Source organism: Micromonospora sp. NPDC049836 (genome assembly GCF_044465125.1).
In the GTDB taxonomy this organism is placed as follows: domain Bacteria; phylum Actinomycetota; class Actinomycetes; order Mycobacteriales; family Micromonosporaceae; genus Micromonospora.
On the sequence record NZ_JBITLH010000001.1, the window covers coordinates 111,881 to 168,118 of the forward strand.

The window sequence follows — 56,238 nt, forward strand, 5'->3', positions numbered from 1 at the left end:
CGCCGACGTTCGAGAACGTCGAGCACTTCGTCCGCCGACTGCGGGACGCGGGCCTGCTGGTGCGCTCGCATCTCGGGGAGCAGGCCGCCGAGCATCCCGAAGCCGGCCCGACCGACCGAACCCTGCAGCGCCGGCACCGAGCGATCACTGGGCTTTCGCGAACCACCGTGCGGCAGATCGACCGGGCGAACGCCGCGGCCACGATGCTGCGCGACGGCCTTGACTGGCGCACCGTCGTCGAGACGTTGGGGTACTTCGACCAGGCCCACCTCGCGCACGCGCTGCGCCGCTACGTCGGGCACACCGCGCGCGAGCTGCGGGCGGGTCAGGTTGCCTCGATGTCGTTCCTGTACAAGACCCACCCTGGGCCGGGCAGCTAGCGTCCGGCTGCCAGCCAACCTGGCCGGCTGTCCGCGACCCGAGTTCCGAGGAGAACCGTGCTGCTCAGCGTCAACACCTTCGTCAGTCTCGACGGCGTCATGCAGGGGCCCGGCGCCCCCGACGAGGACCGCTCCGGCGGCTTCGACCGCGGCGGGTGGCTCGTTCCGTACGCCTCGACCTGGACCAACGAGGTCGTCGAAGGCTGGTTCCATGAGGCCGACGCGTTCCTCTTCGGCCGCACCAGCTTCGGCCTGCTCGGCGGATACTGGCCGAAGGTCACCGAACCGGACAACCTGATCGCCACCCGGCTCAACACGCTGCCGAAGTATGTCGTCAGCTCCACGCTGACCGACGATGAAGCCGACTGGCACCCGACGACGGTCCTCCGCGGTGACCTGGCTGACGAGGTGCGCCGCCTCAAGGAGCTTCCCGGCGGGGAACTCCAGGTTCACGGAAGTTGGAAGCTCGTGCAGACACTGCACCAGGCCGGACTCGTCGATGTCTACCGGCTGCTCCAGTACCCGGTCGTCGTCGGCACGGGCAAGCGCCTGTTCCCCGACGGATCGGTGCCCGCGGCGTTCACCACCGTCGAGGAGAGCTCGCGCGTCCTGCCCGGCGGCGTCGTCTCGCTGACCCTCACGCCCACGCGCCTCGGCGCGATCTCCGCGGGCGCGTACACGGTGCATGACGGGCGCTCGGCGACGGTCCTCGACTGACGTCGCCGCCCGACCCGCTTCGCGGTGTTGGTCTCCGGCTGGAAGAACCCGCCGTCCGTCCGGCACGATGACGCCGTGGACATCGAGCCGGTCGAGGTGGCGCCGACCCGGACGTTCCCGTGGGCGTCGCTGCGGCAGCGCTGGCAGGACCTCACCTTCCTGCACTGGGCGGTCGCGCCGGAGATCGTGGCGCCGCTGCTGCCCGCCGGCACCCGCCCGGACACCGTCGACGGGCTCAGCTACGTCGGCCTGATCGGGTTCCGGATGGTCGGGCTGGGCCTCGGGCGCGGCCCCGGGATCCCCTACTTCGGCACCTTCTGGGAGACCAACGTCCGGCTGTACTCGGTCGACGGCACCGGCCGACGGGCGGTGGTGTTCCGCTCGCTGGACGCGTCCCGGCTGGTGCCGGTGCTGGTCGCGCAGCTCAGCCTGCGGCTGCCGTACAAGTGGTCGGCGATGCGGCTGGACCGCGACGGCGACCGGCTGACCTACCGCTGCCGGCGCCGCTGGCCCGGCCCGCGCGGCGCCGCCAGCCGGATGACGGTACGGGTCGGCGACCCGATCGCCGAGCCGACGCCGCTGGAACACTTCCTCACCGCCCGTTGGGGCCTGCACACCCGGGCGTACGGACGCACCCTGCACCTGCCGAACTGGCATCCGCGCTGGCCGTTGCACCGCGCCGAGCTGCTGCACCTGGACGACGAACTGGTCACCGCCGCCGGCCTGCCACCGATGCCGGGGCCGCCGGTGAGCGTGCTCCACTCCCCCGGCGTGCCGGTGGTGTTCGGCGGCCCGATGGCGCTACGCCCACGGCCCGGTGGCGCCACCGCCCGCCCGCCAGCACCCTGAACCGGCACCGACCCCGGATAACACTCGGGTTGCCGCCCCGGGCTGCATGAGGCCCGGGTCGGGTGACCGCCCGGGTCGGGTGACCGCCCGCGTTGGGTGATCGCCCGGGTCGGGTGGCCGCCCGCGCTGGGTGACCGCCCGCGCTGGGTGACCGCCCGCGCTGGGTGACCGCCCGCCTTGGGTGACCGCCCGCCTTGGGTGACCGCCCGCCTTGGGTGACCGCCCGCCTTGGGTGACCGCCCGGGTCGGGGTGGCGTCCGGCCCATCTCCGGCGCGTGCGACGGGCGGTCCGCACGGACACCATTCGGCGCGGCCGCAGGTGCGCCCGGCGGCGCCACACGGCCGCTGGCCGGTGTCGGTACCGGCTCCACGGGCTCCGCCGAGAGGACGCACCACTTCTTGGCGATATGCCTCTGGGGCATAAAGATGCCGCAGAGGCATATCGCCGTTGAGCACCGAGACGCCCGCGAGGACGGCGTCTCGGCCCACCGGTCGTCGCTCGCGTCGGGGGGCGGCGTCGCCGGGCCGGGCCTGGCCGACGGCGGTCCGGCCGGCCGAGCCGCAGCCCAAGCCTCAGACGCAGACGCAGACGCAGACGCAGACGCAGGCGCAGGCACAGCCCAAGCCGCAGGCGCAGACGCAGACGCAGACGCAGGCGCAGCCCAAGCCGCGGGGCACAGCCCAAGCCGCAGACGCAGGCACAGCCCAAGCCGCAGGCGCAGGCACAGCCCAAGCCGCAGGCACAGCCCAAAGCCGCAGGCGCAGGCCAAAGCCGCAGGCGCACTGACCGCAACCGGTCGCGAACCACCCCGCACCACCCGCCCTCGCCCGGCCGCAGCCTGGTCGACCGCTGGTGCGGGTGCTGCTCACCGGCGGTCCGCGTTCAGCGCAGCGGATCGTGGGTGCCGCGCGGGACCGGCGGGCGGCAGCGGCGTACCCGGTCGGCGGCCAGCCGGCCGCCCACCGCGAGGCCGTACTTCTCGACGGCGGCCAGGCCGTAGGCGCTGCACGTGGGGGTGAAGCGGCACTGGCCGGGCCAGCGGTGCGACAGCCAGCGCCGGTAGCCGAGGATGGCGGCCCGGCCGGCGCGGTCGACGACCGGGACGCGGGTCGCACCGGCGACGAGCGCGCCGAGGGTGAGCAGCGTCGAGAAGAGGCCGAAGTCGCAGCCGCCCGGGCCGTCACAGTCGCAGAATCGGCAGTCGGGCAGGTCGCAGTCGCACCAGTCCCGGTCCTTCTTGCGGCGCTTCCGCTTCAGCTTGATCACGACGCCATGATGGGGCACCCGCGCCAGCCGATCGGATCGGGTCGGCCGGGATCGGGTCGGTGCAGGTGGCGGCGCCTAGCGTCGGAGCCGTCAATCAGGAAGGGGCATCGGGTGCTGGAGCGGCTCAACCAGGCCATGGACCATCTCGAACGGCACCTCGATCAGCCGCTCGACGTGGCCGCGCTGGCCCGCATCGCCGCCGTGTCGGAGCACCATTTCCGGCGGCTCTTCTCGGCCCTCGCCGGGCTTCCGCTGTCGGAGTACGTGCGGCGCCGGCGGCTGACCGTGGCGGGGGCGGAGGTCGTGGCCGGGGAGGCGCCGCTGCTCGACGTCGCGGTCCGCTGGGGGTACGGCTCGCACGAGGCGTTCGCCCGGGCGTTCCGGGCGATGCACGGGATCGGCCCGCAGGAGGCCCGGCGTACCGGCGCATCGCTGCGCGCGCAGCCCCGGATGTCCTTCCGGCTCGTCGTCGAAGGGAGCGCCAGCATGGAATACCGGATCGTGGCGAAGGAGGCCTTCCACCTGGTCGGGCGGAAGGCCCGGGTGCCGCTGGTGCACGAGGGGATGAACCCGCACATCGTGGCGTTCGTCCGGGGCATCGACCAGGAGACCGTACGCCGGATCGAGGCGCTGTCGGACCAGGAGCCGCACGGGATCGTCAACGTCAGCGACGACCTGGCCGGTTCCCGGGCGGAGGGCACCGAGCTGGACTACTGGCACGGGGTGGTGACCGGCGCGGAGGCGCCGGAGGACCTGGACCGCCTGCCGGTGGCGGCCGGGTCGTGGGCGGTGTTCCGCGTCGCGGGGGCGTTCCCGCAGGCGGTGCAGCAGCTGTGGCGGGACGTGTTCACCCAGTGGTTCCCGTCGAACCCGTACGAGAGCCGGCCGGGGCCGGAGATCTCGAAGGTCCGGGTGGCGCCGGGCGGGGAGACCGCCGAGGCGGAGCTGTGGGTCCCGGTGCGGCGGGTCTGACCGTCACGCCGCGGCGGCCGCCTGCTTCAGGCAGGCCGGCACGTCGTTGCGGTGGTAGGGGTGTTCGGTGGGCTCGATGCCGGCGAGGAACATCGCGTACACGGCGGCCATCCGCAGCGGGGCGACCGGGCGGAGCAGCTCGACGGCCCGGTGCGGGTCGCTGCCGGGCACGTCGGCCTGCCAGCGGGCGGCCCAGGCGGCGCGCAGCGGCGCGGCGGTGGCCTCGTCGAGGGTGTCGGTGAGCCGCAGGATGTCGAAGGCGGGGTGCCCGACGAAGGCGTCCCCCCAGTCGATCAGGGTGCGCCGCCGGCCGTCGCCGCGCACGTTGCCGGGGTGCAGGTCGCCGTGGACGAGGGTGTCGGGCAGGCCGCAGTCGGCCAGCCCGGCGAGCCGGTCGTCGAGTCCGGCGAGCAGGTCGGCCGCGTCCGCGACGTCGTACGGGGCGAGCCGGTCCCGGATCCAGCCGGCCAGCGCCGGACCGCGCAGATCAGGTACGCCGGCGGCGAGCAGCGCCGGAACGTCGCCGGCGGCGCGGCGCTGGACGGTGTGCTGGTCGGCGGCGATGGCGGCCCGCTCGGCCGGGTCGGCGGCGTAGCGGTCCTCGCCCGGCACGTGGTCGAGCAGGAGCCGGCCGGTGCCGTCGGCGGCCAGCAGGGTCGGGGCGAGGTCGGGCGCGGCGCCGGCGAGCCAGCGCAGCACGGCGGCCTCGTGCCCGAAGAACGGCGGCGCCTGCTTGAGCCAGGCGCTGCCCGCGGCGCCGTGCAGCTGCCAGATGGCGGAGAGGTTCCAGGTGCGGTGCTGCTGGACGGCGGTGACCGGGCGGCCGAGCCGGTCCAGTTCGGCGGTTGCCCAGGCGAGGCTGCGGGCCGGGCCGCCGGGCTCGGCCCAGGGGGCGCGCAGCGGGTGCGGCGCGAGGCGCCCGGGCACCGGCGACGAGCCGCCGTGGTCCGCGCCCCCGGGCACCGGCGCCAGCGGCAGCGCCGGCGGGGCGGACACCTCGGCCAGGTAGGTGAGGTGGCCGCCGGGCGGTTCCGGGCGGTCGGCGGCGAGCAGCCGCAGCACCGCGACGTCGACGCCGTACCGGTGGCGGGCCCCGTCGACGATCGCGCCGACCTGCTGCCACCACGGCTCCGGCACGTCGAACGGGGGCAGGGCGCCCAGCGGCCGGCCGGCGGGGTCGACCAGGACCAGGGTCACGGTACGGGACACGGGCGGACCCTAACGTCGCCGCCGGCCGGCCGCGAGCGGTTATCGGTCCGGCCGGGTGGGCGGAAAATCGTCGGGAAAAATCCTGGGCCGGATGTCGAGAACCGCCCGGCGGCTCCGTCCCCGCAGTGCACACGGCGACAATGGCCGTACCGCACAGAGGAGCACACGATGGCCAAGTACCTGCTGCTGAAGCACTACCGGGGCGCGCCCGCGCCGGTCAACAACGTGCCGATGGACCAGTGGACGCCGGAGGAGATCTCGGCCCACATGCAGTACATGGCGGACTTCGCCGCCCGGCTGGAGGGCACCGGGGAGTTCGTCGACGGGCAGGCGCTCTCCCCGGAGGGCACGTTCGTCCGCTACGACGGCGAGGGGCGCCCGCCGGTCACCGACGGCCCGTTCGCGGAGACCAAGGACCTGATCGCCGGCTGGATGGTGATCGACGTCGACTCCTACGAGCGGGCGGTGGAGCTGGCCGGCGAGCTGTCCGCGGCGCCGGGCGCCGGGGGCAAGCCGATCCACGAGTGGCTCGAGGTGCGGCCGTTCCTGACCGAGCCGCCGACCATCACGGAGTGAGCACGGTGGACGAGGCCCTGCTGCGGACCCTCACCCCCACCGTGATCGGGATCCTCGTCCGCCGCGGAGTCGACTTCGCGGCGGCCGAGGATGCCGTGCAGGACGCCCTGGTCGAGGCGGTGCGGGTGTGGCCGGACGAGGTGCCGCGCGACCCCAAGGGCTGGCTGGTCGCGGTGGCCTGGCGCAAGTTCCTCGACGCCGCTCGCGCCGACACCTCCCGGCGGCGGCGCGAGGTGCTCGTCGACGCCGAGCCCCCGCCCGGCCCCGGCGAGGCGGTCGACGACACGCTCCAGCTGTACTTCCTGTGCGCGCACCCGTCGCTGACCCCGGCCTCGGCGGTCGCGCTGACGCTGCGCGCGGTCGGCGGCCTGACCACGCGGCAGATCGCCCGCGCCTACCTGGTGCCGGAGGCGACCATGGCCCAGCGGATCAGCCGGGCCAAGCGGACCGTCTCGGGCGTCCGGTTCGGCCAGCCCGGTGACCTGGCCACCGTGCTGCGCGTGCTCTACCTGGTCTTCAACGAGGGCTATTCGGGCGACGTCGACCTCGCCGCCGAGGCGATCCGGCTCACCCGCCAACTGGCGGCCATGACCCGGGACGAGGAGGTGGCGGGCCTGCTCGCGCTCATGCTGCTGCACCACGCGCGGCGGCCGGCCCGGACCGGCCCCGACGGCGCCCTGGTGCCCCTCGCCGAGCAGAACCGCGGCCGGTGGGACACCCGCCTGATCGCCGAGGGCGTCGACGTGCTCCAGGCCGCCCTGGCCCGGGACCGGTTGGGCGAGTTCCAGGCCCAGGCCGCCATCGCCGCGCTGCACGCCGACGCCCCGACGGCCGAGGAGACCGACTGGGTGCAGATCGTCGAGTGGTACGACGAACTGGTCCGGCTCACCGACAGCCCGGTGGCCCGCCTCAACCGGGCCGTCGCGATCGGCGAGGCGGACGGCCCGCGGGCCGGGTTGGCCGCCCTGGCCGGGCTCGACCCCGCCCTGCCCCGGTACGCCGCCGTGGCCGCGTACCTGCACGAGCGGGACGGCGACCTGGTCACCGCGGCCCGGGGCTACGCCGAGGCCGCCCGGTCGGCGCCGTACCTGGCCGAACGGGACCACCTGACCCGGCAGGCGGCCCGGCTCAACGCCCGGCTGCGGGGTTGAGCGGCGGACGGCGGGCGGGCCCGTCAGGTCCAGAAGGTACGGCGGTAGCCGTCGTTTCGCGCGCAGGAGTCGCGCTGCCCGCCGCTGAGGCTGATCGAGCCGTCGCGGCACTGCACCAGCCAGCCGCGCCCGGACCAGAAGCCGGGCACGCAGTCGAACCAGTCGCACACGTCCCGGTCGGGCCGGCGGATCCGGTCGCCGCCGCAGAAGTCGTACCCGAACGGGTTGGCCGGTGCGCCGCAGCGGCGCTCGCCGCGCGGTTGCGGCGTGGCGTGCCGGGTGGTGGGGCCGGCCGGCCGGGTGGGCCGGGCGCGACGGGGTGTCGGCGTGCTGGCGGTCTCGTTCCGCACGGCGGGGGCGACCGGTGGCGGCGCGGGGGTGGCGCTGGTCGCCGGGGTGGCCGCGGCGGCCATCTCCGAGCCGGGCCGCACCGGCGGGTCGGACTCGAAGAGCATGGCCGGCACGACCAGGGCGAGGGCGATGCCGACCGCGACGGTCCGCCGGCCGCCGGGGAGCACGGCCGAGACGCGGGCCTGGGCCGGGGTGAGCACGGCGGGGCGGACCGGTTGGATCGCGGTGTGTTCCTCGATCAGCGCGTCGAGCTGGGCGATGACGGCGGCCCGCTGCTCGATCGCGTCGGCGAAGGCCAGGGTCAGCTTGAACCGGAAGTCGGCGACCGCGCCGGTGGGCAGCAGCAGCCCGGAGGTGCGCCGCCGGTCGAGGACCTGGATCAGCGTCACCGGGGCGGCCGGGTCGTGGGACAGCCCGGTCATCCGCCCGTACGCCCAGTCGCGGCGGCCCCGCCCGCCGAGCAGCACGAGCCGGCGGTTGGTGAGCACGGCCAGCCCGGCGTCGACGACCTTGACCCCTTCGGGGCGGCGGGGGCGCAGCACCGGCGGGTCGGGGTCGACGACCAGTTCGGGGGCGGGCAGCACGGCGGTGTGCCGGACCTCGACGAGTTGCGCGGCGGGCAGGGTCCAGAAGACCACCTCGCCGGGGGCCAGCTCCATCGGCAGTCCGGCGCCCGCCTCGGCCGAGCCGTGGAAGGACCCGGCGAGGGTACGCAGCCGGCGCAGCTCTTCGTCGCGCTGCCGCCAGGCCTCGTCGGCCGCGCGGAACGTCCGCTGCCGCCGTTCGTTCTGCCGGTGCGCCCACCGGTAGCGCCATGTGGAACCCGTCGAATCAGTCATCGCCACGCCGACTCCTCCGTCGCGCGAGCCCACCAATCGGGGTGTCATTCACGTAACGGCGGCAGAGGGCCAACAAGACACGCAAAAGTCGCCAATCTGACCGATCGGCTGATTGACCCGCACGTTAGGCCGAACCGGAACCGACCGCCGATGGTCGGCGCCGGGGCGGTGATCGCGGCCGGCCCGCATCACCATGCGGCTGGATGCCGGCGTCGGTAACGTCATCCGGACGGGCAACCCTGGCCTGACGAGGAGGTGGTCCGGTGGGCGGGACGGCCGTCGTGCTGGGCGTGGACATCGGCACCACCAGCACCAAGGCCGTCGCGTACGACACCGGCGGCCGCCAGCTCGCCGCCCACTCGATCGGCTACCCGCTCGACGAGCCGCAGCCCGGCTACGCCCAGCAGGACCCGCAACTGATCGTCGACGCGGTGGTCGGCGCGATCCGGGCGGTGGTCGAGCAGCTCCCGATGCCGGTGGCCGGGCTCTGTTTCAGCACCGCCATGCACAGCCTGATCGGGCTGGACGCCGACGGCACCCCGCTCACCCCCTCGGTCACCTGGGCCGACTCCCGGGCCAGCGCGCAGGCCGAGCGGCTGCGCGCGGTCCCGTCCGGGCTGGCCCTGCACCGGCGTACCGGCACCCCGATCCACCCGATGGCGCCGCTGCCCAAGCTGGTCTGGTTCGCCGAGCAGGAGCCGAAGCTGCACGAGCGGGTCGCATACTGGGTCGGCATCAAGGACTACGTGCTGCTGCGGCTGACCGGCACGCTGGTCACCGACCACTCGGTCGCCTCGGCCACCGGGCTGCTGGACATCCACCGGCTGACCTGGGACGCCGAGGCCCTCCGCATCGCCGGCATCACCGCGGAGCGGCTGCCCCGGCTCGTACCCACCACCCACGTGCTGCCCGGGCTCAGCGCGCCGGTCGCGCGGGCCACCGGCCTGCCCGCCGGCACCCCGGTCGTGCTGGGCGCCGGCGACGGGCCGCTGGCCAACCTGGGGCTCGGCGCGGTGCGTCCCGGCGTGGTGGCCTGCTCCATCGGCACCAGCGGCGCCATGCGGGTGATGGTGGAACGCCCCGGCGTCGACCCGCTCGGTGGCGTCTTCTGCTACGCCCTGACCGAGGACCGCTGGGTGGTCGGCGGCGCGATCAACAACGGCGGCATCGTGTTGCAGTGGGCCGGCGAGGCGCTCGCCCCGGAACTCGGCGAGCACACCGAGGAGGAACTGCTCGACCTGGCCGCCCGGGCGCCCGTCGGCTCGGGCGGGCTGATCATGCTGCCGTACCTGCTCAGCGAGCGGGCACCGCACTGGAGCGCGCTGCCGCGCGGCGCGTACGTGGGGCTGGCCCACGGCCACCGCCGCGAGCACCTGGTGCGGGCCGCCCTGGAGGGGGTCTGCCAGCAGCTCGCGCTGGTCCTGGCCTCGGTGCGCGCCGCCGGCAACGAGGTACGCGAGATCCGGGCCAGCGGTGGCTTCGCCCGCAGCCCGCTGTGGCGGCAGATCCTCGCCGACGCCCTCGGCCTGCCGGTGCGTTTCCCGGCCGGGCACGAGGGATCGAGCTTCGGCGCGGCGCTGCTCGGCATGCAGGCCCTTGGCCTGATCGAGTCGATCGAGGTCGCCGCCGACCTGGTGCGGATCGACGAGACGGTACGCCCCGACCCGGCCGCCGCCGCCACCTACGCGGCCCTGCTGCCGCTCTTCTCCGAGCTGTACGACGCGCTCGTGCCGACGTTCGCCTCGCTGCGGCGGCTGGCACCCGGCCTGCCGGCGGAACCGCCGCCCACCGCCCCTCCCTCCTGACCGGCGCGGCGACTCGGACGGCGACCGGACCGGTTTGCGGCCGGTCCCGGTCGAGGCCGGGAGATCAGCCGGTCTCGAACCGGCCGCTCTCGCCCACCCGCCAGCGCACCTCCCCGGCGGGCGGCCGCGCCAGGGCACGGCGCACGAACTCGGCGTCACCCAGCCGGAACCCGGGCGGGACCGCGAAGTGCAGGATGCCCGCACTGGTCGTGACCCGCAGGCCGAGGCGGGTCAACAACTCCTCGGCGGCCGCCCGGGTGTCCGGCGTCGGCACCACGTACGCGGCACCGTTGTCGTCCTCGCAGCAACTGCGGGTCTCGCACACCGCCCACAGGTGCACGATCAGGCCGGCCAGTCCCCGGTCGACGCACGCCTCCCGGCCGTGCGCCCGGACGTGCACCTGCGGATGCCGCGCCGCCACCAGACCGCCGTTGACCTCCCGACACGCGGGACACAACGGGTACGGCCCGAGCACCACCATGTCGCCTCCTCCGGCAGGTCCGGACCGTCACGGTAGCGCCCGCCGCCGGCGGGCATCGGCCCACAACCGCCTCAGCTGGCCAGGAGGCGACCTCAGCACCGCTTACCGGTCGGCCCGGCCGGTCAGGCCCGGTCGATCGCGTTGGCGTGGATCGCCTCGCTCAGGTACCCGGCCAGCCCCGGCCGGATCTGCTCGAAGTACGCGGTGAACCGCGGGTCGGCCAGGTACATGTCGGCCAGCCCGGTGTGCAGCTCGTACGAGCAGTCGTAGAACCACCGGCTGATGAGCTGCCGGTGCTCCTCGGCCAGCGCCCTGGCCTCCGGGCCGTCGGCCGGGGCGCCGGAGTCCATCAGCGCGGTGATCCGCCGCCCCCACTCCTCGTTCTCGGCCTTGTGGCGCAGCCAGTCCTCCTTCGAGTACCGGGCCGCCCGCTCGGTCGACTGCCGGTACGCGTCGGTGCCGCCCCAGCGCCGCTCCGCCTCCTCCGCGTGGTCGGCCGGGTCGACGTCTCCGAACACCTCGAACCGCTCCTCCGGGGTGAGCTGAATGTCCAACTTTCTCGCCTCCATCGCGAGCTCGATCGCCGCGACCATGTCCCGCAACTTCCCGATCCGGCCGGTCAGCAGCTCGTGCTGGCGGCGCAGGTGCGGCAGCGGGTCGCCACCCGGGTCGTCGAGGATCACGGCGATCTCCTCCAGCGGGAACCCCAGCTCCCGGTAGGCCCGGATGAGCTGCAACCGCTCCAGGTCGGCGTCGTCGTAGCGCCGGTAGCCGGCCGGCGTCCGCCCGCTCGGCGACAGCAGCCCGATCTCGTCGTAGTGGTGCAGGGTCCGCACCGTCACCCGGGCGGCCCGGGCCACCTGACCCACCGTGTATGCCATGGTTCCCTCCCTTCCGCGACCAAGGCTCCCGCCTCCCGCTGCGTGAGGGTCAAGCCCGATTGTCCGGCCCGCCGCCGCCGGGCGGGCCACAACGGCGACCGCCCCCGGCCGCGAGGGGGAAGGCGGCCGGGGGCGGTCGGAGCGGACCAGGTCAGGTGGTGACCCGCTCCCGCTCCGGGGCGGCGAACGTCTCGCTGGACGGGGTGCGGAAGGCGTGCACCAGGCCGGCGATCGACAGCAGCAGGAGCAGCGCGGCACCGAGGTACATGGCCAGGGCGCCCTGCCCGGCCTTCCGGCCGAACTCGCTGAACCCGTACGAGGTGAGCAGCAGGCCGCGCAGCGTCTCGCCCTTGAACACGGTCTCCCGCTGGGCGGTCACGTCGGCGAGCTGCTTCTGCAGGTCGGCCAGGTTGGCGGCGTTGGTCTGCTCGGCCTGGGCCACCTGCTCACGCAGCGCCGTCTGCGGCTCGCCCAGGTCGGCGTAGGTCTTGCCGCCGGCGATGGACTTCAGGTGCAGGCCGATGTACTCGTTGGCGTAGCACTCGGCCTGTTTGCCGGTGGTGAGCTGCTGGCCGGCGTACTCGCGCAGGCAGTCGGACTTCTTCTCCTCGTCGCTCAGCTTGTCCGCCGGGGTGAAGCTGACGTGCTGGGCGGCGAGCTGGTCGTGCACGTAGGAGTTGGCGAAGTTGGCGTTCGTGGTGAGGACGATGCCCACGACGAGCAGCAGAACCGCGAGGCCCAGCCCGCCGATGCTGAACAGCAGATCCAGTGTCCGTCGCTTCATGTCAGCTCCTGTATCGATGAGAGATCTTTTCGGTTTCGACCATGCAATCATGGCCGCCGGGACTCCGCCGGGAGCAGGGCCGAACCCCCTGTCCCGACCGGGACCTTGGACCCGCCCGACCCGGGCCGGTCAGCGGGCCACGTCGAGCGGGGTGAGCGCCGCCAGCAGGTCGGGCAGGTTGGCCGGGCGGCCGTAGCGCCAGCCCTGCCCGTGCAGGCAACCGATCGCGGCCACGGCCGCGTGCTGGGCGCCGGTCTCCACGCCCTCGGCCACCACCGCCAGGTCGAACGCCCCGGCCAGCCGGTTGACCATCTCCACCGTGGCGTACGCCCGGACGTCGTCGGCGTCGAGCCGGGCCACGAAGGACCGGTCGATCTTCAGCTCGGTGGCCGGGATCCGGTGCAGGTAGCTCAGCGAGGAGTAGCCGGTGCCGAAGTCGTCGATGGCGATCCGCACGCCGAGCTCGCGGAGCTGGGCGAGGCGTTCCAGCACCGACTCGCTCTGCTCGATCAGGGCGGACTCGGTGAGTTCCAGGGTCAGCGCGCGCGGGGGCAGTCCGGCCGCGCCGACCGCACCGGCGACCGTGGCGATCAGGTCGGGATGGCGCAGGTGGGCGGCGGCGATGTTCACCGCGACGCTGACCTCGGGGGCGTACGGCCGCCAGGTCGCCGCGGCCTCGCACGCCTGCCGGATCACCCACCGGTCGATGGCCAGGATCAGCCCGGTCTCCTCGGCCAGCGGCAGGAACGCCGCCGGGGCGAGCACCCCGAGCCGGGGATGCCGCCAGCGGACCAGCGCCTCGGCGCTGCGCACCGCGCCGGTGGCCAGGTCGACGATCGGTTGGAACTCCACGAGCAGCTGTCCCTCGTCGACGGCCCGGCGCAGGTCGGCGATCAGCTCGGCCCGGGACACCGCCGACTCGCGCAGCTCCGCCGTGCAGCTGCGGTACGCGGACTTGCCGGCCGCCTTGGCCGCGTACATGGCGATGTCGGCGTCGCGGAGCAGGTCGGTGTGGGAGGTGTGCTGCGGGCCGTACTCGGCGATGCCGATGCTGGCCGACGGGTGCACGCCGAGGTCCTCCTCGCCGGGCAGCGGCTCGAGGGCGGCGAGCAGCCGCGCGGCGAGCCGCTCGGGCGACACCGGCCGGTCCCGGTCGAGCAGCACCGCGAACTCGTCACCGCCGAGCCGGGCGATCATCCCGTCGCCGCGCACCGCGTCGCCCATCCGCTCCGCGATGGTGGCCAGCAGCCGGTCACCGGCGGCGTGCCCGAAGCGGTCGTTGACCTGCTTGAATCCGTCCAGGTCGAGCAGCAGCACGGCGACCGGGCCGCCGGCGCGCAGCGCGCGGCGCAGCCGCCGGGTGAAGGTGAGCCGGTTGGGCAGGCCGGTGAGCTGGTCGGAGTAGGCGAGCCGGCGCAGCCGGGCGACCAGCCGCAAATTCTCGTTGGCGGCCAGCCCCTGCCGGACGGCCAGCACCCCGAGCAGCGTCATCATGCCCACGAAGATCAGGTGCGGGGTCTGCCCGCTGGGCCGGCGGGACAGCACCACGGCGACGATCGCCCCGCCCACCGGCAGGTACGGCAGGGCCACCCGCCACCACGGCGGCAGCGGCGACTCGCGCTCCTCCTCGCCGTCCCCGCCTCCCGGCGGCCGGCTCCCGGTCGCCGCGCCGATCAGCAGGTAGCTCAGCGGCCAGCAGACGTCGATCAGGTGGCCCGGCGCGTAGCTGCCGTGCGCGACCAGGGAGACGTAGACGGCGTCGGCGGCGGCCCGGGTGGCGAGGCTGGCCCCGATCAGGGAGAGCGCCGGCCACATCGGCCGGGCCGGCCCGGCCACCGCCACCAGGATGGTGAGCTGCATCAGATCGAACATCGGGTAGAGCAGCCCGAAGGTGCGCAGCGGGTCGGCCAGGTCGGCGGCGGCGAGGTCGCGGAACACCACCACCCAGCCGATCGGGATGAGGGCCAGCGCCACGATCACCCCGTCGAGCAGGGTGCGGGCCTGCCCGACCAGGCTGCGCGGGGCGGCCAGGGAGCAGAGCAGCGCGGCGGTGCCGGTGATGATGCCGGTGGTGAAGAGCGCGCCGACCAGGGCGGTGTGCGGCAGCGTGGTGCCGCCGAGCCGCTCCACCGTCCACACCGTCCGGCCGAGCGCGGCGAGCACCATGGTGGCGGCCAGCAGCCCCCAGAACCAGCGCAGCGCGAGCGGGTGCCGGCGGGCCACCCGGATGCAGCACACCGCCGCCCAGGCCGCCACGACCAGCGCGCCGAGGTCGCTGACCAGGGCGGCGCCGGGCAGGCCGGCGAGCAGCCAGCAGGCTTCCCCGAGTACGACGAACGCGGCCGCGACGAGCCCGACGCGGCCGGAGAGCGGGGAACGGACCCGCGCCGTGGCGGCCGGGTTCACGTCCTGCTGGAGCACAACGATTCGTTCCGGCTCTCTCTGACGCGCACCCTCGACGATGAGGACCGGTTGCGGACGGCGAACGGGGCAAGCCTAGTCAGCGCCCGGGGGCGCCGCCAGATCCGATCGGTCGGCGTCACTCGGCCGGCGGTTGGTCGTCCCGCCGGTAGAGCGCCACCAGGATGCCGTGCCGGGGCTGGTCCGGGCCGGCCTCCTCGGCCTGGTCGACGAGCTCGTCGAGGGTCGCGCGCAGCCGGCCCGCCTGCTCCGGGGTGAGCCGCAGGTGGCGCAGGTGCAGCAGCGGGTCGGGGTCGACGGTCAACTCCTCGGCGACGGCGCCGAGCAGCGCGGCGGTGGCGCCCGGGTCGCCGGTGCCGGGGGCCAGCCGCCGGAAGGTGCGCTCGTGGTACTGCTCGGTGCCGCCGCGCACCTGCCGGGTGTGGGCGACCCGGACCATCCCGGCCTCGGCCAGCACAAACGGACGGGACACCACATGCGACAGGACGAGATCACCGGGATCGTGGAACGCTCGGCGAAGCTGGTCGCCGAGCACTACGTCTTCCCCGAGGTCGCCGAGCGGATCGCGGCACACCTGGGCGACCAGCTACGCGCCGGCCGGTACGCCGACGGCACCGACCCGGCGACGCTCGGCGCGCTGGTCACCGCCGACCTCCAGTCGGCCAACCGCGACCTGCACCTGCGACTCAAGCACCACCGGGAGCCGCTGGCCGAGGTCGACGAAGGCCCCGCCGACGAGCAGTTCGCCCGCCTCGCCGAGACCACCATGGGCGGCATCGCCCGGGTGGAACGGCTGGCCGGCAACGTCGGAGTGCTGGACATCCGCCCCTACCTCTTCCCGCCGGGGCTGGCCGGCGAGGCGGTGACGGCGGCGCTGGGGCTGCTCGCCGGCACCGACGCGCTCCTGCTCGACCTGCGCGGCAACCGGGGCGGCAGCCCGGACATGGTGGCCCTGGTCTGCGGCTGGTTCTTCGCCGAGCCGGTGCACCTGCACACCATGTACGACCGGGCCGGCACCGGCCGGCAGTACTGGAGCGCCGCCCACCTGCCGGTCCCCCGGTACGCCCCGGACAAGCCGGTACACGTCCTCACCGGCCCGCAGACCTTCTCCGCCGGCGAAGATCTGGCGTACAACCTCCAGCAGCTCGACCGGGCCACGGTGGTCGGCGAGCGCACCCGGGGCGGGGCGCACCCCCGGGTCGGCTTCCGCACCCACCCGCACCTGGAGCTCACCGTGCCGGTGGCCCGCTCGGTGCATGCGGTCAGCGGCACCAACTGGGAGGGCGTCGGGGTGGTCCCGGCGGTCGATGCGCCGGCCGAGCGGGCGTTCGAGGTGGCGTACCGGAGAACACTGGAGGCCCTGCTGGCGGCGGACCCGCACCGGTCGACGGCGGACGAGGCGCGCGCGGCCCTGGCCACCCTGGACTGAGCCACGGGCGAGCCGGCCCGCCCCCGGTCATCCCAGCGGGGAACTCAGGCCCACTCCTCGGCCGGGTCGCCGTCGGCGACCGGGGCCGCGTCGACCGCCCCGGCCGGCGGGCCGCCGTGCGTCCACGGGGTCTCCTCGGTGGCCGGGAACGCGCCGGCCGGCAGGAAGGCGTCCGACAGGGTGGTCAGGCAGAGCCGCTCCCCCACCTCCGGCACGCTGCCCGGCGGCGCGGTCAGCCCGCGTCCCATCCCGCCGGAGAGCTCCAGCACCACCTCGGTCTTGCCGTCCGCGCCCGGGGTCACGAAGACCACCTTCGACTTCTGCGCCGGCCGGGCCGGCGAGTACAGCGTCGCGCCCACCGGCACGAGCACCGGCTCGGTGGTGACCACCTGGATGCGCGGCCTCAACACGGGTCGCCTGCCGCTGTCGTCCACCCGGGCCGGGTCGGCCAGCGTCACCTCGCCGACGAACGCCTCCCCGGTCAGCCGGTGCTCGGCCATCACCAGCGGGTCGTCGTAGGCGCGCTGCACCGCGTACGAGGCGGCGGCGCGTTCCAGCCGGTGCAGCCGCACCGCCGCGGCCACCGCGCCGTCGCGGCGCGGCTGCGGCCCGCCCCCGGCGTCGACGTGCTCGGCGTACCCGGTGAAGGCGTCCCGGTCGCCGTCCCACCGGCCCGCCACCCGCGCCCCGGGCGGCAGCGCGCGCAGCAACCCCACGCCGCGCCACATCAGCTCCCAGGTGGGCATGAGCTGGTCGCGCAGCAGCCCGGCCAGCTCCGCGTACGCCCCAGCGCGGGCCACCGGGTCGTCGGCCGCGGCCGCGTACCCGGCGATCGCCGGGGCGAGGTGGCGGTTGTCGAAGTCCGGATCGGTGGCCGGGCCGGCCGGCGGGCAGACGGTCGGGTCCTCGGCCCGGGCCGCCGCCTCCGCACCGGTCGAGCCGGGCGGCGGGTCGATCCAGCCGAGCAGCGCCGGCAGGTGCAGGTCCTCCACCGCGCTCTGCCCGGTGGCCCAGTGCAGGGTCAGCGCCTCGGTGAGCGCCACCAGCGCGGCCGAGCCGGGCTGCTCGGCGCGCTCGGCGAAGAAGGTCAGCCAGCGCCCGAGCAGCGGCACCGACGGGTGCACCGGGTGGTCGCCGTCCGGCCGCCGGAACCGGGTGGAGCGGCCGAACAGGCGCAGGAAGGTGATCCCGGCCGGGTTCGGCACCAGCAGTTGCGGCGCGTCCACGTACCGGTGCCGCACGTCCCGGCCCCGGTCCACCGGCACCGCCTCGGTGGCGTCCCGGAACGAGTCCAGGTACGGCAGCACCTCCTCGGCCAGCTCCGCGGCGAACCGGTAGCGCTGGTCGCGGTTGCGCGGCTGCGGCACGACCAGCAGCCGCGGCCGGTCGGGGGCGGTGCCGACCACCGCCGCCAGCGGGGCGTTCGCCTCACCGGCCATCGCCAGCGGCACCAGCACCAGCGGGCGCGGCGACAGGTGCAGGTGCCGCACGGTGGCCACCGGCTGGGCCGCCCCGGCGGCGAGCGCCTGCGCCTGCGCCAGGGCGCGCAGCGTACTCATCGGGGGTTCCCGGCGAGGGCCTCGGCGCGCAGGCGCGCGGCGGCCCGCAGCAGCGCGGCGGCCTCCGCCTGCCCGGGTTCCGGGGTCCGCTCGCCGGCGGCCAGCGCCAGCACCTCGCCGACCTCGGCGACGCCGCCCAGCGCCTCGCGCACCGACCGGCCCAGCGCCGCGGTCTGGTCGCGTGCCTCGCGCCGGCAGAAGTACGCCAGCTCGCAGGAGGCCAGGCACTCCGGCGCGTAGCGGGCCGGTACGTCGGCCAGCGCGGCGGTGAGGGTCGCCGGGTCGGCGGTGACGTCGGCGGTGAAGCCGGCCGGCACGGTGGCGAGCAGGTCGTCGAGGCGGTCCATCCGGTCGAGCTGGCGGCGCAGCACCAGCAGCTGCCGGCGGACGTCCAGCAGGCTGGCCACCGGCCGGTTGGTGAAGTCGCGCGGGCAGACCAGCACCACCTCGTGGGAGACCAGCTCCGGGTCCCGCCCGCCGGCGGCGAGCAGCTCGCGCAGCGCCAGCACGTAGACGGCGGACTGGATGGCCGCGGCGGAGACCTTGGCCGGGTCGGCCTGGCCGTCGATCACCGGGAAGGACTTGATCTCGACGACGTGGAACCGGCCGGCGAGCCGGGCGGCCACCAGGTCCGGTTCGAGGTGCACCCGCCGGCCGGCCACGTCGAGGCCGAGCAGCGGGTGGTCGAAGAGCGCGGCCTCCTCGCCCGCCGCGGTCAGCGCGGCCCGGGACCGCTCCGGCCGGTCCTCGTCACCGCCCAGGTCCGTCCAGCTCGCCGCCGCCGGCACCGGTACGCCCAGCCGCTCCGCGACCAGCCGCAGCAGCTCGACCCCGCCGCCGGCCTTGACCTGCGCCTCGAACGCGTTGCCCCGGGTGATCGCGAAGCGGGACTGGCCGAACCGCGTCGGGAAGCCGATCCGCTCGGCCAGCCTGGGCTTGTCCACCCCGGCGCCGTCCAGCACCGCGCGCCGGGTGCAGCCCGGGTTGCCGGTCAGCGCGGCGACGGTCCGGGCGTTGTGCCGCCGGGGCGGCAGGCCGCCCCGGATCTCGGCCAGGCGGTGCGCGATGTCCGTCATGATCCGCCAGGATAGGCGCTCCCCGCCGGTCCGGCCGCCAGCGCGCCGCCCCGCCGGTGCCCGGCCGGGTCCGGTCGGATCCGCCCGCCGACGGCGGGCGGGCCAGCGACCGCTCCGACGGAGGGCGAGTCGGCGGACCCGCGCCGGCGGAGGGCGGGTCAGCGGCCGGCGGAGCGGTTCCAGGGCGAGCGCGGCGACTCGGCGCCCGCCGACGGCCGGCTGCGGCGCCGGTGCCGGCGGCCGGGCGTGCACGGCGGGCGGGGCACGGTGTGCACCGGCGGGGGCGCGGCGACCGGCGGACGGCCGATCAGCCAGCGGAGGAGGCGGGCCACGCGTCAGCCGACCGGGAGGCGCTCGGCCTCGGCCCGCGGCACGTCGAACTCGGCGCCGCAGAAGGTGCACTGCTTCGTCCAGCGGGTGCGCACCGGGATCAGCGGGACGAAGAAGAGGCTGAATTTCGTGGCCCGCCGGGTGATGACCTGGGCGGCCTGGTTGCCGCAGTTGCGGCAGACCTCGGTGACGACGCCGGATCGGACGACCCTGGTCCGGAGCCCGAAGATGAAGAACATCGCCCGGCATTACCCCGTCGGCGGACCTTTTGCACCTGCCGCACCCCCGCACCTCGGCCCCGGAATTGCGATCTTGTGGCGCCGGTGGCGCTTGACCCACGAAGTACGCTGGGCAGCGATCCAGCGCAGGAGCCGACAAGGGGCGCTCGTGGGCGATGCACTGACCGAGAAGGTCCACATCCAGATCACCGCTGGCGGCGAGGACTTCGCCACGGCGGAACGTCTCCTCGCTCATCTCGATCTGCCCGGCGTGACCTGCCACGAGGCCGATCCGCACAACACCGCGATGAGCAGCTCGCTGCTGCACTCGGTGGTGCTCGTCGTCTCCTCCGCCGGCGGGCTCAAGGTGGTGCGCGACATCGTCGTGACCTATCTGGAGCAGCGCCGGGCCACCGTCGAGGTCCGCACCACCCGGGCCGGCACGACGGTCACGTTCGAGGGCCCGCTCAGCAGCCAGAAAGAGATGAAGCGGCTTGTCGAACTCCTCGCGCCTGCAGAGCCACCGCAACGAGGCGAGTCCCAGCCTGTTCCACAGCAGCCTGGGGTCGCTTAATCCGCTCGGCCTCGCGATCGAGTTGGCCCGCGTTCCCGGTGCGGACGACGACTACGAATCGATCGTGTCGCTGCTCGGGGCGCTCCTGCACGAGCGGCATCACTGGCTGCAACAGATCGGCACGGTGGCCGGGCTGTTCACCAGCCTCCTGCTGGAGACGCAAGCGGGGCTGATCGCCGGCAACCTGCCGGTCCAGGAGCTGACCGTCGACGACCTGCCGCTGTGCGACGGTCGGTTCCGCGACAGCCCGGCCGTGATCGGGTGGGAGCGGGTGGAGGCGTCCAGGAGAATGTTCGCCGGCTGCCGGAAGGGTGACTTCACGGCTCTCGCCGACAACGGGCGGCCGCCGGCCTTCCTTCTTCTCGCCGACCTGCAACGACCGGTCGTCACCCAGGTCTGTCGGGGCGATCCGGACCACTCGCTGCTGCGGACGTGGGCCGACCTGCAACCGATCGACGAGGTTCCGGTCATCCTCGATCACCGGGGGTGGCTCGTCGGCACCCGGCATCTCATGGAGTGCGCCGCCCGCATCTCCGAGGTGTTCAAGATCGGCAGCGACCTCAACCGGGCCGGTCGTGGCCCGTTCAACTTCACACCGCTCCTGTCCGGCATCTACGGGGTCGCCCACGACCTGTTCTACGACGGCGGCAAGCCGGTGTCGGTGGCGAGCGAGATCGGCCTGGCGGCCCTGTGCGACATGGCGTTGAACGGGCCGTACCCGCCCCTGGCCCCGACCGCCGGGACGTTCGTGAGGCGGGGTTGGAGCCCTGGCGCCTCGTTCGCCCTGCTGGTGCGACTCACCGAAGGGTTCCGGTTCGACGTCGAGCTGGATCCGTTCGACCCGGCCGCGGTCCGGCAGTTCCTCACCGAGTTGACGGCGCACGTCGGGTACCCGCCGCACGACACCGTCTCGGACCTGATGGGGTCGGTCATCGGGGAGCAGGACCCCGACGTCGTGGCCACCGAGATCTTCCGGCTGGAGGAGGACCGGCTGCCCGAGCCGACCATGAACGGTGCCCGGATCCGTTACCTCTTCTCGATCGCCGCCCGGGCGTTCGAGATCCGGCGGGAGGCGCCGGAGCTGTTCGTCTTCCCGTTCGCCCAGTACGGCGCCGACCGGAAAGCCTTCCGGGCCCACTTCGACCGCTTGCAGCCACCGCTGCTGGCCCACGGCGAGCAGGGCCTGGCGCCCACCCGCCCCATTCCGGGCTGGCTGGAGTTCTTCCTCGCCAGCAGCGTCGAGTACGAGCTGACCCGCCGCATGGTCATGTCAACGGCGCCGGAGATCGCCCAGGTCCTGGCCGGCTACGCCCGCTCGATCGGCGGGACGGAGCACGGCCTTGCGGTCATCATCGCCCAGCTGCGCTCCATCTTCCGCGGCGGGCCGCTCGGCGACGAACTTGTCAGACTGGTCGAGGCCGCCGTGTCCGCGAGCCCGTGGACGCCGATGCCACCCATCCTCAGGGACTCCTCCGCGTAGTCCGTCGAGGCGGGCCGGGCGCTCGGAAAAAATCTGGGCACCGGCTGTCCGGATCGGGGTCCCCCGTTCGTCAGGCTGGGTGCAAGCACAACCTGGAGGAGTGAACCGATGAAGTACATGATGCTCGTCTGCACCGACACCGAGCCCGACAAGGACCCGAGCGCGGCCCCCGACATCGAGCAGTGGGTGGCCGAGCGGGACGCCAACGGGCAGCGGGTGACCGGCAGCCGGTTCGCGCCCCCGTCGGCGGCCACCACGGTCCGGGTCCGGGACGGGGAGTTGCTGCTCACCGACGGCCCGTTCGCCGAGACCCAGGAGGTCATCGTCGGCTTCGACCTGCTGGAGTGCGCCGACCTGGACGAGGCGATCGAGGTGGTCCGCGCCCACCCGATGGCGTACGCGGGCCGGATCGAGCTGCGCCCGCTGGTGGAGGACTGAGCCGGGTGACCGACGCGGCCGGGGCGGTCGCCGACGCGGGTGCCGAGGCGTACCCGCGGATCGTGGCCGCCCTGATCCGCGTCACCGGCGACTGGACCCTCGCCGAGGACTGCGCACAGGAGGCGTTGGCCGCCGCGCTGGAGCGGTGGCCCCGCGACGGCGTACCGGGGAATCCGGGCGGCTGGCTGATGACGGCCGCCCGGAACCGGGCCGTGGACGTGCTGCGCCGGGCCGCCGTGGAACGGCGCAAGCTGCGCGAGCTGGCGCTGCTCACCGATCCGGAGCCGGCGCCGCGGGAGGGGGACGTGGTGGACGACCGGTTGCGGCTCATCTTCACCTGCTGCCACCCGGCGCTGGCGCTGGAGGCCCGGGTGGCCCTGACCCTGCGCACCGTGGCCGGCGTGCCCACCGCCGAGATCGCCCGGGCCTTCCTGGTCAGCGAGTCGACCATGACCCGCCGGCTCACCCGGGCGAAGACGAGGATCGCGGCGGCCGGCGTCCCGTACCGGGTGCCGACCGGGCCCGCGCTGGTCGAGCGGCTGCCGGGCGTGCTGGCCGTGCTCTACCTGCTCTTCACCCGGGGGTACGACGCCAGCGGCGAGCCCGCGTTCGCCACCGAGGCGGTCCGGCTGGCGCGGCTGCTGCACACGCTCCTGCCGGACCAGCCGGAGCCGGCCGGGCTGCTCGCCCTGTTCCTGCTGCACCACTCCCGCCGGGCCGCCCGCCGGGACGCCGACGGCGACCTGCTCACCCTCGACCAGCAGGACCGCTCCCGCTGGAACCGGGCCGAGATCGCCGAGGGCGTCGCGCTGCTGGACCGCGCCGGCACCGGCCCGTACGCCCTCCAGGCCCGGATCGCCGCCGGCCACGCCACCGCCCCGACCGCCGCCGACACCGACTGGCCGGCCATCGCCGGCTGGTACGACGAGTTGGTCCAGCGCACGCCCACCCCGGTCGTCCGGCTGAACCGGGCGGTGGCGCACGGCTTCGCGTACGGCCCGGAGCGCGGGCTGGAGTTGCTGGCCGAGGCGCGGGCCGGCGGTGCGCTGGACGGCTACCCGGCGGCGGTGGCCGCGGAGGCCGAGTTGACCGCGCGGCTGGGCGACCTGCGCCGGGCCGCGGCACTGCTCCGGGCGGCGGCCGACGCGGTCCGCTCGGAGCCCGAGCGGCGGGCGCTGCTCCGCCGGGCCGCCGAAGCCGGGGGTTAGCCGACCCGTCCCCGCCGTCGACGTCGGCGGCAGGGACGGGAACGGCCGGGTCAGGCGCTGGTCGGCAGCTCCGCGGAGACCCAGATCGGCTGCCAGTCGGCCAGCTCGTTGAAGCGCCGCAGCTCGAACAGGCCGGCCACGTTGCCGCACCAGGCCGGGTACGGGGGGTTGGTCTCGTCGAAGCCGCTCTGCACCATGGTCAGCTTCGTCTTCCCCGCCGACTCGGCGAGCTCCCAGGTGCTGACCCCGACCGGTCCCCAGTCCACCGAGATGGTGCGGCCGGGGTCCAGGTCGACCACCTTGGCCGCGTAGCCGGTCTCGAAGCCGCCCATGGCGTACCGGCCGCCGACCCAGGGCTCGATCCCGATCGGGTAGCCGAACCAGGCGCTGGCCTGCTCCGAGTCGGTCAGCGAGGTCCAGACCCGGTCCAGCGGGGCGTCGATGGTCAGCTCGGCGCGCAGGTCGGCGGAGGTGAAGTCGGTGCGCGGCAGCAGCGGCTCGCCCGCCACGTGGGCGGCGAGGTTGGCGATCGAGAGGGCCCAGAAGGTCTGCAGCACGCCCCGGATGCTGCTGCCGCTCATCGCCTCGGCCATGTCGAAGTGACTCTGCCGCAGGGTGAGCAGGGTGCCCGCCCCCTCGGGCGCCAGCTCGAACTCGGTGGTCGTCTCCACCCCGTCGAGGGTCCAGGCGAAGCGCAGGGTGCGCTCGTCGGCGTGCAGCAGCCGCTGGTGCGGGGCGTCTCCCTCGGGGGTGTAGCGGCCCCAGAACTCGTACCGGTGCGGCAGCTCGACCTCGGCCTGCTCGGCCAGCCAGACGCGCAGCTCGGCCGGGTCGGTCAGGGCGCGGCGCACGGCGTCCACGGGGGCGGCGAGACGGGCCCGGACGGTCAGCGGTTCACTCACGGTCGTCACCTTTCGGGTAGCAGGCCACGGCGAGTTTGAAGGCATCCCCCTCGGCGCCGCCGTAGCGCGTGAACAGGTCCTGCAGCGTCGACTGCAGGTCGCGCAGGAACTCCTGCCGGCGCTCGGCCGGCACTCTGATCTCGCCGGACACCCCGATCGAGGGCAGCTCCGGCTTGCTGCGGTCCAGCCCGGCGATGTCGGCCTGGACCTCCTCCACGAGGTCGAGCAGGTAGCCCAGGCTCAGCTCGTCGCGGATCCGGCGGTCACCGAGCCGCCCGACCAGGCGGGGCGAGAGCCAGTACGACCGGGCCACCGCCTGGTAGATGCCCTCGCTGATGCCGCGCACCTTGCGGGCCGAGACCTGCTCCACCAGGCCGGCCGCGACCAGCTGCTTGACGTGGTAGTAGACCCGCTGCGGCGTCTGGTCGAGCCGGGCGGCCACCTCGGTGCAGGTGCGCGGCTCGGCGAGCTGCCGCAGCACCTCGATGCGCTGCGGCTTGAGCAGGATCTCGGCCTGCTCGCGTGCTTCCAGGTACAGGACGTCTCTCATGGCAAAATCAGTTTGTACGTACAAAACTTCTTTGTCAATAGGCTCGACGAGAGGCCGCGCGGATCGCGCGGCCTCTCGGTCGTCGGTCAGCGGGTCAGGGCGTCCAGTCCGGGCGCAGCGGATAGCCGTTGACCGCCTGCGGCCCGTTGTGCGTGGCGACCACCTGGTGCAGCTGGATGTCGTTGCGCTCGAAGGCCAACCGGGAGCCGGCCATGTAGAGCCCCCAGACCCGGGCGGTGCCCGGCCCCACCTCGTCCACGCAGAAGTCCCAGTGCTCGACCAGGTTCCGGCACCAGCCGGCCAGGGTCAGCGCGTAGTGCTGGCGCAGGTTCTCCTCGTGGTGCACCTCCAGCCCGGCGTCATGGATCTCGCTGATCAGCCGGCCCGGCCCGGCCAGCTCGCCGTCCGGGAAGACGTACCGGTCGATGAACGCGCCCGAGCGGTGCGGGGCACGGTTGTTGGCCCGGGTGATGCAGTGGTTCATCAGCCGCCCGCCGGGCTTGAGCCGGCTGCGCAGCGCGCCGAAGTAGGCCGGGTAGTTGCGCACCCCGATGTGCTCGGTCAGCCCGATCGAGGAGATGGCGTCGAACTGCTCACGCGGGGCGTCCCGGTAGTCCAGGTGGCGCACCTCGGCCAGCTCACCGAGACCCTCCCGCTCGATGGCCGCCTGCGCCCACTCGGCCTGCGCCCTGGACAGGGTCACCCCGAGCGCCTTGACGCCGTACTCGCGGGCCGCGTGCCGGACCATGCCGCCCCAGCCGCAGCCGACGTCGAGCAGCCGCATCCCCGGCTTGAGCGCCAGCTTGCCGGCGACCAGGTCGTACTTGGCCCGCTGCGCCTCCTCCAGGGTGTCCTCCGGGCTGCGGAAGACCGCACAGGTGTACGTCATCGACGGGCCGAGCACCTTCTCGTAGAAGGCGTTCGACACGTCGTAGTGGTGCGAGATCGCGCTGCTGTCCCGGGTACGCGAGTGGCGCAGCCCGTTCATCACCCGCTTCCAGCGCGGCGCGGACTCCTGCGGCGGGGGCGGCGGCGGCAACAGCCGCTCCCAGCCCAGCCCCCGGACCAGGGAGAGCGCCTCGCCCACCGACGGCAGGCGCAGGTGCAGCTCGTCCTTGAGCACGGTGAGCGCCTCGTACGGATCGCCCGGATGGATGCCCTCCAGGCCCAGATCGCCGCTCACGTACGCCCGGGCCATGCCCAGGTCGCCGGGGGCGGTGAGCAGGTATGACAGGCCCCGCTCGGAATGGATCGCCAGGGTGATCCCGGCGTCGGCCGGGCCGACCGCGCTGCCGTCGTACCCGGTGATGCGGATGGGCAGGTCGCCCGTGGTGACCGCCCGGACCACGTCGGCCACGGTCGGTCCGCCGCGCCGGCCCCCCGCCGGAGGAGTCGCCGGGACGCCCGCCGCGCCCTTCTCTCGATCGATCAGACTCATTGTCGTGCTACCGCCTTCTCGTACAGTCCGGTCAGCCGGTGGTCCGGGTCGTAGCGGTCCTTCACGGCACGCCAGGTTTCCCCGCCGTAGAGCCGGTCGAACGCCGCCCGGTCGTAGTACGCGTCGGAGTAGAGCGACTTGTGCCCGCCCGCCTCCGACACCGCGTGCTCGATCTCCCGGTTGACGTCGCCGTCGGCGGCGCCCTCGGCGATCGGCACGCTCCCCCAGAAGCCGATGTTCACATAGGTTTCGCCCGGCTGGAGGGGATACAGCGGCCACGCCCGGGCGGATCCGGGCCCGGCCGGCTCGCGCAGCCGCAGGGGGCAGAGCCAGACCGGGGTCATCCGCACGTCCTGGGCGAACCAGCGCAGGAACTCCGCGGTGCGGTCGAGCGGGATCTCGACGTCCTGCACCACCCGCTCGCGGGCCGGGCGGCCCCGCCAGCGGTCGATCCGGGCAGCCACCTGGTGCCGGTGCTCCAGGCGGACCAGCCGGTGGTAGAAGTCGCTGCGCCGGTAGCGCTGCGGCCAGAGCCGGCGGACCACCGGGTGCTGCACCCCGAACGCCGCCGAGCACCAGAACCAGTCGGTGTCCCACCGCCAGATGTAGTCGTACGCGGTGAGCACGTCCCGGGTGCGCCGGCGCAGCGAGCGGTAGTAGATGTCCTGGCCGGTGTAGTCGCTGGGCGGGCCGGTCGCGTCGTCGGTGAAGGTGCCGAGCACCAGGTACGCCTCGCCGGGGCTGAACATCACCCCGTCCATGGCGTCGACCGGGTCGCCCTCCCAGGAGCCCTTGGCGACCACCTCGGCGATCGCGTCGGTCAGCTCCTCCAGCCGGCTGAACCGGATGTTGCGCAGCGCCACGTACCGGCGTACCGGTTGGAGTTCGATGCGCAGCCGGGTGGCGTAACCGAGGCTGCCCAGCGAATTGGGGAAGGCCCGGAACAACTCGGCGTGCTCGCCCACCGGCCGGGCGGTGACGATCTCCCCGGTCCCGGTGAGGATGTCCAGCTCGGACACGGACTCGTGGGGCAGGCCGTTGCGGAACGAGGTGGACTCGATGCCCAGCCCGGTCACCGCGCCGCCCAGGGTGATGGTGCGCAGCTGCGGCACCACCAGCGGCATGAGCCCGTGCGGCAGGGTCGCGTCGACCAGGTCCTCGTACGTGCACATGCCCTGCACGTCGGCGGTCCGGGCGGCCGGGTCGACCGAGAGGACCCCGGTCAGGCCGCTGACGTCCAGCCCGGGCACCTTCGGCGCGGATCTCGGTCGGAACAGGTTGGAGGTGCGTTTGGCCAGCCGTACGGGCTCCCCGGCGGGCACCGCGGCGTACGAGCGCCGCAGCGTGTCCACCGCCCGCTCATGATCACGGACAGCGTGCATGAGATCACCTTACGCCCGGGTACGACAATTCGTGGGATGACCACAGTGGCGGTTCCGGGTCAGCTGAACGGCTGGCGGGCTACCGTGGCGACCATGCCGTCCCCCGCTCTCGCCGCCCTGGACGCCGCCGACCTGCCGTACCGGGTGATCCGGCACGGCCCGGTCGGCAGCCTCGCCGAGGCGGCCCGGGCGCGCGGCGTCCCGGTGCCGGACGTGGTCAAGACCATCGTGGTGCGCCGCGGCCCGGACGACCACCTGTTCGTGCTCACCCCCGGCGACCGGGTCATCTCCTGGCCCAAGCTGCGCGCCCTGCTCGGGGTGAGCCGGCTCTCCATGCCGGACGCGGCCGCGGCGAAGGCGGCCACCGGCTACGCGCGCGGCACCATCACCCCGTTCGGCGCGACCACCGCCTGGCCGGTGATCGCCGACGAGCGGCTGCGCGGCCGCGAGATCACCCTCGGTGCGGGCGAGCACGGGGCCGCCGTGGCGGTCGACGCGGACGCCGCCCTCACCGCCCTCGCCGCGACCGTGGCCGACGTCACCGACCCGGAACCCGAACGCTGACCGGTGGTCGCCAGCCCGCCGTCGGGCATAGCGTGGAGCCATGCCGAAAGCCGTCTGGAACGACCTGGTCATCGCGGAAAGTGACGACACCGTGCTGGTCGAGGGCAACCACTACTTCCCCCGCACGGCGCTGCGGGACGACGTGATCCGCGACTCCGCCACCCACACGGTCTGCCCGTGGAAGGGCACCGCCTCCTACTACAGCCTGGAGCACGCGGGGCGGACCAGCGAGGACGCGGTCTGGTACTACCCGGACCCGAAGCCGGAGGCGGAACTGGTCCGTGACCGGGTGGCGTTCTGGAAGGACGTCCGGGTGGTCGACTGAATCACCCCCCGGGCCCGGCGACTGGCCATCGAGCGTCGCGGTGGGTCAGGATGCCCTCATGGCCGACCCGCGCACCGACCCGCCCGGCACCGTCTACGGCGCCCGCCGTACCGGCCGGCCCGGCCTGCCGCAGGACCCGCTGATGCGGATCGCGCTGGGCGTGGCGGTGGTCGGCGTACTCCTGGGAGTGTTCTTCGCCACCGGCGTGCTCGGCGGCGGTGGCGGCGCGCAGCCGGTGGTGCCCGCGGCGGCCGTGCCCACCGCGGCGGTGAGCGAGAACCCGCCCACCACGGCGGCCGCCCCCAGCACGCCGGCCGCGTCGCCGTCGACCGCCGCGCCGACCACCGCGGCCCCGGCGAACGGGCCGAAGGTGTTCCGCTCGGTGCCGTCCGGGCTCTGCCTCGGGCTGGAGAGCGACCAGCAGCAGGCGAAGGCGCGGCTCGCCCCCTGCACCGGCGGGCCGGAGCAGCAGTGGGTGGCCAGCCAGCTCGGCCCCGACGCGGTGGCGCTCACCGTGGCCGCCTACCACCAGTGCCTCGACGTCGAGGGGGCCAGCACCGGGGACGGCGCGAAGCTCCAGCAGTACCCCTGCCACGGGCAGGGCAACCAGCAGTGGCGGCTGCACCCCGCCGGGGACGGCACCGTGCTGCTGGTCGCCGTGCACAGCGGCAAGTGCGCGCAGGCCGAGGGGGGCAATCCGCAGCCCGGTGCCGCGCTGGTACAGGTCCCGTGCACCGGCGCGGCCGAGCAGCGGTGGGCGGTCGGCTGACCGGTCAGCCGCGGTAGCTCCAGGCCCGCCGGCCGGCCACGACCGGCAGCACGAACGCGGGCCCCTGGTCGGGGCGGCGCCGCAGCAGCAGGGAGAGCCCGGCCGCCCCGATCGAGAGCGCGCCGGCCGCGTACCAGGCCGCGGCGTAGTCGCCGAGGTGGTCGCGGACCAGACCGGCGCCGGTCGCCGCGACGGCCGCGCCGACCTGGTGGGCGGCGAACACCCAGCCGAAGACCACCGCACCGGAGGACCCGAACCACTCCCGGCACAGCGCCACGGTCGGCGGCACGGTGGCCACCCAGTCCAGGCCGTAGAAGACGATGAAGACCAGCATGCTCGGCCGGGTGCCGCCGGTGAAGAGGCTCGGCAGCACCAGCAGCGACGCGCCGCGCAGCGCGTAGTAGGCGCCCAGCAGCAGCCGGCTGTCCACCCGGTCGGTGAGCCAGCCGGAGGCCACCGTTCCGACGATGTCGAAGAGCCCGACCAGGGCGAGCAGGCCGGCGGCGGACGTCTCCGCCATGCCGTGGTCGTGCGCGGCCGGCACGAAATGGGTGCCGACCAGGCCGTTGGTGGTCGCGCCGCAGATCGCGAAGCCGCCGGCGAGCAGCCAGAACGGCCGGGTCCGCGCGGCGGCGGCCAGCGCGCCGACCGCCCGGGCCGCCGCCCCGCCGGCCGGTGGCGCCGGCGCCACCACCTCGGTGGCCCCATAGGCGGGCAGGCCGAGATCCGCCGGGTGCTCGCGGAGCAGCCACCCCACCAGGGGTACGACCGCCAGCGCGGCCCCGGCGACGACCAGCGCGGCCAGCCGCCAGCCGTGGTCGCGGACCAGCACCGCGACCAGCGGGAGGAAGACCAGTTGCCCGGCCGCGCCGCCGGCGGTGAGCACGCCGGTGACCAGGCCCCGCCGCGCGACGAACCACCGGCCGGTGACGGTGGCCACGAAGGCCAGCGCCATCGAACCGGTGCCCAGACCCACCAGTACGCCCCAGCAGAGGATCAGCTGCCAGCTGGCGCTCATCAGCACGGTCAGCCCGCTGCCGAGGGCGACGAGCACCAGCGCGCCGGCCACCACCCGGCGGATGCCGAAGCGGTCCATCAGCGCGGCGGCGAACGGGGCGGTGAGCCCGTAGAGCATCAGGTTGACCGAGACGGCGGCGGAGATGGTCGCCAGCGGCCAGCCGAACTCGGCGTGCAGCGGGTGCAGCAGCACCCCGGGCGTGGCGCGGAAGCCGGCCGCGCCGACCAGCGCGACGAAGGAGACGCCGGCCACGAGCCAGGCCGGATGCAGACGGTGTCGGGTCACGCTCCGAGTCTCGGCGGCGCCGGGCGGCCCGACGAGTGGCCGGAAAGCCATCATGCGCAATAATCGGGCCATGACCCCGCACCGGATCGCCGTCCTCGCCCTCGACGGAGTGGTCGGCCTCGACCTCGGCACCCCCGCCCAGGTCTTCGGCACCGCCCGCACCGCCGACCTGACCCCGCTCTACGCCGTCGAGGTCTGCACCCCCGGCCGGCGACCCGTGCGCAGCACCGCCGGCTTCCAGGTGCTCCCCGAGCACGGCCTCGAGCTGCTGGAACGGGCCGACACGGTGATCGTCCCCGGCATCCACGAGGGCGCGCCGATCACCGCCGGCACGCTGGAGCCCGACGTGGCGGCGGCGCTGCGGGCCGCCCACGCCCGCGGCGCCCGGATCATGTCGATCTGCACCGGCGCGTTCGTGCTCGCCGCCGCCGGCCTGCTCGCCGGCCGCCGGGCCACCACCCACTGGGCGTACGCGGACCGGTTCCGCCGGCTGCACCCCGCCGTGGACCTCGACCCCGAGGTGCTCTTCCTCGACTCCGGCGGGATCCTCACCTCCGCCGGGGTGGCCGCCGGCATCGACCTCTGCCTGCACGTCATCCGCACCGACCACGGCAGCGAGGTGGCCAACCGGACCGCCCGCCGCTGCGTCGTGCCGCCCTGGCGGGAAGGCGGCCAGGCCCAGTACATCGAGCGCCCGGTGCCCCGGGCGGCGGAGGCCGGCACCGCGGCCACCCGGGAGTGGGCGCGGCAGCGGCTGCACGAGCCGATCGCCCTGCGCGACCTGGCCGGGCACGCCCGGATGAGCGTACGGACCTTCACCCGACGCTTCCGCTCGGAGACCGGGCTCAGCCCGGCGCAGTGGCTGCTGCACCAGCGCACCGAGCACGCCCGGTTGCTGCTGGAGACCACCGACCTGCCCGTCGACCGGGTCGCCCGGCACGCCGGCTTCGGCACCACCGCCGCCCTGCGCCAGCACTTCCACTCCCGGGTCGGCGTCGCCCCCACCACCTACCGCCGCACCTTCCGCCCCACCCCTGAGCTCGCCTCCCGCTGACCCCTGCGCCGCGTCCTGGCCCGGCCGTGGGGGGTGTGCCCGCGTTCAGGCGGGTCGATCGCCGGCGCGGGTGCCGGATCGCCGCGAGGCCAGGACCGTCAGGCCAGGTGGGGTTGGCGGCGCAGGGCGCGGAGCTGGGCCAGGTGCATCGGCAGGTGCACCCGGGTGTGCAGGTCCAGCACCCGACCCCAGGGCAGCGACTCGTCGACGTCGAGGTCGAAGCCCTCCCGCAGGACGGTGTCGACCGACGTCTCGGCCGCCGGACCCAGCCGCTCCGCCAGCGTGCACAGCTTCTGGCTGGTCGCCCGGAGCAGGGCGGCCAGCCCGTCCAGCCCGCCGCACTCGGCGACCAGGGCGTCCAGCTGCGGCCGGTGGATCGTCTCCAGGTCGTAGTAGGCGAACGGGGAGCCGGCCAGCACCGCCTCCGTCGCCTCGCTCATCAGCTCGTCGTTGGCGGCCAGGTGCGCCACGATCTGATCGGCGCTGAGCTCCCCGTCCTCGGGCGGACCGAAGCCACCCGTGTCCACCTCCGCGAGCACCGACTCGTACGCCCGCCGCAGCGCTGCGGCGTCCACCTGGTCCATATCCCGATCCAACCCCCGGCACCGGCGACCGCACCGCAGCTAACCGGCCCCGTTCACCCGGACGGGTTTCCCCGGAGAGGCCGGCGTTCCGGCTGTGTGCGCCAGAGCCGCCCCTCAAGAGCCCTCGACACCACGGCATGCCGCAACCGGAGTGGATCACCCACCCCACGGGCACCGGCGGACGGCGGCTCAGCGGCGCCCGTGCCGGGCCCGTAGGTAGTCGCTGACCACGTACTCGCCGAGATCGTCGAGGTCCGGGGTGAACATCCGCCCCTTCGAGCGCCGGGCGACGGCGTCCACGAACCGGCGCAGCCCCGGATCGTCGCCGAGCATGAACAGGTTGAGCGTGGCCCCGTACCGGGTCAGGTTGTCCACCTCGCGGATGGTCGCCTCGATGGTCTCGGGCAGCGGCGGCCAGTGGAAGTACGCCTCGCCGTCGTCCGGGTCGAGGTGCGCGGTCGGCTCGCCGTCGGTGACCACCAGCACCACCGGCTCGGCACCCGGGTGACGGCGCAGGTGCCGCGCCGCCAGCCGCAGCGCGTGCTGGAGGTTGGTGCCCTGCTCCAGGTCCGGTTCGACCGCGGCCAGCTCCTGCTGGGTGAGCGGCAGGGCCTGCCGGCCGAAGCCGATGATCTGCAACGCGTCCTGCGGGAAGCGGGTGGCCACCAGGTGCGACAGCGCCAGCGCGGTCTGCTTCATCGGCCCCCAGCGCCCCTGGGAAATCATCGAGTACGACAGGTCGACGCAGAGCGCCACCGCCGCCGAGGCCCGCCGTTCGGTCTCGACCACCTCGAAGTCCTCGACGGCGAGCTGCACCGGCACCGTCGGCCCGGCCCGGCGGACCGCCCGGGTGAGGGTACGCACCACGTCGAGCGGTTGCTCGTCGCCGAACTCCCATTGCCGCGAGGCACCGCTGACCTCACCGGCCGCCCCGGCGGAGCGCAGGTCGTGCTGGCCGCGCGGGCCGGCGGTGAGATCGGCGAAGACCCGCCGCAGGGCGGTGCCGGCGAGCCGGCGCAGCGCCTTCGGGCTGAGGGTCAGGCCGTCCGCGTCGCGGGTGACCCAGCCCTGGCGGCGCAGCTCCTGTTCCAGCTCGCGCAGCCGGCGTACGTCGTCGGCGGCGTCCCGCCCGAGCGTCCGGGCCACCGCGTCGACGTCGACGTCGTCCAGGGTGGCGCCCGGGTGTTCCTGGTCGAGGGCGTCCAGCAGCTCGTCCAGCTCGGCAATCTCACCGAGCGCGCCGGTCGCCTCGCCGTAGCCGAGCGGCTGGTCGCCCCGGACCCGCTCGCCGCGCTGCCAGTTCAGGTCGGGGCGCAGCGCCCGCAGGTGCCCGTCGAGCTGCGACAGCTCCCCGGCGAGCTGGTCGCCGAGGGACTGGCGCAGCAACCCGGCCAGTTCCTCGCGCTGCCGGTCCGACAGCGACCGCATCAGCCGTTCGCCGGCCGCCGCCCGCCGGGCCAGCACGTCGACCAGCTCGTCGACGTCTCCGGGCCGCTCCGGGAAGAACTCGCCGTGCCGGCGCATGAACTCGGCGAACGCGTCGGTGGTGTCCTCGGCGCGGGCGTGGCGGGCGAGCAGGTCGTTCAGGTCGCGCATCATCTCGGCGAGCTGCCGCTGGGCGGCCGGGTCGGCGGCGGCCCGCGCCGCGTCGCGCAGCCCGGCGAAGCGCTGCTCCAGCACCTCGCCGCGCAGCCCGTCGAGGATCCGCTGGTACGTCTGCCGCGCCTCGGCGCTGGCCCAGTCGTACCCGGAGAGTTCCGCCACCGCCCGGGCGGTGGAGCGGGGCAGGTTGTCCAGCACGGCCTCGGCGAAGCGGGCGTCGTCGCCGTCCCGGCCGCGCAGCTCCTCCCGTTCGGCGGCGAGCGCCTGGTCGAGCAGGGCGCGGGCCCGGGTCACCGCGCCGTCCAGGTCGCCGCGGCGCAGCGCGTCGCGGCGCAACCGGCGGGCCCGGGCCGCGAGGTCGTCCAGGCCGCCCCGGCCCTGCGGACCGCGGCGCAGCAGGTCGCGCAGCGCCTCGCGCAGGCTGCCGCCGGCGAGCACCTCGGAGCCGACCGCGTCGACGGCGGCCCGCACGTCGTACGGCGGGGCGAGCGGGTCGGGTCCGCCGCGCCACTGCCCGTACCGGAACCGGTTGCCGGCCACGGTCAGCCCCGGCCGCCGTAGACGGTGCGGCCGGACTCGGTGACGTCCTTGCCCAGCCGGCGGGTCAGGTGCAGCCCTTCGAGGACGAACTCCACGCCGGCGGCGGCCTCCTCCGGGGTGGGCGCGTCGCCGAGGCCGAGCCGGTCGAGCGCCTTGGCCAGCCCGGGCACGGTGCCGACCTGGCGCAGCAGTTCGGCGGAGGAGACCAGCTCGCCGGTCTCGATGATGCCGCCCTCGGCGACCAGCGCGGTGAACCCGGACAGGTCCAGCCCGGCCAGTCGGGCCCGGAACGTCTCGGCGGTGGCGGTGCGCAGCAGGTGGGCCAGGACCTCGATCTCCCGCCCCTCCTCGCCGCTCTCGAACTCGACCTTGCCGCGCAGGGTGGAGGTCACCGAGACGGCGTCGCCCACCCGGGCCACCGGGGCCTCCGGCGAGCGGACGGGGCCCCGGTCGACGGTTCCGGTCGCGCCGGGTCGGCCGGCCTCCCCGGACTCGGCGGCGAGCAGGCCGGAGCGGCGCAGCGCGGCGGCCGCGACGGTCTCGGCGGCGGCGATGGCGAACCGGGCGGAGACACCGGAGCGCGGGTCCACCGACGGCGATTCCCGGACCGCGCGGGCGAACCGGGCGAGCACCTCCAGCACGTGCTCCGGGACGGTGGCGACCAGGTCGGCCTCCTGCCGGATCAACGCCAGCTCCAGGTCGAGGTCGACCGGGTAGTGGGTGCGGATCTCCGCGCCGAAGCGGTCCTTGAGCGGGGTGATGATCCGGCCCCGGTTGGTGTAGTCCTCCGGGTTGGCGCTGGCCACCAGGAGCAGGTCCAGCGGCAGCCGCAGCTGGTAGCCGCGGACCTGGATGTCCCGCTCCTCCAGCACGTTGAGCAGCGCCACCTGGATCCGTTCGGCCAGGTCGGGCAGCTCGTTGACGGCGAAGACGCCCCGGTTGGTACGGGGCACGAGTCCGAAGTGGATGGTCTCCGGGTCGCCGAGGCTGCGTCCCTGGGCGAGCCGGATCGGGTCGACGTCACCGATCAGGTCGCCGACGCTGGTGTCCGGGGTGGCGAGCTTCTCGCCGTACCGCATGGAGCGGTGCAGCCAGCCGATCGGCAGGTCGTCGCCGTGCTCGGCGACCAGCGCCCGGGAGGCCGGGGTGAGCGGGTGCATCGGGTGCTCGTTGAGCACCGAGCCGGGCAGCACCGGGGTCCACTCGTCGAGCAGCGCGCCCAGCGAGCGGATCAGCCGGGTCTTGCCCTGGCCGCGCTCACCGAGCAGCACCATGTCGTGGCCGGCGAGCAGGGCCCGCTCGACCTCGGGCAGCACCGTGTCCTGGTAGCCCACGATGCCGGGGAAGCGTTCCTCGCCGGAGCGCATCCGGGCGAGGAGGTTGTCGCGGATCTCCTGCTTGACCGTGCGGTACTGATGGCCGGTCGCCCGCAGCGCGCCGAGCGTGCCCGGCAGGTCGGCGGGCGGGACCGGGGGAACCTGGTTGGGAGCGGTCACCCGGCCAACGCTAGCGCGGCCGGGTGACCATCCGCCCGTCTTCAGTACTGCCGCCCGACCGGGGCCGGCCGGGGCCGCCGGCAGCGGGCGCAGCCGCCCCGCCGCCGCAGGTGGTACGCCAGGGTGGCCGCGCCGAGCGCGACGCCCCACAGCGGCCAGAGCAGCATCGGCGCGGAGGTCAGGCTGAGCCCGCCGGCCAGCTGCCAGAACTCGGGGTTGCTCATCAGGCCCAGGGTGGCCGCCGTCACCGACAGCGCCACCAGCGTCGCGGGGACGACCGCCAGGTTGATCGGTACCCGCCGACCGGCCAGCCCCGGCAGCCAGCGGGGGAACCGCTCGCCCCAGGGGCGGACCAGCCCGAGGGTGAGGATCGCCCCGACGGTGGCGAACCCGCCCAGCCCTGCCCCGGCCCAGACCAGTCCGGTCTCCCGCATCTCGGCGAGGAAGTCCCGGGAGATGCCCAGCGGGATGCCGGCCGCCCAGGCGAACCGGGTGACCGCGTAGCCGACCGGGATGGCGGCGGCGGCGTACGCGGCCCAGCGCCCCCAGCGGGCCGCCGCGGCGGGCGTGGTCCAGCCGCGCTCGTGGTCGTCGCGGCCGCAGGCCGGGCAGGCGCCGACGGTCCGGCGCTGCCAGAGCAGCAGCGCCCCGGCCAGCAGGACGCCCCCGATCAGGGCCGCGCAGCGGGCGGCCAGCGGCCAGTCGAAGATCTGCCCGTAGTCGACCGGCGGCCAGCCGAACGGCGCGCCGATGAGCAGGATCGGCAGGTAGCCGAGCACGATCAGCACCCGGGCGTCGGGGACGACCACGGCCAGCGCGAACGCGACCGTCCAGCCGTAGCCGAGCAGCAGCGCGCGGGGCAGGCCGGGCCGGCGTACCGGCACCGGGCCGCTCATGGCCAGGGCCGCGACGGCCGCGAGCAGCAGCAGCCCGGCGAAGAGCGGGGCGCCGACGTCCACCGGCACCAGCCGGAGCAGGCTGACGTCGCCGCCGTGCGGGTCGTTGGCGCCGAACGGGTAGCCGGCGCCGGTCAGGGTGCAGAGCAGGGCGAGCACGCCCCAGCCGCCGAGCCAGGCGGCGGCGAGCGGGGCGGCCAGGTCGAGCCGGGTCCGGGTGGACCGGCGGGGTGGGGCATCGGTCGTTGTCGTCATGCCCTCAGCCTCGGCCGGTCGGGTTCCGGATCCCTCCCGCGCCGGGGTGGACCGCCTCCCTCGCGGGAGGGACCGGTCAGCCGGTCGGGACCACGAAACCGGACTCGTACGCGGCGATCACCGCCTGGGTCCGGTCGCGCACCCCGAGCTTGGCCAGCACGTTGCCGACGTGGGTCTTGACCGTCTCCACGCCGACGACCAGGCGGTCGGCGATCTCCGGGTTGGAGAGCCCGGCGGCCATCAGCCGCAGCACCTCGCCCTCCCGCTCGGTGAGCCGGGCCGCGCGCAGCCCGTCGCCGCCCCGGCCGCCGTACGCGCCGGCGAGCCGGCGGATCGCCGCCGGGAAGAGCAGCGACTCCCCGGCGGCCACCACCCGGACCGCCTCCACCACCTCCGCCGGGCGGGCCCGCTTGAGCAGGAAGCCACTGGCCCCGGCGCGGAGCGCCGCGTAGACGTACTCGTCGTTGGCGAACGTGGTGACCACCAGCACGCGGGGCGGGTCGACGGAGGCGGCCAGCAGCCGCCGGGTGGCCTGGATGCCGTCGATGGCCGGCATCCGGACGTCCATGAGCACCACCCGGGGGCGCAGCCGGGCCACCAGCGACGGCACCTCGGCGCCGTCCGCGGCCTCGCCGACCACCCGCAGGTCCGGCTGGGCGTCCACGATCGCCCGCAGGCCGACGCGGATCAGCTCGTCGTCGTCGACGATCAGCACGTCGATGGTCACCCGGTCTCCTCCCTCGGCGTCGGCAGGCTCACCCGGACCCGCCAGCGGTCGCCGTCGCGGCCGGCGGTGAGCCGCCCGCCGAGCAGCAGCACCCGCTCCCGCATCCCGTCCAGGCCACGCCCGCCGCCACCCGCCCCGGCGGTCTCGCGCAGCGCGTTGACCAGCTCGATCTCCAGGCACCCGTCGGGTACGGCCACCCGCAGGCGCACCGGCCCCCGGCCGTGCCGGGCCGCGTTGGTCAGCCCCTCCTGCACGATCCGGTATCCCTCGCGGGACACCACGGCGGGCAGCCCGCCGAGTGGCCCGCTGATCCGCGACTCCACGGCCAGGCCCGCGGCCCGGGTGTCGGCGACCAGCCGGTCCAGCCCGTCCAGGGTGGCCTGCGGCGCGGTGGGCGTGGGCGGCCGTCCGTCCGCCGTCTCGCGGAGCAGCCCAAGCACGTGGTCCAGGTCGTCCATGGCCCGGCGGCTGGTCTCCTCGATGGCGCGCAGCGCCCGGCGGGTGAACTCCGGGTCGGTGTCGAGCAGCTCGCGGCCGGCCCCGGCCTGGAGTGTCGCCACGGTCAACGCGTGCCCCACCGAGTCGTGCAGCTCGCGGGCGAGCCGGTTGCGCTCGGCCAGCCGGGCCGTCCGGGCCTCCAGGGCGGCGATCCGCTCGGCCTGGGCCGGGCCGAGCAGCACCGGCGCCATGGAGGCGGCGAGCCCGCCCAGCCCGGCCACCGCGTAGCCGAGCGCGACGAGCAACGCCAGCCCGGCCAGACCCGCCGCGACCGGGTGGCCGGGGTCGAGCGGGCCGAAGCCGTCGCCGGGCACGCCGCCGGTGTCCAGGCCGGTGAGCCCGGCCAGGAAGACCAGCCCCATGGGCAGGACGCTGATCGCCGCGAACAGCACCAGCGCGCCGGTGAGCAGGTGCAGGGCGATCCAGAGCGCGGCGCGCAGCCGGGTTTCCCGGTCCATCCGGTGGCCGGGGACCGGCTCCGGCAGGTCGACCGCGAGCAGGGCCCGGGCGGCGGCGATCTCCAGCGCCCGGCTGCCGGCCAGGAACACCGGCACGGCGGCGAGCGCGGCGGCCACCAGCAGCAGCCCGAACCCGATCGAGCGGGGCACCCCCGGGCCGCCGAGCAGTTGGGCGAAGGCCACCGCGAGCAGGCCGTACGGCAGCGCGAGCACGCCGCCGAGCAGCAGGAACACGGCGCGCCGCCAGGTGCTTGCCCGCACCAGCGGCGCCAGCGCGGCCCGGATCGTCACCGGCTCATTCGGCCGCCCGGTGGCGGCGCACCGACTCCCCCGCGGCGGGGAGATCGCGTCCCCGCCGGGCGGCGGTCGTCACCGGCGGCCGGACCGGTCGCGCCGGCCGTCCGCCGGCCGGCGCGCGCCGCGCTCAGCGGTGCTCGCGCACGTACGCGGCCGGGTCCTTGTCCCGGAACGGCAGGTTGCGGCCGTTCTTGTGTTCGCCGTAGAACCGCAGCCAGCGCGCGCCCAGCTCGGCCCGCAGCTCCACGCCGGCGTGCCGGCGGAAGTCGGGCAGCGCCTCGTCCTCCTCCTCGGCCAGGTGCTCGCTGTTCTCCCGGCGGGCCTTCCACACCGCCGCCCACCAGGCGTCGGAGCCGACCTCGTGCAGCTTCGACTCGGCGATGGCGTCACGGATCTTGTTGTGGTCGCCGACCGCGTCCGCGGTCTCGTCCTCGCCGTCGTCGCCGTGCCGCACCAGGTGCGGGTAGAGGATCGCCTCCTCCGCCTCGGCGTGGATGTCCAGGTGCAGGGCGAGCGCCTCCCAGATCGCCAGCAGCTCGTCGGGGTCGCGGGCGTCGTCGAGCCGGGCGAAGCCACGCCGGAAGGAGGCGTGGTCGTCGAGGATCAGGGCCGTGATGTCGTCCATGATGGTCACCTCCGGGTACGGGCACGGATCAGCTTGGGTACGGCGGCCAGCCCGGTGACCGGCCGGAACGTGTGCGCGGCGGTACGCAGGGCGGCGTACTCGTCGTCGGCCAGGTCGATCTCGGCGGCGGCGGCGTTGCGCTCCACCTGCTCCACCCCGGAGGCGCCGGGGATGGCCACCACGTTGGGGTGGCGCAGCAGGTACGCCAGGGCGATCTGGCTCGGGGTGGCGTCGTGCGCGGCGGCCACCTCGCGCAGGGTGGCGATCAGTTCGGTGCCGCGTGCCAGGTTCTCCGGCAGGAAGTACGGGTTGGCCCGGCGGACCGCCCCGCCCGGCGGGTTGCTCGGGTCGTAGCGGCCGGAGAGGAAGCCCTGCGCGAGCGGGCTGTACGCGATCACGATCCGGCCGGCCTGTTCCGCGTACGGGATCAGGTCTTCCTCGGGGCCGCGGTCGACCATGCTGTAGCGGATCTGGTTGCTGAGCACCCGGCGGCCCAGCGCGGCCTCGGCGAACCGCCAGCGGCGCAGGCTGTAGTTGCTGACCCCGACCTCGCCGACCAGCCCGACGTCCTGCAGCGCGCGCATGCCGCGCATGGTGGTGGTGTCGGCGACCACCGGGTTGGGCTGGTGCACCTGGTAGAGGTCGATGCCGGCCACGCCGAGCCGGGCGGCGGAGGCGACGGCGCGTTGCTGCACCACGGGGGCGACCGGCAGCACCGGGAAGATCTTGGTGGCGACCACGGCGGTGGCCCGCTCCGCGCCGAGCGCCGCGCCGAGGATCCGCTCGCTGCGACCGAACCCGTAGATCTCGGCGGTGTCGAAGAGGGTGACGCCCAGGTCCAGCGCCCGCCGCACGATCTCGGTCGCCCGGCGCTCGTAGTCGGGGCCGTAGCCCCACTCGCGGGAACCGAACTGCCAGGTGCCGAGGCCGATCTTGGAGATCGGCTTGGGGGTGTCGAGCGGGACGAAACGCATGGGGTCGAAGCTACCCAAGCCGGCGGGGCGGCACGCCGGTTCCGGCGTCCGGGCCGGAACGGGCGGTAGCTGCCCGCCTCCGGCCCGGACCGGGGCCGGCCGGGACTAGGGTCGACGGCGTGACCTACCTCGCCACCGACGACCGTTACGACGCGATGACCTACCGGCGCAGCGGGCGCAGCGGCTTGCGGCTGCCCGCCATCTCGCTCGGGCTGTGGCACAACTTCGGCCCGGACCGGCCGTACGAGCGGCAGCGGGACATCGTCCGGCGCGCCTTCGACCTCGGCATCACCCACTTCGACCTGGCCAACAACTACGGCCCGCCGCCCGGTTCGGCGGAGGAGAACTTCGGCCGGATGCTCGCCACCGACCTGCGGCCGTACCGGGACGAACTGGTGATCTCCACGAAGGCGGGTTACCTCATGTGGCCCGGCCCGTACGGCGAGTGGGGCTCCCGCAAGTACCTGATCTCGTCGCTGGACCAGTCGCTGCGCCGGATGGGCCTGGAGTACGTCGACGTCTTCTACTCGCACCGGTTCGACCCGGACACCCCCCTGGAGGAGACGATGGGCGCGCTGGACGCGGCCGTCCGCTCCGGCAAGGCGCTGTACGTCGGCATCTCCAACTACACCTCGGAGCAGACCGAGCGGGCCGCGGCGATCCTGCGCGACCTGGGCACCCCGCTGCTGATCAACCAGCCGTCGTACTCGATGCTCAACCGCTGGACCGAGCAGGACGGGCTGCTGGACACGCTGGAGCGGGTCGGCGCCGGCTGCATCGCGTACAGCCCGCTCGCCCAGGGCCTGCTCACCGACCGCTACCTGGGCGGCATCCCGGCGGACTCCCGGGTACGCACCAGCGTCTTCCTCAACGAGAGCGATCTGACCGAGGAGAAGATGGCCACCATCCGCGGCCTGGCGACGGTCGCCGAGCGGCGCGGGCAGACCCTGGCCCAGCTGGCGCTGGTCTGGGCGCTGCGGGACCCCCGGATGACCAGCCTGATCATCGGGGCGAGCAGCGTCGCCCAACTGGAGGGGAACGTCGCCGCCCTGGACAACCTCGACCTCTCCGCCGAGGAACTCGCCGAGATCGACCGCCACCTGGGCTGACCCGGTTGCCCGGCCGGGCGGTGGCGGCCTCACCAGATCCGGCGACGACCCGCGCGGTGGTTGCGGATCCCGCATTGCCGGCCGACCGGGCCACCGCCGGGACGGCGCAACCGCAGCCCGACCATGGTGGCCACCAGCACGCCGATCAGCACCGCCGCCGCGACCACCGGCCGGCGCGGGCCGCCGCCGGCGTCGGTCACGGCCGCCACCGGCGTCCCCTCCGCCGGGCGGTCACCCGGCTCGCCGGCCGGCGCCGACGCGACGGTACGCGGCGCCGCCGCGCCCGCCGGGGGCGTCGCCGACCGGCCGGTACCGGGCCGCGAGGCGGCCGCCACCGATCGGAACACCACGTCGGAGCAGGAGTAGTAGGTGTCCTGGGTGTCCGAGTTCTGCCAGATGACATAGATGATGTGCCGGCCGGTCCGGTCCGCCGGCAGCCGCCCCGACAGCTGGTACGCGCCGCCGCGGATCGGCGGGTCGGTGGCCGTGAGGAACGGCTTCGCCTCGACGTCCGCCCAGTTCAGACCCCAGGTCGGGGCGTAACCGTCGGTGGTGACGTAGAACCGGAAGGTGCCCCGGTGCGGGATGGTGGTGCGGTAGCGGAAGGTGTAGCGGGCACCGGCGGTGAGCGTGGTGGCCGGCCAGTCGGCGCGCGGCAGGTCCAGCCCCCGGTACGCGGAGAGCCCTCCGCTGCACAACTCGCCGTCGGGGATGCGGTCCCGGTCCCGGCCGTCGACCCGGGCGACCCGGATGTTGTCCCACTCGCGGACCGCGGCGCCCGCGGCGACGGCCGCCCGGCAGGCCGGCGTGCCGGCCCGGCCGCCCTCCGGGCCGCAGGCCGCCGCCCGGCTCAGCGGGCTGGTCGGCGCGCCGTGCGCCTGGGCCGGCCCGGCGGTGCAGCACAGGGTCACGGTGGCGGCCGCGGCAGCGGCGAGGATTCGACGACGTACGGCCATGGGATGGACCTCCGGCAGGTGGTACGGGCGCGGGCCGGCAAAGGTTCGACCCGGGGCCGACCGCCTGGCCGCCAGGTCCCGCCGCGGCGGCCCGTGCCCCAGGTCCCGACGCGCCGCGACCCAGGTCCCGGCGTGGGGTGACCCGGGTCCGGGCCTGGCGGGTCGTGGCCCGCGTCGCGGTCGTCTGAAGGCGCCCCTCGTCCCCGGTTACCGGGGCGGCGGCGGTCCGGTCGAGCAAACCGAACGGACCGCGTCGGCGTCGCGGGACCTCGCCGGGCGGGGCAGGGTCCTACAGTGACGGCACCCCCGAGCCATCAAGGAGCGCGCCGTGTCCGAGCCGCCGTCGACGCCAGACTCGCCCCCGGCCGCCCCCGCGGCCGGGCCCTCGGCGGGTGACGCCCCCGCTGCCGTCCCGCCGTACCTGCTCGTCATGCCCGAGGTGGCGGGCGGGCCGCCCGGTGTGGTCTGGCCCGGCCGGGAGGGCGAGCCCGCCTGGGCCATTCCGGTCCTCGTGCCACCGGGCACGCGCGGCTACGCCGTCTTCCTGCCGCTGGTCCCGCCGGGCGAGGCCGCGCCGGACGCAGCGCCGATCGTGCTGTCCGCGCCGGGCGTGCCCACCCAGGCCACCGCCCCGGCCGTCGAGGTCACCGGCCCGGCCGCCCCGGCCACCACACCGACCGGCGCCGCCCGGGCCACTGCCCCGGCAACCGGCGGGGACCCGGCCACCACCGCACCGACCGGCGCGAGCCCGGCCACCACCGCACCGACCGGCCCGGCCGCCGGCCCGGTGACCGGCGACGCGGCCCCGGCCGCCGGCGGACCCGACGCCGGGTCCGGAGGTGGGGTGACGGCGACCACCACCGGCGACCCGACCCCTGCGGCCGATGCGGCGGCCGCGGCCGGCCGGACCGCACCGGCAACACCGGGAACCGCCACCAGCGGCCAGCTCTCGCCGGATGCGGCGGCGCCGTCTCAGGCCGCAACCCCGGCCGGCGGCCCCGGACCCGGGACCGCGCAGCCCGCCGGGCCGGCGGGTGGGCCGGCCGTGCCGCCGGGCCTCGCCCCACCGGTGCCGCAGCCCTGGGGCGCGGCGCCGCCGCCCGGCGGGTTCTGGGTCCCCCGGCCGCCCCAGCCACGGACCTCGTTCCTCGGGGCCCGTTGGCCGGGGCCGAAGCAGGCCACCGGGCGGGCGGTGCCGCTCGCCGTGCTGGCCGGCGCGCTCGGCACCGCCTTCTTCGTACCGCTGAACTCGGTCGGCATCGGCTGGTTCCTGGGCTGGCTCACGCTGACCCTCGGCGTGCTGGCGGGGGTACGCCGGCGCACCGCCGAACTGCCGCGCGCCGAGCGGCTGATCCGGGGCGGCTGGGCGGTGGCGGCGCTGGCGCTGCTGGCCGTACTGGCCTTCCGCAACGCCTGGTGGCTGGTGACGTTCTGCGTGCTCGGCGCGCTGGGCTGCGCCACCCTGGCCATCATCGGCGGCCGGCTGGTCCGGTCGATCCTGTTCGGGCTGGTGGCGGCGCCGTTCGCCGCGTTCCGCGGCCTGCCCTGGGTACGCCGGCACATCAACGCCTCGCCCGAGGCCGCGATGGTCCGCCGGATCGTCGGGTCGGTGGTCGCCACCGTGCTGGTGCTGGTCGTCTTCGGCGCCCTGCTCGCCTCCGCCGACGCGGCGTTCAACGAGGTCCTCAGCGCGATCGTCCCCGAGATCAACATCGGTACGGTGTTCCGCTGGATCTTCCTGGCCGCCGTCGGCGGTCTGATCGCCGTCGCGGCGGTCTACACCCTGGCCGCGCCCCCCGACCTGTCCACGGTGGACCGGCCCGCCGGCCGTCGCCTCGGCCTGCTCGAGTGGGCACCGGCCATCGGGGCGCTCACCCTACTCTTCGCCGGTTTCGTGGTGGTGCAGTTCACCGTGCTCTTCGGCGGCGAGCGGCACGTGCGGAAGGTGGCCGGCCTCAGCTACTCCGAGTACGCCCGCAGCGGCTTCTGGCAGCTGCTCTTCGTCACCCTGCTGACCCTGGCCGTGCTGGGCGGGGTCAGCCGCTGGGCCAGCCGGGAGCGGCCGATCGAGCGGACCCTGCTGCGCGTGCTGCTGGGCCTGCTCAGCGCGCTCAGCGTGGTGATCGTGGTGTCGGCGCTGTCCCGGATGTGGACCTACCAGAAGGTCTACAGCTTCACCGGCGAGCGGATTTTCGTGATGGCGTTCGAACTGCTGCTCGGGGCCGTGTTCCTGATGATCCTGGCGGCCGGCGTGCGGTGGCAGGGCCGGTGGATCCCCGGCTCGACGGTGGCGCTGGCCGTGCTGATGCTGCTCGGGTTGGCCGCGCTGAACCCGGAGGACTACGCCGCACGGCGCAACATCCTGCGGTACGAGCAGACCGGCAAGATCGACGCCTGGTACCTGCGGGCCCTCTCCGCCGACGCCACGCCCGCCCTGACCAGGCTCCCCGATCCGGTCCGCCGCTGCACCCTGAGCTGGATCGCCGACGACCTCGACAAGTCCGACCCCTGGTACGCCTGGAACCTGGGCCGCCACCGGGCCCGGCAGGCGCTGGACCGGGTGGGTCCGGGTGCCGTGGGCGGCCCGAAGGACTGCCGCCGGGCCGACCAGTTCGACCTGCCCAAGACCCGGCGGTGAGCCGGCCGGCGGGCCCGCGACGACGGCTTCGCGGGCCCGCCGGTCACGGCTCGCGGGCGTTCCGGCCGGCGGCGACCGCCGGCCGGGGCACCCGTGACGTCGGCGAACGTTCACGGCCTCCTCACGTCAGCGCCACGACCGGCACCGACCCCGCCCCTAGCTTCGGCACCGTCATCCGAACGAGGGGGAGGTTTCCCATGTCCGTCCGTCAGCTCATGGCGGCCCTGGCCGCCGGGGCGGTGCTGGCCACGCCCGCGGTGGCGCACGCGGCCACCGGCACCGGTCCCGGCGTGCTGCCGCAGAAGACCCACTTCGACCTGCAGGCACACCGGGGCGGCATCGGCCTGACCACCGAGGAGACCCTGGCGGGCTTCGCCAAGGCCATGCGCCTCGGGGTCAGCACACTGGAACTGGACACGCAGGTCACGAAGGACGAGAAGGTCGTGGTCACGCACGACCGGCAGGTGAGCGCGCAGAAGTGCCGCGACACCGCGCCGGTCAGCCCCGGCGACCCGACGTACCCCTACGTGGGCCGGTACATCAAGGACCTGACCCTGGCCCAGATCAAGACCATGGACTGCGGGTTCCAGCAGTTGCCCGGCTTCCCGGAGCAGGAGCAGATCGCCGGGGTCCGGATGGCCGAGCTGCGGGACGTGCTGGACCTGGTGAAGAGCTACCACGCCCGCCAGCTCACGTTGAACATCGAGACCAAGGTGGAGGCCGGCGCGCCCGACCAGACCGCGCCGCGCGAGCTGTTCGTCCGCCGGGTCTACGAGGAGATCCGCGCCTCGGGCATCGAGGACCAGGTGACGATCCAGTCGTTCGACTGGGGCGCGCTGCGGGTGATGCACCGGCTCGCCCCCGGGTGGCCGCTGGTGGCGCTGACCAACTACGACTTCCTCCAGGTCGGCAAGCCCGGCGCCTCGCCGTGGCTCGGCGGCCTGGACGCCGACGACTTCGGCGGTGACTTCGTACGCGCCGCGGCCGCCATTCCGGGCGTGACCGCACTCTCCCCCAACTACGGCTTCCCGCAGAACGGCACCGTCGCCGACCCGGGCTTCCGCTTCTACCCGGACGCCACCATGGTGGCCGAGGCGCACGCCCGTGGGCTGAAGGTCATCCCGTGGACCTGCGACGACCCGGCCACCGTGGCGGCGCTCATCGACCTGGGCGTCGACGGCGTCATCACCAACTACCCCAACCGGGTCCGGCAGCTCATGGCCGAGCGGGGCATGCGCCTGCCGAAGGCGTACCAGCCGCGCTGACGCCGCACCCGCCGGTGCTGCTCCGGGGGGCGGACCGCCACGACCGGTGGCCGCCCCCCGGGCGTCCGGCCCGGTGCGGCACCGCCGGTCAGGCCGGCCCGCCGCCTTGGGGCACGCTGACCCCGGCCCCCGACACTCGCGAGCGTGGCGCCAGCTAGTGGTCGGCGCCGAGGAGTTCGTCGAGGACCACCGCGCTGCTGATCAGGGAGAGGTGGCTGAAGGCCTGCGGGAAGTTGCCGGTCTGGTCCCCGTTCGGCGCGATCTCCTCGGAGTAGAGGCCGAGATGGGTGCTGTAGGTGAGCATCTTCTCGAAGGTGAGCCGGGCCTCGTCGAGCCGCCCGGACCGGGCGAGGGCCTGGACGTACCAGAAGGTGCACATGGTGAAGGTGCTCTCGCTGCCGGGCAGGCCGTCGGGTGACGCTTCCGGGTCGTAGCGGTAGACGAGGCTGTCGGAGACGAGTTCCTCGTCCATGGCCCGCAGCGTCGACTGCCACAGCGGATCGGTCGGCGTGACGAATCCGACGGACGGCATCACGAGCAGGGCAGCGTCCAGCACGTCCGTCCCGTAGTGCTGCACGAACGCGCGCCGCCCGGGATGGAAGCCCCGGTTCATGACCTGGTGGTAGATCCGGTCGCGGACGCCCATCCACCGGCTGATGTCGCCCGGCCGCCCGCGCCGCTGCGCGACGCGGACCGCCCGGTCGAGGGCGACCCAGGACATCAGCCGGCCGTAGGTGAAGTCCCGCCGGCCGCCGCGGGTCTCCCAGATCCCGTCCTCGGGCTGGTCCCAGTTGTCGCAGAGCCAGTCGATCAGCTTCACCGTGTTCAGCCACCCCTGGTGGAAGGGGGCCAGCCCGTGGCTGTCGACGAGTTCGAGCGCGTTGAGCATCTCGCCGTAGATGTCGAGTTGGAGCTGGCCCGCCGCGCCGTTGCCGATCCGTACGGGTGCGGAACCGCGGTAGCCCTCCAGGTGGTCGAGCGTCTCCTCGGCCAGCTCGGGTGAGCCATCGATCCGGTACATGATCTGCAACGGCACGCCGCTCTCGCCGGCCTCCTGGACCCGGTCGCTCACCCAGTGCAGGTACCGCTGGGCCTCCTCGGCGAAGCCGAGGCCGAGCAGCGCGTGCACCGAGAACGACGCGTCACGGATCCAGGTGTAGCGGTAGTCCCAGTTGCGCGGGCCGCCGATCTGCTCCGGCAGCCCGGCGGTGGGAGCGGCGATCAGCGCCCCGGTCGGCGCGTAGGTCATCAGTTTCAGCGTGATCGCCGACCGTTCGACCATCTCCCGCCACCGCCCGGTGTACCGGGAACGGTCGAGCCAGCGCCGCCAGAACTCCTCGGTCTCGACCTGTAGGTCGTCCACCTCGGCCGGGGCGTACGCGCGCGGCGGCTCGGGCGAGCCCGTTTCCAGGACCACGCCACCGGCCTCGCCCTCGCGCAGGGTGGCCACCACGCAGACGCCCTCTTCGCTCCGCCGGTACTCGTAGGTCTCGGTGAGGCGTTCGGCGTACCGGACCACGTTCAAGGTGAGCGAGTGCGTCGGGGTGCGGAAGACCGTGCAGTTTCGGTGCATCTCCATCTCGTGCCGGTCCCGGCCGTAGTTGAACCGGGGCCGGCAGTCGACCCGGAACCGCATGCTGCCCCGGACCACCCGCAGGATCCGGACCAGCCGGTGCCGGTCGGTCGCCTGATCGCCCGCCACCGGCATGAAGTCCACCAACTCGCCCACGCCGTCCGCGCTGAGGAAGCGGGTGATCAGGATCGGCGTGCCGGGCAGGTAGAGCTGCTTGCTCACATGGTCGACGCCGTCGGGCGAGATTTGAAAGTGGCCGCCCTTGCGGCGGTCGAGCAGCCCGGCGAAGAGACTGGGTGAATCGAAGCGGGGCGCGCAGAACCAGTCGATCGTGCCGTCCTGGGCCACCAACGCCGCGGTCTGCAGGTCACCGATCAGGCCATGGTTCTCCACGGCAGGATATGCGTCCACCGATCCTCCCCCGCTCATCCCGGCCGCGGCACGACTACCCCTGGTCCGGCCCGACACACCCGGGGGTGCGCCGGCCGGGCCGCTTCGGCCGGATGCGGCCCGGCGGCCGGCCATCCGCACATACCATTCGCGGGCGCCTGAGTCGATTGACCGGTTTTTCGACCGCCTACCGTCACTGGCCCTGGCCGACCGCGACTGCTACGCCATCGGCCCGGACCGGAACGGCAGCACATCGACTCCCTGTCGTCCAGCGCGTCCACCCACGCGCCGCGGGGCGTGGCGCCGATGACGGACCTGGTCGAGCCTTCTGCCCTTGGCCGATTTCGTTGATCTGAGCGCCCGGTGTCGTGTCGGGTGGGCACCATGCCGTCCGCACCAGCGCCGCTCCGTTTCCCCCGCTCCTCGCCGTACTGGCCGGTGGTCAGCCACCCCCTGCTGCGACGGGTCCTGCCCGGCCTGGCGGTGTCCGCGCTCGGCGACGGCATGGCACTCGTCGCCGTGACCTGGCTGGCCCTACAGCTCGCGCCCCCGGGCCAGCGCGGCACCTGGACCGCGATCGCGGTGGCGGCGTACCTCCTGCCCAGCGCCGCCGGATCGATGATCTTCGGCCGGTATCTGGCCGGCCTGAGCGGTGCCCAGCTCGCCAGCTGGGACGCCCGCCTGCGGGCCGTCGCGCTCGCGGCGATCCCCGCCGCGCACCTCGCCGGGGTCCTCAGCATCGGCCTGTACGTGGCCCTGCTCGCCGCGGCCTCGCTGCTGCGCTCGTGGGGGACCGCCGGGCGCTTCACCTTGATCGCCGAATTGCTGCCCCGACGACACCACCTGCCGGCCAACGCGGTGCTCGGCATCCTCGGCAACGCCGCCACCATCATCGGTCCCCCGCTGGCGGGCGTCCTGATCAGCTTTGCCGGACCGGTGTGGGTCATCGCGATCGACGCAGCGACGTTCGCCGTTCTGGCGCTCACCTACCGTCTCGCCATCCCCACCCCGAAGACGCGAACAGATCCGACCGGGACCGCCGCCTCCCGCACGGCCGGCTTCGAGATCATCCGCCGCAACCGGTCCCTGCTCGGCCTGCTGGTGCTGACCTTCGGGTTCTTCCTGCTCTTCGGCCCGTTCTACGTGGCCATGCCCGTCCTCGTCACCGAGGACCTGGGCGCGTCCGCCACGACCCTCGGGCTCTACTACACGGCGTTCGGCGCGGGCTCCCTCCTCGGCGGCCTCGCCACCGGCTACCTGCACCGCTGGCCGCTCTGGCCGACCACCATCGGCATCGTGGTCGGGTTCGGCGTCGCCATGCTGCCGCTCGGCCTGGGTACGCCCGTCGGCCTGTCGCTGCCGGCCTTCGCCCTGGCCGGCCTCATCTGGGCGCCGTACCCGTCCACGTCGATGGCGCTGTTCCAACGCAGCGCCACCCCCGTGGAACTGCCCCGGGCGCTGGCCGCCAACGGCGCTGTCACCGTGCTGGCGGTGCCCCTGGGCACCCTGGTCGGCGGCCCGCTGACGGCCGGCCTGGGCGCCCGCCGGACGCTCCTGTTGTGCGCCGCGGCGACCATCGCCCTCGGCGTGGTCGCCGCCGGGCTGACCCGCCTGCCGGGCCGGACCGCCCCCGACCGCGCCGGAGCACCCGACGGGCCGCGGGAGCGGGCGGCCGCCGGATCCTGAGGCGGTCCGGCGCCGGGGCGGACGCGCTCGCCGCCTACCACGCTGGTTGCAGCTAGCCGTCGCCCTACCACCATGGTTTGCGTCCGTACCTCAAACCACGAGCCGACGTGCTCCCGGCCCCGGCGCCGCTAGCGTCGCTGATGCCGCATCGGACCCTGGCCGGCTGGTGCACCGCATCGACCGCCGGCACCTTGACGGCGATGCGTGGCTTCCCGGGGAGGGCGTAGTGGCGAGTGTTCGCCTGGATGCTCACGGCTGTGGTGTCCAGTGGTCCAGACGGTCCCTGCTCATGGTCGGCGGGCTCGCGCTGGCCGGCTGCGGTTCGCCGAGCCGTCCGACGATCAGGGAGTCGAGCGAGCCGGTCAGCGGCGAGCCGACCGCCCGGTCCCTGCAGCAGCTGCTGAACCGTCGGGCCGAGGCGCTGAAGAAGGGTGACGAGCGGGCCTTCCTCGCCGATCTGGACGAGTCCAACGACGAGCTGATCCAGCAGCAGCGGATGGTCTTCGCCAACCTGCGCAAGCTCAAGATCGCCACGTTCCACTACCTAACCGAACGGTCCCGGGCGCCACGGCGGGCAGGCGAGGCATACCGGTTCGGCCCGGTGCACGAGGTGCTGCAACTGAGCGCCGACGCGGGCCCGGGCGGGGTGTCACCGGCCGCCACGTTCCGCATCACCGTCGTCAGGCGAGACGCCAAGCTGGTGATCACGGAGATGCTGGGTGTCACCCAGGGCAACCGCAAGGAACTGGGCCTCGACGGGCTGCCGGCGGACGCACCGTGGTACCAGATGCCGCTGAAGGTGCTGCACGCCGGCAACGTCTGCCTGATCAGCGACACGAAGGTCGCCGACCTGGACAGGTACGCCGCGGTCGCGCAGGACGAGGCGCGGTACGTGGAGGAGCTGTGGGGCGACCGCACCCGGTTCCCCGGGCACGTCCTCTTCTTCACCCGGGACGAGGCCACCTTCGCGAAGTGGTTCGGTCTCGGCAGCTCCGGCAACTTCCAGCCCACCATCGAGGGCTTCGAGATCCCGCAGTTCGGGGTGCGCAAGAACGGCGAGATCTACACCGGGCAGTACGCGGGCGCCCGGGTGGTGGTCAACCTCAAGCGGATCGAGTCGTTCGACGACAGCCCACGTCGGGTCATGCGCCACGAGCTGACCCACGCGGTGTCGGCGCGCGCCACCACGATCGGCCCCGCCGAGTGGTTGCTGGGTGCCCCGAGGTGGGCGCTGGAGGGATTCGCCCGCTGGGCCGAGGGCACGGGCGCCGCGAGCCGCCGGTACGCGGCCGGCCGGTTCAAGGGCAAACTACCGAGCTCGACCAGCTTCTACGGCAGCAGCATGGCCTACAACTACGCGGTGAGCTCGACGGTGTTCTCCTGGGTGGAGCGACTCAAGGGACGGGCCGCGGCGGTGGAGTTCTACGAGGCCGTCATCCAGTACAACGACATGACGGGCGAGCCGCTGGTGGAGACGCCGGTCTTCAACGCCATCTGCAAGCGGGTGCTGGGCATGTCGACCGACGGTTTCAAGCAGCGCTGGGCCACCTACGTCCGCACTGGAGCATAGCCATGACCGACGTACCCTCGGGGCCGTTGCCTTCTCCGCACCCTGCCGCCGTGCCGTCGCCCCCTGGGCCACCGCGCGTTCCCGCACCGCCCGGTACGCCGGCACCAAGGTCCGGGCCGCCACCCGACGGCCGGGACGGGCCGACCGCGGCCGGGCGCAGGCTGACCTGGCGGCGGCTGATGGTCTTCGGCGTCGCGGTAGCCCTGGTCGCGCTCCTCGGTGGCGGCGCCGGCGGTTACGCGCTGGTCCACAACGCCAGGAAGAACAGCGACCGGGCCAACTGCGGAGGCGCCCAGTGCATCCCCGGGCTGAAGGGGGAAGCGCTCCTCGCGGTCCTGACGAAACAGGGCTTCGCGTGCGCGGACGGTGACTCGGGCCCGGGCTGCACACTGCGCGCCGGCGAGACCGAGTACGAGCTGCACCTCGACATCAGGGCGGAACTGATCCAGGGGTACTCGGTGACCGTCACCTCGCCGGACGGACGCGAGGTGAGCGAGACGAAGCGCACCTTCCTCGTCTGGTTCGCCGCGCTGCCGTTCTCCGACGATCCGGCTCTGGTCAGCGAGATCGAGCAGTGGCTCGTTCCGCGACTGACCGGTGGCGAGAACGTGACCGCCGAGATCGGCGGATATCGGTACGACCTTCAGGCCGAGCGGACGAGGTCGCTCCGGCTGTATGTCAAGGCGGAGTATTCATGACCGACAACCAGCCCGTCATCGGCCAGCGCTCACCCGACGGCAGGTCCTGGTGGGACGGCACCGGCTGGCGCACCCTCGCGCCGGCGGGACCGGCGGCCGCACCACCGCCGGTCCCGCCATCACCGGTCCCGGGTCCGCCGCCGGTCCCGCCAGCGCGGCAACCGCTTCCCGGCATGCCACCGCCACCGGCGGCCCTGCCGAAGCCGGGGCCACGGCGACCACCGATCGCCGTGGCGGTCCTCCTGATGGCGGTCGCACTCGGCTGCGGCGGCCTCGTCGGCGGCGGCGGTGGCGCGCTCACCGCTGCCGGAAGCGTCCAACCGGACGGACCGAGCACCCCGCCCGCCCTGCCGAGCCAGTTCCCCGACGCGAGCGACCGGTACCTGCCCGCGGTGAAGGTCTCGGACATCGCCGACACGTGGCTGAAGAAGGCCAACAAATGGGCGTGCGAGGACCAGAACGAGTCCGGGGAGCACACGATCAGCGGGGCGGATCACACCCTGGAGTGCACCCCCACCGACGATCTCAAGTACGACGTGTCGGTGCGGATCGAGCACGACGGCGAGGACCAGGTCCGGTACGTGAACGCGAGCTGCTCGTTCAAGCCGGGCTCGCGGATGTGTCACACCCTCTTCGCCACCCTGGCCGACGTGCTCTTCCTGAACCGGCCCGAGCTGCGCAAGGAGGCCATGGTCTGGGGTGACAAGCACGCGGACTCGGATGAGACGACCACCATCGGTGGCATCCGGATGAGCGCCAACCTGAGCCCGCACGAGCTCACCTGCGTCGCCGACGCCTGACCGGGGCGAGGTGGCCGGGTCTCAGCGGCTGCGGTGTTCCGCCCGCATCTCCCGGGTCATGCCGTAGCCGGGCGGCAACCGGTGTCGACCATGACCAGAGGGCGTCCGCCATGTCCAGCGGACGCCCTCGTGAAGGGTGGAGCCGAGGGGACTCGAACCCCTGACCCCCACACTGCCAGTGTGGTGCGCTACCAGCTGCGCCACGGCCCCTTGCAGTCGTCCCCGGTCGCCCGGGCACGGAGAAGACTATACACACGCCCACCGGCATGGTCATATCGCGGGGGTGCCCCCGCGGCTCAGTTCAGCGCCACGTCCGGGGGGAAGTGGGCGACCGCCGCCATCATGCCGCCCTGACGCCGCAGCACCATCGGCCACAGGTCGTCCGGCCGGTCGACGAAGGCGTCCCCGGGCAGGGCGTCGAGCACGAACCAGGACCCCTCCTCGATCTCCCGCTCGACCTGGCCGGCGCCCCAGCCGGAGTAGCCGGCGAAGACCCGGATGCCGCCGACCGCGTCGCGCAGCCGCTCCGGGTCGACCGACAGGTCGACGGTGCCGACCGCGCCGGAGACCCGGTGGAAACCCTTCACCGGCTTGATCGGGTGGCGCATCCGGGCGAGGCAGATGGCCGAGTCGGGCTGCACCGGGCCGCCCTCGAAGAGCACCGCCGGATACCGGGCCAGGTCGCTCCAGTCGCCCAGGACGTCGGCCACCGGGACCTCGGTGGCCCGGTTCAGCACCACGCCGAGCGCGCCACCGGGCTCGTGGGCGACCAGCAGCACGACGGTACGGTCGAAGTTCGGGTCCTTCAGTGTGGGAGTCGCGACGAGCAGCCGCCCGGTCATCGACTCCATGGCTCGGCCACCGATCGCCTGTTCCTCACCCTGCATGTCCCGACACCCGTCAGCCGTACGCCCGAGCGGCGCACCCGACCTCGTCGACCATCCGCGCTGTCAACGCCATGCCACGCACCATAGCCTGCGCCCCGCCCGCTGGCTAAGGTCTGACCGGCGGGTGATCGCGACAGGATCGAGGGAGGGCGGCATGGCGCCAACGGCCGAGCTGGCGGTGATCGGCGGGTCGGGTCTGTACGCCCTGCTCGACGGCGCCTCCGAGCACGAGGTGGAGACGCCGTACGGCGCACCGTCGGATGTCATCACGATCGCCGAGGTGGCTGGCCGCCGGGTGGCGTTCCTGCCCCGGCACGGCCGCGATCACCGCTATCCGCCGCACCTGATCCCCTACCGGGCGAACCTGTGGGCGCTGCGCTCCCTCGGCGTACGCCAGGTGCTCGCGCCGTGCGCGGTGGGCGGGCTGCGCCCCGAGCTGGGGCCGGGCACGTTCGTGCTGCCGGACCAGCTGATCGACCGGACCAGCGGCCGGGCGCAGACCTACTACGACCAGGGCGCGGTGCACGTCTCGTTCGGTGACCCGTACTGCCCGGTGGGCCGCCGGACGCTGCGGGACGCGGCGGCCGGGCACGGGGTGGCGGCGGTGGACGGCGGGACGGTGGTGGTGGTCGAGGGGCCGCGCTTCTCCACCCGGGCCGAGTCCCGCTGGTTCGCCTCGATCGGCGGCACGGTGGTCAACATGACCGGCCATCCGGAGGCGGTGCTGGCCCGCGAGCTGGCCCTCTGCTACACCTCGATCGCCCTGGTCACCGACCTGGACGCGGGCGTCGAGGCCGGTGGTTCGGTGACCCAGGAGGAGGTGTTCCGGGTCTTCGCCGAGAACACCGACCGGCTGCGCGGGGTGCTGCTGGACGCGGTCGCCGCGCTGCCGGCCGAGCGGGACTGCCCGTGCGGGCACGCGCTGGACGGGATCAAACTGCCGTTCCCGCTGCCCTGAGCGCCGGGAAGCGCCCGAAAAGCCGCCGAGCGCCCGATAGATTCGGCTGGTCGGGGCACTGATCATCGGGCCGTCTCCGGCACCGGGCGGGGACGGGAGGCAGCCGGCGATGGCAACGGTCCGCGACACCACCTACGACCTGCTGCGTGACCTGGGACTGCAGACGGTCTTCGGCAATCCCGGCTCCACCGAGGAGCCCTTCCTGCAGGACTTCCCGGCGGACTTCCGCTACGTGCACGCCCTGCAGGAGGCGTCGGCGGTGGCCATGGCCGACGGCTACGCGCAGGCCACCGGCCGGCCCGCGCACGTCAACCTGCACACCGCCCCGGGCACCGGCAACGGCATGGGCAACCTGGTCACCGCCTGGCACAACCGGACGCCACTGATCGTCAGCGCCGGCCAGCAGACCCGGGAGATGCTGCTGATCGAGCCCCGGCTGGCCAACCTGCGGGCGACCGAGCTGACCCAGCCGTACGTCAAGTGGGCCCACGAGCCGGCCCGCGCGCAGGACATCCCGGCGGCCTTCCTGCGGGCGTACGCGACCGCGGTGCAGCCCCCGGCCGGACCGGTCTTCCTGTCCCTGCCGATGGACGACTGGGCCCGGCCCGCCGATCCGCCCCCGCAGCCGCGTACGGTGGCCACCCGGGTGGCCCCCGACCCGGACCGGCTGCGCGACTTCGCCGCCGTGCTGGCCGGCAGCCGCGCCCCGGCGCTGGTGCTCGGCGCGGCGGTGGACCGGGCCGACGCGTGGCCGGCGGCGGTGGCGCTGGCCGAGCGGCTGGCCGCGCCGGTCTGGTCGGCTCCGGCGCCGGAGCGGGCCGTCTTCCCGGAGGACCACCCGCACTTCCGGGGCGTGCTGCCGTACGCGATCGGGCCGCTCGCCGAGGCGCTGCGCGGCCACGACACGGTGCTGGTGGTGGGCGCCCCGGTGTTCCGCTACTACCCGCACGTGCCCGGCGACTACCTGCCCGGCGACGCCCGGCTGCTGCACGTCACCGACGATCCGGACGAGGCGGCCCGCGCCCCGGTCGGGGAGAGCCTGCTGGGCGACGCCGGGCTGGCCCTGGCGGCGCTGGGGGATCTGCTGCCGCCGGCGGAGCGGGCGGCGCCGGAGGCCCGGCCGGCACCACCGCCGCCGGAGGTGACCGACCCGCCGAGCGCCGACGCGCTCTTCGCGGCGCTGGCCGCGCAGTGGCCGGCGGACGGTGTGCTGGTGCAGGAGTCACCGTCCAACCTGGCCGCGCTGCGCCGGCGGCTGCGGGTGACCCGGCCCCGGTCGTACTTCACGATGGCCAGCGGCGGCCTCGGGTTCGGGCTGCCGGCGGCGGTGGGCATCGCGCTGGCCGAGCGGGACAGCGGGCGGAACCGCCCGGTGGTGGCGGTGATCGGCGACGGCTCGTTCCACTACTCGGTGCAGGCGCTCTGGACCGCCGCGCAGCTGCGCCTGCCGCTGCCCGTGCTGGTCCCGGTCAAC

Annotated in this window: 52 protein-coding genes and 1 tRNA gene (2 of these 53 only partly in view); 25 read left to right on the forward strand and 28 right to left on the reverse strand. The window is 74.5% G+C overall.

Annotation, left to right across the window (positions count from 1 at the left end; genetic code table 11):
- The 3 genes from ACIBPB_RS00515 to ACIBPB_RS00525 form a co-directional block, all read left to right on the forward strand.
- Nucleotides 1-380: the 3' portion of a helix-turn-helix domain-containing protein gene (locus ACIBPB_RS00515; protein WP_396837525.1), read on the forward strand. Its footprint begins 343 nt before the window's first position; only the last 380 of its 723 coding nucleotides appear in the window; its start codon lies beyond the left edge, outside the window; its stop codon occupies nt 378-380.
- Between the two features lie 57 nt (nt 381-437).
- Nucleotides 438-1,097, forward strand: coding sequence for a dihydrofolate reductase family protein (locus ACIBPB_RS00520; RefSeq protein ID WP_396837526.1), 660 nt, complete (start codon nt 438-440; stop codon nt 1,095-1,097).
- Nucleotides 1,098-1,172: 75 nt separating this feature from the next.
- Complete coding sequence (locus ACIBPB_RS00525; protein WP_396837527.1) at nt 1,173-1,946, forward strand: YqjF family protein; 774 nt, start codon at nt 1,173-1,175, stop codon at nt 1,944-1,946.
- Nucleotides 1,947-2,829: 883 nt separating this feature from the next.
- Here the strand turns inward: ACIBPB_RS00525 and yidD are convergent.
- The gene (gene yidD, locus ACIBPB_RS00530; RefSeq protein ID WP_396837528.1) at nt 2,830-3,213 is read right to left on the reverse strand and encodes a membrane protein insertion efficiency factor YidD; all 384 of its coding nucleotides are present in this window, start codon (nt 3,211-3,213) and stop codon (nt 2,830-2,832) included.
- Between the two features lie 111 nt (nt 3,214-3,324).
- On the opposite strand from yidD, the gene ACIBPB_RS00535 reads away from it, so the two are divergent.
- Complete coding sequence (locus ACIBPB_RS00535; RefSeq protein ID WP_396837529.1) at nt 3,325-4,185, forward strand: helix-turn-helix domain-containing protein; 861 nt, start codon at nt 3,325-3,327, stop codon at nt 4,183-4,185.
- A gap of 3 nt (nt 4,186-4,188) precedes the next feature.
- On the opposite strand, the gene ACIBPB_RS00540 is transcribed toward ACIBPB_RS00535, so the two are convergent.
- The gene (locus tag ACIBPB_RS00540; RefSeq protein ID WP_396837530.1) at nt 4,189-5,394 is read right to left on the reverse strand and encodes a phosphotransferase family protein; all 1,206 of its coding nucleotides are present in this window, start codon (nt 5,392-5,394) and stop codon (nt 4,189-4,191) included.
- Nucleotides 5,395-5,562: 168 nt separating this feature from the next.
- Here ACIBPB_RS00540 and ACIBPB_RS00545 point away from each other — a divergent pair, with 168 nt between their 5' ends.
- Together ACIBPB_RS00545 and ACIBPB_RS00550 are read left to right on the forward strand one after the other, a co-directional pair.
- On the forward strand, nt 5,563-5,970 hold the full coding sequence (locus ACIBPB_RS00545; RefSeq protein WP_396837531.1) for a YciI family protein: 408 nt from the start codon (nt 5,563-5,565) through the stop codon (nt 5,968-5,970).
- 5 nt (nt 5,971-5,975) lie between these two features.
- Entirely contained in the window at nt 5,976-7,121 is a 1,146-nt protein-coding gene (locus tag ACIBPB_RS00550) for an RNA polymerase sigma factor (protein WP_396838144.1), read from the forward strand.
- Between the two features lie 23 nt (nt 7,122-7,144).
- On the opposite strand, the gene ACIBPB_RS00555 is transcribed toward ACIBPB_RS00550, so the two are convergent.
- Nucleotides 7,145-8,317 (reverse strand): hypothetical protein, encoded by a 1,173-nt coding sequence (locus ACIBPB_RS00555; protein WP_396837532.1) that lies wholly within the window; start codon nt 8,315-8,317, stop codon nt 7,145-7,147.
- Between the two features lie 257 nt (nt 8,318-8,574).
- Between ACIBPB_RS00555 and ACIBPB_RS00560 the strand changes: the two genes are divergently transcribed.
- On the forward strand, nt 8,575-10,116 hold the full coding sequence (locus ACIBPB_RS00560) for a gluconokinase (protein ID WP_396837533.1): 1,542 nt from the start codon (nt 8,575-8,577) through the stop codon (nt 10,114-10,116).
- A gap of 64 nt (nt 10,117-10,180) precedes the next feature.
- On the opposite strand, the gene ACIBPB_RS00565 is transcribed toward ACIBPB_RS00560, so the two are convergent.
- The 5 genes from ACIBPB_RS00565 to ACIBPB_RS00585 all read right to left on the reverse strand — a co-directional run bounded on the left by ACIBPB_RS00565 (nt 10,181) and on the right by ACIBPB_RS00585 (nt 15,155).
- Nucleotides 10,181-10,597, reverse strand: a complete 417-nt coding sequence (locus ACIBPB_RS00565) for a hypothetical protein (RefSeq protein WP_396837534.1) — start codon at nt 10,595-10,597, stop codon at nt 10,181-10,183.
- A gap of 122 nt (nt 10,598-10,719) precedes the next feature.
- A complete protein-coding gene (locus ACIBPB_RS00570; RefSeq protein WP_396837535.1) occupies nt 10,720-11,478 on the reverse strand; it encodes a MerR family transcriptional regulator in 759 nt (252 codons plus the stop codon).
- Nucleotides 11,479-11,629: 151 nt separating this feature from the next.
- Nucleotides 11,630-12,262, reverse strand: a complete 633-nt coding sequence (locus ACIBPB_RS00575; protein WP_396837536.1) for a hypothetical protein — start codon at nt 12,260-12,262, stop codon at nt 11,630-11,632.
- 129 nt (nt 12,263-12,391) lie between these two features.
- Entirely contained in the window at nt 12,392-14,683 is a 2,292-nt protein-coding gene (locus tag ACIBPB_RS00580) for a putative bifunctional diguanylate cyclase/phosphodiesterase (RefSeq protein ID WP_396837537.1), read from the reverse strand.
- A gap of 118 nt (nt 14,684-14,801) precedes the next feature.
- Nucleotides 14,802-15,155 carry a hypothetical protein gene (locus ACIBPB_RS00585; RefSeq protein WP_396837538.1) on the reverse strand — a complete coding sequence of 118 codons (354 nt, stop codon included), beginning with the start codon at nt 15,153-15,155 and terminating at the stop codon, nt 14,802-14,804.
- Between the two features lie 3 nt (nt 15,156-15,158).
- Here ACIBPB_RS00585 and ACIBPB_RS00590 point away from each other — a divergent pair, with 3 nt between their 5' ends.
- On the forward strand, nt 15,159-16,112 hold the full coding sequence (locus tag ACIBPB_RS00590; protein ID WP_396837539.1) for a S41 family peptidase: 954 nt from the start codon (nt 15,159-15,161) through the stop codon (nt 16,110-16,112).
- A gap of 44 nt (nt 16,113-16,156) precedes the next feature.
- Here ACIBPB_RS00590 and ACIBPB_RS00595 read toward each other — a convergent pair whose 3' ends face one another.
- The 3 genes from ACIBPB_RS00595 to ACIBPB_RS00605 all read right to left on the reverse strand — a co-directional run bounded on the left by ACIBPB_RS00595 (nt 16,157) and on the right by ACIBPB_RS00605 (nt 19,316).
- Entirely contained in the window at nt 16,157-17,671 is a 1,515-nt protein-coding gene (locus ACIBPB_RS00595) for a hypothetical protein (protein ID WP_396837540.1), read from the reverse strand.
- A complete protein-coding gene (locus ACIBPB_RS00600; RefSeq protein WP_396837541.1) occupies nt 17,668-18,747 on the reverse strand; it encodes a hypothetical protein in 1,080 nt (359 codons plus the stop codon). The genes ACIBPB_RS00595 and ACIBPB_RS00600 overlap by 4 nt, the downstream gene beginning before the upstream one ends.
- Before the next feature lie 335 nt (nt 18,748-19,082).
- Nucleotides 19,083-19,316: a zinc-ribbon domain-containing protein gene (locus ACIBPB_RS00605; RefSeq protein WP_357315369.1), complete on the reverse strand. Its 234-nt coding sequence runs from the start codon at nt 19,314-19,316 to the stop codon at nt 19,083-19,085.
- A 148-nt stretch (nt 19,317-19,464) separates the two neighbouring features.
- On the opposite strand from ACIBPB_RS00605, the gene ACIBPB_RS00610 reads away from it, so the two are divergent.
- The 4 genes from ACIBPB_RS00610 (at nt 19,465) to ACIBPB_RS00625 (ending at nt 22,995) form a co-directional block, all read left to right on the forward strand.
- A complete protein-coding gene (locus ACIBPB_RS00610; protein ID WP_396837542.1) occupies nt 19,465-19,869 on the forward strand; it encodes a hypothetical protein in 405 nt (134 codons plus the stop codon).
- On the forward strand, nt 19,790-21,349 hold the full coding sequence (locus ACIBPB_RS00615) for a hypothetical protein (protein WP_396837543.1): 1,560 nt from the start codon (nt 19,790-19,792) through the stop codon (nt 21,347-21,349). The genes ACIBPB_RS00610 and ACIBPB_RS00615 overlap by 80 nt, the downstream gene beginning before the upstream one ends.
- A gap of 108 nt (nt 21,350-21,457) precedes the next feature.
- Nucleotides 21,458-21,787 (forward strand): YciI family protein, encoded by a 330-nt coding sequence (locus ACIBPB_RS00620; protein ID WP_046567865.1) that lies wholly within the window; start codon nt 21,458-21,460, stop codon nt 21,785-21,787.
- Nucleotides 21,784-22,995, forward strand: coding sequence for an RNA polymerase sigma factor (locus ACIBPB_RS00625; RefSeq protein ID WP_396838145.1), 1,212 nt, complete (start codon nt 21,784-21,786; stop codon nt 22,993-22,995). The genes ACIBPB_RS00620 and ACIBPB_RS00625 overlap by 4 nt, the downstream gene beginning before the upstream one ends.
- 50 nt (nt 22,996-23,045) lie before the next feature.
- Here the strand turns inward: ACIBPB_RS00625 and ACIBPB_RS00630 are convergent, their stop codons facing one another.
- The 4 genes from ACIBPB_RS00630 to ACIBPB_RS00645 form a co-directional block, all read right to left on the reverse strand.
- Nucleotides 23,046-23,897, reverse strand: coding sequence for an SRPBCC family protein (locus tag ACIBPB_RS00630; protein ID WP_396837544.1), 852 nt, complete (start codon nt 23,895-23,897; stop codon nt 23,046-23,048).
- Nucleotides 23,890-24,447: a helix-turn-helix domain-containing protein gene (locus ACIBPB_RS00635; RefSeq protein ID WP_396837545.1), complete on the reverse strand. Its 558-nt coding sequence runs from the start codon at nt 24,445-24,447 to the stop codon at nt 23,890-23,892. Before ACIBPB_RS00635 ends, ACIBPB_RS00630 begins: the two co-directional genes overlap by 8 nt.
- Before the next feature lie 94 nt (nt 24,448-24,541).
- Nucleotides 24,542-25,885 carry a class I SAM-dependent methyltransferase gene (locus ACIBPB_RS00640; protein ID WP_396837546.1) on the reverse strand — a complete coding sequence of 448 codons (1,344 nt, stop codon included), beginning with the start codon at nt 25,883-25,885 and terminating at the stop codon, nt 24,542-24,544.
- Nucleotides 25,882-27,267 (reverse strand): FAD-binding oxidoreductase, encoded by a 1,386-nt coding sequence (locus ACIBPB_RS00645; protein ID WP_396837547.1) that lies wholly within the window; start codon nt 27,265-27,267, stop codon nt 25,882-25,884. Before ACIBPB_RS00645 ends, ACIBPB_RS00640 begins: the two co-directional genes overlap by 4 nt.
- Before the next feature lie 93 nt (nt 27,268-27,360).
- On the opposite strand from ACIBPB_RS00645, the gene ACIBPB_RS00650 reads away from it, so the two are divergent.
- Genes ACIBPB_RS00650 through ACIBPB_RS00660 form a run of 3 tightly spaced genes read left to right on the forward strand, consistent with a single transcriptional unit; the run spans nt 27,361 to nt 28,925 of the window.
- Nucleotides 27,361-27,831, forward strand: coding sequence for an aminoacyl-tRNA deacylase (locus ACIBPB_RS00650; protein WP_396837548.1), 471 nt, complete (start codon nt 27,361-27,363; stop codon nt 27,829-27,831).
- Between the two features lie 40 nt (nt 27,832-27,871).
- The gene (locus tag ACIBPB_RS00655; RefSeq protein WP_396837549.1) at nt 27,872-28,156 is read left to right on the forward strand and encodes a DUF427 domain-containing protein; all 285 of its coding nucleotides are present in this window, start codon (nt 27,872-27,874) and stop codon (nt 28,154-28,156) included.
- Between the two features lie 58 nt (nt 28,157-28,214).
- Entirely contained in the window at nt 28,215-28,925 is a 711-nt protein-coding gene (locus ACIBPB_RS00660) for an RICIN domain-containing protein (RefSeq protein WP_396837550.1), read from the forward strand.
- Between the two features lie 4 nt (nt 28,926-28,929).
- Here the strand turns inward: ACIBPB_RS00660 and ACIBPB_RS00665 are convergent, their stop codons facing one another.
- The gene (locus tag ACIBPB_RS00665) at nt 28,930-30,228 is read right to left on the reverse strand and encodes an MFS transporter (RefSeq protein WP_396837551.1); all 1,299 of its coding nucleotides are present in this window, start codon (nt 30,226-30,228) and stop codon (nt 28,930-28,932) included.
- A gap of 70 nt (nt 30,229-30,298) precedes the next feature.
- Here ACIBPB_RS00665 and ACIBPB_RS00670 point away from each other — a divergent pair, with 70 nt between their 5' ends.
- On the forward strand, nt 30,299-31,282 hold the full coding sequence (locus ACIBPB_RS00670) for a GlxA family transcriptional regulator (RefSeq protein WP_396837552.1): 984 nt from the start codon (nt 30,299-30,301) through the stop codon (nt 31,280-31,282).
- Between the two features lie 98 nt (nt 31,283-31,380).
- On the opposite strand, the gene ACIBPB_RS00675 is transcribed toward ACIBPB_RS00670, so the two are convergent.
- From ACIBPB_RS00675 to ACIBPB_RS00710, 8 genes are all read right to left on the reverse strand, one after another.
- Nucleotides 31,381-31,857 carry a hypothetical protein gene (locus ACIBPB_RS00675; RefSeq protein ID WP_396838146.1) on the reverse strand — a complete coding sequence of 159 codons (477 nt, stop codon included), beginning with the start codon at nt 31,855-31,857 and terminating at the stop codon, nt 31,381-31,383.
- Between the two features lie 198 nt (nt 31,858-32,055).
- On the reverse strand, nt 32,056-34,008 hold the full coding sequence (locus ACIBPB_RS00680) for a VWA domain-containing protein (protein ID WP_396837553.1): 1,953 nt from the start codon (nt 34,006-34,008) through the stop codon (nt 32,056-32,058).
- A gap of 2 nt (nt 34,009-34,010) precedes the next feature.
- The gene (locus ACIBPB_RS00685; RefSeq protein ID WP_396837554.1) at nt 34,011-35,504 is read right to left on the reverse strand and encodes a magnesium chelatase; all 1,494 of its coding nucleotides are present in this window, start codon (nt 35,502-35,504) and stop codon (nt 34,011-34,013) included.
- Nucleotides 35,505-35,545: 41 nt separating this feature from the next.
- Nucleotides 35,546-36,655, reverse strand: a complete 1,110-nt coding sequence (locus tag ACIBPB_RS00690; protein ID WP_396837555.1) for a hypothetical protein — start codon at nt 36,653-36,655, stop codon at nt 35,546-35,548.
- Between the two features lie 76 nt (nt 36,656-36,731).
- The gene (locus ACIBPB_RS00695; RefSeq protein ID WP_396837556.1) at nt 36,732-37,382 is read right to left on the reverse strand and encodes a response regulator; all 651 of its coding nucleotides are present in this window, start codon (nt 37,380-37,382) and stop codon (nt 36,732-36,734) included.
- Complete coding sequence (locus ACIBPB_RS00700) at nt 37,379-38,629, reverse strand: sensor histidine kinase (protein ID WP_396837557.1); 1,251 nt, start codon at nt 38,627-38,629, stop codon at nt 37,379-37,381. Before ACIBPB_RS00700 ends, ACIBPB_RS00695 begins: the two co-directional genes overlap by 4 nt.
- Before the next feature lie 133 nt (nt 38,630-38,762).
- Nucleotides 38,763-39,260: a hemerythrin domain-containing protein gene (locus ACIBPB_RS00705; protein WP_396837558.1), complete on the reverse strand. Its 498-nt coding sequence runs from the start codon at nt 39,258-39,260 to the stop codon at nt 38,763-38,765.
- Between the two features lie 5 nt (nt 39,261-39,265).
- Entirely contained in the window at nt 39,266-40,234 is a 969-nt protein-coding gene (locus ACIBPB_RS00710; RefSeq protein ID WP_396837559.1) for an aldo/keto reductase, read from the reverse strand.
- 119 nt (nt 40,235-40,353) lie between these two features.
- Between ACIBPB_RS00710 and mgrA the strand changes: the two genes are divergently transcribed.
- The gene (gene mgrA, locus ACIBPB_RS00715; RefSeq protein WP_396837560.1) at nt 40,354-41,343 is read left to right on the forward strand and encodes an L-glyceraldehyde 3-phosphate reductase; all 990 of its coding nucleotides are present in this window, start codon (nt 40,354-40,356) and stop codon (nt 41,341-41,343) included.
- Nucleotides 41,344-41,372: 29 nt separating this feature from the next.
- Here the strand turns inward: mgrA and ACIBPB_RS00720 are convergent, their stop codons facing one another.
- Nucleotides 41,373-42,299 (reverse strand): lytic polysaccharide monooxygenase, encoded by a 927-nt coding sequence (locus tag ACIBPB_RS00720; protein WP_396837561.1) that lies wholly within the window; start codon nt 42,297-42,299, stop codon nt 41,373-41,375.
- Nucleotides 42,300-42,627: 328 nt separating this feature from the next.
- On the opposite strand from ACIBPB_RS00720, the gene ACIBPB_RS00725 reads away from it, so the two are divergent.
- Together ACIBPB_RS00725 and ACIBPB_RS00730 are read left to right on the forward strand one after the other, a co-directional pair.
- Entirely contained in the window at nt 42,628-44,937 is a 2,310-nt protein-coding gene (locus tag ACIBPB_RS00725) for a DUF4153 domain-containing protein (protein WP_396837562.1), read from the forward strand.
- 197 nt (nt 44,938-45,134) lie between these two features.
- Nucleotides 45,135-46,202 (forward strand): glycerophosphodiester phosphodiesterase family protein, encoded by a 1,068-nt coding sequence (locus ACIBPB_RS00730; RefSeq protein WP_396837563.1) that lies wholly within the window; start codon nt 45,135-45,137, stop codon nt 46,200-46,202.
- Nucleotides 46,203-46,356: 154 nt separating this feature from the next.
- On the opposite strand, the gene ACIBPB_RS00735 is transcribed toward ACIBPB_RS00730, so the two are convergent.
- Nucleotides 46,357-48,186 carry a glycoside hydrolase family 15 protein gene (locus tag ACIBPB_RS00735; RefSeq protein WP_396837564.1) on the reverse strand — a complete coding sequence of 610 codons (1,830 nt, stop codon included), beginning with the start codon at nt 48,184-48,186 and terminating at the stop codon, nt 46,357-46,359.
- A 363-nt stretch (nt 48,187-48,549) separates the two neighbouring features.
- On the opposite strand from ACIBPB_RS00735, the gene ACIBPB_RS00740 reads away from it, so the two are divergent.
- The 4 genes from ACIBPB_RS00740 (at nt 48,550) to ACIBPB_RS00755 (ending at nt 52,919) form a co-directional block, all read left to right on the forward strand.
- Nucleotides 48,550-49,851 (forward strand): MFS transporter, encoded by a 1,302-nt coding sequence (locus ACIBPB_RS00740; RefSeq protein ID WP_396837565.1) that lies wholly within the window; start codon nt 48,550-48,552, stop codon nt 49,849-49,851.
- A gap of 289 nt (nt 49,852-50,140) precedes the next feature.
- Entirely contained in the window at nt 50,141-51,421 is a 1,281-nt protein-coding gene (locus ACIBPB_RS00745) for a hypothetical protein (protein WP_396837566.1), read from the forward strand.
- Between the two features lie 179 nt (nt 51,422-51,600).
- On the forward strand, nt 51,601-52,119 hold the full coding sequence (locus ACIBPB_RS00750; protein ID WP_396837567.1) for a hypothetical protein: 519 nt from the start codon (nt 51,601-51,603) through the stop codon (nt 52,117-52,119).
- Between the two features lie 245 nt (nt 52,120-52,364).
- Nucleotides 52,365-52,919, forward strand: coding sequence for a hypothetical protein (locus ACIBPB_RS00755; RefSeq protein ID WP_396837568.1), 555 nt, complete (start codon nt 52,365-52,367; stop codon nt 52,917-52,919).
- Nucleotides 52,920-53,056: 137 nt separating this feature from the next.
- Here the strand turns inward: ACIBPB_RS00755 and ACIBPB_RS00760 are convergent.
- Nucleotides 53,057-53,129 (reverse strand) — tRNA-Ala (locus ACIBPB_RS00760).
- Between the two features lie 86 nt (nt 53,130-53,215).
- The gene (locus tag ACIBPB_RS00765; protein WP_396837569.1) at nt 53,216-53,806 is read right to left on the reverse strand and encodes a YqgE/AlgH family protein; all 591 of its coding nucleotides are present in this window, start codon (nt 53,804-53,806) and stop codon (nt 53,216-53,218) included.
- A 154-nt stretch (nt 53,807-53,960) separates the two neighbouring features.
- On the opposite strand from ACIBPB_RS00765, the gene ACIBPB_RS00770 reads away from it, so the two are divergent.
- Together ACIBPB_RS00770 and mdlC are read left to right on the forward strand one after the other, a co-directional pair.
- Entirely contained in the window at nt 53,961-54,764 is an 804-nt protein-coding gene (locus ACIBPB_RS00770) for an S-methyl-5'-thioadenosine phosphorylase (protein WP_396837570.1), read from the forward strand.
- 109 nt (nt 54,765-54,873) lie between these two features.
- Nucleotides 54,874-56,238: the 5' portion of a benzoylformate decarboxylase gene (gene mdlC / locus ACIBPB_RS00775; RefSeq protein WP_396837571.1), read on the forward strand. The gene runs 231 nt beyond the window's last position; the window shows 1,365 of its 1,596 coding nt (coding positions 1-1,365); the start codon lies at nt 54,874-54,876; its stop codon lies off the right edge, out of view.

What these genes read in the sequence shown, in the direction of transcription:
- ACIBPB_RS00595 (WP_396837540.1), bottom strand. Translation starts at nt 17,671, where the DNA reads ATGAGTACGCTGCGCGCCCTGGCGCAGGCGCAGGCGCTCGCCGCCGGG.
- ACIBPB_RS00635 (WP_396837545.1), bottom strand. Translation starts at nt 24,447, where the DNA reads ATGAGAGACGTCCTGTACCTGGAAGCACGCGAGCAGGCCGAGATCCTG.
- ACIBPB_RS00640 (WP_396837546.1), bottom strand. Translation starts at nt 25,885, where the DNA reads ATGAGTCTGATCGATCGAGAGAAGGGCGCGGCGGGCGTCCCGGCGACT.
- ACIBPB_RS00655 (WP_396837549.1), top strand. Translation starts at nt 27,872, where the DNA reads ATGCCGAAAGCCGTCTGGAACGACCTGGTCATCGCGGAAAGTGACGAC.
- ACIBPB_RS00620 (WP_046567865.1), top strand. Translation starts at nt 21,458, where the DNA reads ATGAAGTACATGATGCTCGTCTGCACCGACACCGAGCCCGACAAGGAC.
- ACIBPB_RS00645 (WP_396837547.1), bottom strand. Translation starts at nt 27,267, where the DNA reads ATGCACGCTGTCCGTGATCATGAGCGGGCGGTGGACACGCTGCGGCGC.
- ACIBPB_RS00720 (WP_396837561.1), bottom strand. Translation starts at nt 42,299, where the DNA reads ATGGCCGTACGTCGTCGAATCCTCGCCGCTGCCGCGGCCGCCACCGTG.
- ACIBPB_RS00650 (WP_396837548.1), top strand. Translation starts at nt 27,361, where the DNA reads ATGCCGTCCCCCGCTCTCGCCGCCCTGGACGCCGCCGACCTGCCGTAC.
- ACIBPB_RS00690 (WP_396837555.1), bottom strand. Translation starts at nt 36,655, where the DNA reads ATGACGACAACGACCGATGCCCCACCCCGCCGGTCCACCCGGACCCGG.
- ACIBPB_RS00670 (WP_396837552.1), top strand. Translation starts at nt 30,299, where the DNA reads ATGACCCCGCACCGGATCGCCGTCCTCGCCCTCGACGGAGTGGTCGGC.
- ACIBPB_RS00570 (WP_396837535.1), bottom strand. Translation starts at nt 11,478, where the DNA reads ATGGCATACACGGTGGGTCAGGTGGCCCGGGCCGCCCGGGTGACGGTG.
- ACIBPB_RS00605 (WP_357315369.1), bottom strand. Translation starts at nt 19,316, where the DNA reads ATGTTCTTCATCTTCGGGCTCCGGACCAGGGTCGTCCGATCCGGCGTC.
- ACIBPB_RS00705 (WP_396837558.1), bottom strand. Translation starts at nt 39,260, where the DNA reads ATGGACGACATCACGGCCCTGATCCTCGACGACCACGCCTCCTTCCGG.
- ACIBPB_RS00575 (WP_396837536.1), bottom strand. Translation starts at nt 12,262, where the DNA reads ATGAAGCGACGGACACTGGATCTGCTGTTCAGCATCGGCGGGCTGGGC.
- ACIBPB_RS00545 (WP_396837531.1), top strand. Translation starts at nt 5,563, where the DNA reads ATGGCCAAGTACCTGCTGCTGAAGCACTACCGGGGCGCGCCCGCGCCG.
- ACIBPB_RS00660 (WP_396837550.1), top strand. Translation starts at nt 28,215, where the DNA reads ATGGCCGACCCGCGCACCGACCCGCCCGGCACCGTCTACGGCGCCCGC.
- ACIBPB_RS00600 (WP_396837541.1), bottom strand. Translation starts at nt 18,747, where the DNA reads ATGACGGACATCGCGCACCGCCTGGCCGAGATCCGGGGCGGCCTGCCG.
- ACIBPB_RS00750 (WP_396837567.1), top strand. Translation starts at nt 51,601, where the DNA reads ATGGTCTTCGGCGTCGCGGTAGCCCTGGTCGCGCTCCTCGGTGGCGGC.
- ACIBPB_RS00770 (WP_396837570.1), top strand. Translation starts at nt 53,961, where the DNA reads ATGGCGCCAACGGCCGAGCTGGCGGTGATCGGCGGGTCGGGTCTGTAC.
- ACIBPB_RS00590 (WP_396837539.1), top strand. Translation starts at nt 15,159, where the DNA reads ATGCGACAGGACGAGATCACCGGGATCGTGGAACGCTCGGCGAAGCTG.
- ACIBPB_RS00745 (WP_396837566.1), top strand. Translation starts at nt 50,141, where the DNA reads ATGGTCGGCGGGCTCGCGCTGGCCGGCTGCGGTTCGCCGAGCCGTCCG.
- ACIBPB_RS00710 (WP_396837559.1), bottom strand. Translation starts at nt 40,234, where the DNA reads ATGCGTTTCGTCCCGCTCGACACCCCCAAGCCGATCTCCAAGATCGGC.
- ACIBPB_RS00730 (WP_396837563.1), top strand. Translation starts at nt 45,135, where the DNA reads ATGTCCGTCCGTCAGCTCATGGCGGCCCTGGCCGCCGGGGCGGTGCTG.
- ACIBPB_RS00740 (WP_396837565.1), top strand. Translation starts at nt 48,550, where the DNA reads ATGCCGTCCGCACCAGCGCCGCTCCGTTTCCCCCGCTCCTCGCCGTAC.
- ACIBPB_RS00765 (WP_396837569.1), bottom strand. Translation starts at nt 53,806, where the DNA reads ATGCAGGGTGAGGAACAGGCGATCGGTGGCCGAGCCATGGAGTCGATG.
- ACIBPB_RS00565 (WP_396837534.1), bottom strand. Translation starts at nt 10,597, where the DNA reads ATGGTGGTGCTCGGGCCGTACCCGTTGTGTCCCGCGTGTCGGGAGGTC.
- ACIBPB_RS00755 (WP_396837568.1), top strand. Translation starts at nt 52,365, where the DNA reads ATGGCGGTCGCACTCGGCTGCGGCGGCCTCGTCGGCGGCGGCGGTGGC.